The organism is Candidatus Eisenbacteria bacterium, from assembly GCA_026388185.1.
GTDB lineage: Bacteria > Eisenbacteria > RBG-16-71-46 > JAFGJU01 > JAFGJU01 > JAPLKG01.
The window spans coordinates 57,672-115,342 of the sequence record JAPLKG010000011.1 but is presented as its reverse complement, the minus strand read 5'-3'; the positions used below and the strand labels follow the sequence as shown (position 1 = coordinate 115,342).

The 57,671-nt window shown below is 57.2% G+C and carries 50 protein-coding genes, 1 tRNA gene and 1 riboswitch (2 of these 52 cut by a window edge); of the genes, 1 reads left to right on the top strand and 50 read right to left on the bottom strand.

Annotated features, from left to right (window positions below):
* A protein-coding gene (gene recG, locus NTX17_06165) for an ATP-dependent DNA helicase RecG (GenBank protein MCX5800955.1) crosses the window boundary here: on the bottom strand, window positions 1-1,155 show its 5' portion. Its footprint begins 918 nt before the window's first position; 1,155 of the gene's 2,073 nt are visible here — the first part of the coding sequence; its start codon is at window positions 1,153-1,155; its stop codon lies beyond the left edge, outside the window.
* Window positions 1,156-1,261: 106 nt separating this feature from the next.
* On the opposite strand from recG, the gene rpmB reads away from it, so the two are divergent.
* Window positions 1,262-1,486: a 50S ribosomal protein L28 gene (gene rpmB, locus NTX17_06160; GenBank protein ID MCX5800954.1), complete on the top strand. Its 225-nt coding sequence runs from the start codon at window positions 1,262-1,264 to the stop codon at window positions 1,484-1,486.
* 27 nt (window positions 1,487-1,513) lie between these two features.
* Here rpmB and NTX17_06155 read toward each other — a convergent pair whose 3' ends face one another.
* The 49 genes from NTX17_06155 to lon all read right to left on the bottom strand — a co-directional run.
* Window positions 1,514-3,148, bottom strand: coding sequence for a radical SAM protein (locus tag NTX17_06155; GenBank protein MCX5800953.1), 1,635 nt, complete (start codon window positions 3,146-3,148; stop codon window positions 1,514-1,516).
* Window positions 3,135-4,787 (bottom strand): tetratricopeptide repeat protein, encoded by a 1,653-nt coding sequence (locus NTX17_06150; protein MCX5800952.1) that lies wholly within the window; start codon window positions 4,785-4,787, stop codon window positions 3,135-3,137. The genes NTX17_06155 and NTX17_06150 overlap by 14 nt, the downstream gene beginning before the upstream one ends.
* A 60-nt stretch (window positions 4,788-4,847) precedes the next feature.
* Window positions 4,848-5,999: a cell division protein FtsZ gene (ftsZ, locus tag NTX17_06145; GenBank protein ID MCX5800951.1), complete on the bottom strand. Its 1,152-nt coding sequence runs from the start codon at window positions 5,997-5,999 to the stop codon at window positions 4,848-4,850.
* Between the two features lie 38 nt (window positions 6,000-6,037).
* Window positions 6,038-7,264, bottom strand: coding sequence for a cell division protein FtsA (ftsA, locus tag NTX17_06140; GenBank protein MCX5800950.1), 1,227 nt, complete (start codon window positions 7,262-7,264; stop codon window positions 6,038-6,040).
* 21 nt (window positions 7,265-7,285) lie between these two features.
* The gene (locus tag NTX17_06135) at window positions 7,286-8,143 is read right to left on the bottom strand and encodes an FtsQ-type POTRA domain-containing protein (GenBank protein ID MCX5800949.1); all 858 of its coding nucleotides are present in this window, start codon (window positions 8,141-8,143) and stop codon (window positions 7,286-7,288) included.
* Between the two features lie 17 nt (window positions 8,144-8,160).
* Entirely contained in the window at window positions 8,161-9,066 is a 906-nt protein-coding gene (gene murB / locus NTX17_06130; protein ID MCX5800948.1) for a UDP-N-acetylmuramate dehydrogenase, read from the bottom strand.
* A complete protein-coding gene (gene murC / locus NTX17_06125; GenBank protein MCX5800947.1) occupies window positions 9,053-10,444 on the bottom strand; it encodes a UDP-N-acetylmuramate--L-alanine ligase in 1,392 nt (463 codons plus the stop codon). The genes murB and murC overlap by 14 nt, the downstream gene beginning before the upstream one ends.
* On the bottom strand, window positions 10,428-11,561 hold the full coding sequence (gene murG / locus NTX17_06120; GenBank protein MCX5800946.1) for an undecaprenyldiphospho-muramoylpentapeptide beta-N-acetylglucosaminyltransferase: 1,134 nt from the start codon (window positions 11,559-11,561) through the stop codon (window positions 10,428-10,430). Before murG ends, murC begins: the two co-directional genes overlap by 17 nt.
* On the bottom strand, window positions 11,561-12,700 hold the full coding sequence (locus NTX17_06115; GenBank protein MCX5800945.1) for a putative peptidoglycan glycosyltransferase FtsW: 1,140 nt from the start codon (window positions 12,698-12,700) through the stop codon (window positions 11,561-11,563). Before NTX17_06115 ends, murG begins: the two co-directional genes overlap by 1 nt.
* Window positions 12,693-14,156 (bottom strand): UDP-N-acetylmuramoyl-L-alanine--D-glutamate ligase, encoded by a 1,464-nt coding sequence (murD, locus tag NTX17_06110; GenBank protein ID MCX5800944.1) that lies wholly within the window; start codon window positions 14,154-14,156, stop codon window positions 12,693-12,695. The genes NTX17_06115 and murD overlap by 8 nt, the downstream gene beginning before the upstream one ends.
* Window positions 14,157-14,185: 29 nt before the next feature.
* Window positions 14,186-15,271, bottom strand: coding sequence for a phospho-N-acetylmuramoyl-pentapeptide-transferase (gene mraY, locus NTX17_06105; protein ID MCX5800943.1), 1,086 nt, complete (start codon window positions 15,269-15,271; stop codon window positions 14,186-14,188).
* Window position 15,272: 1 nt separating this feature from the next.
* Entirely contained in the window at window positions 15,273-16,712 is a 1,440-nt protein-coding gene (locus NTX17_06100) for a UDP-N-acetylmuramoyl-tripeptide--D-alanyl-D-alanine ligase (GenBank protein ID MCX5800942.1), read from the bottom strand.
* Window positions 16,709-18,184 (bottom strand): UDP-N-acetylmuramoyl-L-alanyl-D-glutamate--2,6-diaminopimelate ligase, encoded by a 1,476-nt coding sequence (locus NTX17_06095; protein MCX5800941.1) that lies wholly within the window; start codon window positions 18,182-18,184, stop codon window positions 16,709-16,711. Before NTX17_06095 ends, NTX17_06100 begins: the two co-directional genes overlap by 4 nt.
* 50 nt (window positions 18,185-18,234) lie before the next feature.
* The gene (locus NTX17_06090) at window positions 18,235-20,349 is read right to left on the bottom strand and encodes a penicillin-binding transpeptidase domain-containing protein (GenBank protein ID MCX5800940.1); all 2,115 of its coding nucleotides are present in this window, start codon (window positions 20,347-20,349) and stop codon (window positions 18,235-18,237) included.
* Between the two features lie 19 nt (window positions 20,350-20,368).
* Window positions 20,369-20,824: a hypothetical protein gene (locus NTX17_06085; GenBank protein ID MCX5800939.1), complete on the bottom strand. Its 456-nt coding sequence runs from the start codon at window positions 20,822-20,824 to the stop codon at window positions 20,369-20,371.
* A gap of 1 nt (window position 20,825) precedes the next feature.
* Window positions 20,826-21,716 carry a 16S rRNA (cytosine(1402)-N(4))-methyltransferase RsmH gene (rsmH, locus tag NTX17_06080; protein MCX5800938.1) on the bottom strand — a complete coding sequence of 297 codons (891 nt, stop codon included), beginning with the start codon at window positions 21,714-21,716 and terminating at the stop codon, window positions 20,826-20,828.
* Between the two features lie 4 nt (window positions 21,717-21,720).
* On the bottom strand, window positions 21,721-22,155 hold the full coding sequence (locus NTX17_06075) for an STAS domain-containing protein (protein ID MCX5800937.1): 435 nt from the start codon (window positions 22,153-22,155) through the stop codon (window positions 21,721-21,723).
* Complete coding sequence (gene mraZ, locus NTX17_06070) at window positions 22,148-22,612, bottom strand: division/cell wall cluster transcriptional repressor MraZ (GenBank protein MCX5800936.1); 465 nt, start codon at window positions 22,610-22,612, stop codon at window positions 22,148-22,150. Before mraZ ends, NTX17_06075 begins: the two co-directional genes overlap by 8 nt.
* 182 nt (window positions 22,613-22,794) lie before the next feature.
* On the bottom strand, window positions 22,795-24,150 hold the full coding sequence (locus NTX17_06065; protein MCX5800935.1) for a glycosyltransferase family 4 protein: 1,356 nt from the start codon (window positions 24,148-24,150) through the stop codon (window positions 22,795-22,797).
* Window positions 24,151-24,166: 16 nt separating this feature from the next.
* The gene (locus NTX17_06060; protein MCX5800934.1) at window positions 24,167-25,468 is read right to left on the bottom strand and encodes a flippase; all 1,302 of its coding nucleotides are present in this window, start codon (window positions 25,466-25,468) and stop codon (window positions 24,167-24,169) included.
* A gap of 38 nt (window positions 25,469-25,506) precedes the next feature.
* A complete protein-coding gene (locus NTX17_06055) occupies window positions 25,507-26,517 on the bottom strand; it encodes a GNAT family N-acetyltransferase (protein ID MCX5800933.1) in 1,011 nt (336 codons plus the stop codon).
* A gap of 8 nt (window positions 26,518-26,525) precedes the next feature.
* The gene (locus tag NTX17_06050; protein MCX5800932.1) at window positions 26,526-28,769 is read right to left on the bottom strand and encodes a T9SS type A sorting domain-containing protein; all 2,244 of its coding nucleotides are present in this window, start codon (window positions 28,767-28,769) and stop codon (window positions 26,526-26,528) included.
* Complete coding sequence (locus NTX17_06045) at window positions 28,757-30,841, bottom strand: glycosyltransferase (GenBank protein ID MCX5800931.1); 2,085 nt, start codon at window positions 30,839-30,841, stop codon at window positions 28,757-28,759. Before NTX17_06045 ends, NTX17_06050 begins: the two co-directional genes overlap by 13 nt.
* A complete protein-coding gene (locus NTX17_06040) occupies window positions 30,838-31,572 on the bottom strand; it encodes a polyprenol monophosphomannose synthase (protein MCX5800930.1) in 735 nt (244 codons plus the stop codon). Before NTX17_06040 ends, NTX17_06045 begins: the two co-directional genes overlap by 4 nt.
* The gene (locus NTX17_06035) at window positions 31,538-34,021 is read right to left on the bottom strand and encodes a hypothetical protein (GenBank protein ID MCX5800929.1); all 2,484 of its coding nucleotides are present in this window, start codon (window positions 34,019-34,021) and stop codon (window positions 31,538-31,540) included. The genes NTX17_06040 and NTX17_06035 overlap by 35 nt, the downstream gene beginning before the upstream one ends.
* 1 nt (window position 34,022) lies before the next feature.
* Entirely contained in the window at window positions 34,023-35,228 is a 1,206-nt protein-coding gene (locus NTX17_06030; protein MCX5800928.1) for a glycosyltransferase, read from the bottom strand.
* Complete coding sequence (locus NTX17_06025; protein ID MCX5800927.1) at window positions 35,222-36,034, bottom strand: methyltransferase domain-containing protein; 813 nt, start codon at window positions 36,032-36,034, stop codon at window positions 35,222-35,224. Before NTX17_06025 ends, NTX17_06030 begins: the two co-directional genes overlap by 7 nt.
* Entirely contained in the window at window positions 36,024-36,920 is an 897-nt protein-coding gene (locus NTX17_06020; GenBank protein ID MCX5800926.1) for a glycosyltransferase family 2 protein, read from the bottom strand. The genes NTX17_06025 and NTX17_06020 overlap by 11 nt, the downstream gene beginning before the upstream one ends.
* A gap of 43 nt (window positions 36,921-36,963) precedes the next feature.
* Window positions 36,964-38,535 (bottom strand): hypothetical protein, encoded by a 1,572-nt coding sequence (locus tag NTX17_06015; protein MCX5800925.1) that lies wholly within the window; start codon window positions 38,533-38,535, stop codon window positions 36,964-36,966.
* A 4-nt stretch (window positions 38,536-38,539) separates the two neighbouring features.
* Entirely contained in the window at window positions 38,540-39,685 is a 1,146-nt protein-coding gene (locus NTX17_06010) for a glycosyltransferase (protein MCX5800924.1), read from the bottom strand.
* A 68-nt stretch (window positions 39,686-39,753) separates the two neighbouring features.
* A complete protein-coding gene (locus tag NTX17_06005; protein ID MCX5800923.1) occupies window positions 39,754-40,767 on the bottom strand; it encodes a GHMP kinase in 1,014 nt (337 codons plus the stop codon).
* Complete coding sequence (locus NTX17_06000; protein ID MCX5800922.1) at window positions 40,764-41,459, bottom strand: sugar phosphate nucleotidyltransferase; 696 nt, start codon at window positions 41,457-41,459, stop codon at window positions 40,764-40,766. The genes NTX17_06005 and NTX17_06000 overlap by 4 nt, the downstream gene beginning before the upstream one ends.
* A complete protein-coding gene (locus tag NTX17_05995; protein ID MCX5800921.1) occupies window positions 41,459-42,406 on the bottom strand; it encodes a glycosyltransferase family 2 protein in 948 nt (315 codons plus the stop codon). The genes NTX17_06000 and NTX17_05995 overlap by 1 nt, the downstream gene beginning before the upstream one ends.
* 40 nt (window positions 42,407-42,446) lie before the next feature.
* Complete coding sequence (locus NTX17_05990; GenBank protein MCX5800920.1) at window positions 42,447-44,687, bottom strand: DUF2723 domain-containing protein; 2,241 nt, start codon at window positions 44,685-44,687, stop codon at window positions 42,447-42,449.
* The gene (locus tag NTX17_05985) at window positions 44,688-45,788 is read right to left on the bottom strand and encodes a lysylphosphatidylglycerol synthase transmembrane domain-containing protein (protein ID MCX5800919.1); all 1,101 of its coding nucleotides are present in this window, start codon (window positions 45,786-45,788) and stop codon (window positions 44,688-44,690) included.
* 24 nt (window positions 45,789-45,812) lie between these two features.
* Complete coding sequence (locus tag NTX17_05980) at window positions 45,813-46,961, bottom strand: glycosyltransferase family 4 protein (protein ID MCX5800918.1); 1,149 nt, start codon at window positions 46,959-46,961, stop codon at window positions 45,813-45,815.
* Window positions 46,962-46,970: 9 nt separating this feature from the next.
* Window positions 46,971-47,741, bottom strand: coding sequence for a class I SAM-dependent methyltransferase (locus NTX17_05975; protein MCX5800917.1), 771 nt, complete (start codon window positions 47,739-47,741; stop codon window positions 46,971-46,973).
* Between the two features lie 12 nt (window positions 47,742-47,753).
* Window positions 47,754-48,479, bottom strand: a complete 726-nt coding sequence (locus NTX17_05970; GenBank protein ID MCX5800916.1) for a metallophosphoesterase family protein — start codon at window positions 48,477-48,479, stop codon at window positions 47,754-47,756.
* Window positions 48,476-48,925, bottom strand: coding sequence for a transcription antitermination factor NusB (nusB, locus tag NTX17_05965; protein MCX5800915.1), 450 nt, complete (start codon window positions 48,923-48,925; stop codon window positions 48,476-48,478). Before nusB ends, NTX17_05970 begins: the two co-directional genes overlap by 4 nt.
* Window positions 48,925-49,404: a 6,7-dimethyl-8-ribityllumazine synthase gene (gene ribH / locus NTX17_05960; protein ID MCX5800914.1), complete on the bottom strand. Its 480-nt coding sequence runs from the start codon at window positions 49,402-49,404 to the stop codon at window positions 48,925-48,927. Before ribH ends, nusB begins: the two co-directional genes overlap by 1 nt.
* A 17-nt stretch (window positions 49,405-49,421) precedes the next feature.
* Window positions 49,422-50,696 (bottom strand): bifunctional 3,4-dihydroxy-2-butanone-4-phosphate synthase/GTP cyclohydrolase II, encoded by a 1,275-nt coding sequence (locus NTX17_05955; protein MCX5800913.1) that lies wholly within the window; start codon window positions 50,694-50,696, stop codon window positions 49,422-49,424.
* Window positions 50,696-51,355, bottom strand: coding sequence for a riboflavin synthase (locus tag NTX17_05950; protein ID MCX5800912.1), 660 nt, complete (start codon window positions 51,353-51,355; stop codon window positions 50,696-50,698). Before NTX17_05950 ends, NTX17_05955 begins: the two co-directional genes overlap by 1 nt.
* A 69-nt stretch (window positions 51,356-51,424) precedes the next feature.
* Window positions 51,425-52,651, bottom strand: coding sequence for a bifunctional diaminohydroxyphosphoribosylaminopyrimidine deaminase/5-amino-6-(5-phosphoribosylamino)uracil reductase RibD (gene ribD / locus NTX17_05945; protein ID MCX5800911.1), 1,227 nt, complete (start codon window positions 52,649-52,651; stop codon window positions 51,425-51,427).
* Window positions 52,652-52,700: 49 nt separating this feature from the next.
* Window positions 52,701-52,872: riboswitch (FMN riboswitch) on the bottom strand.
* 41 nt (window positions 52,873-52,913) lie between these two features.
* Entirely contained in the window at window positions 52,914-53,237 is a 324-nt protein-coding gene (locus tag NTX17_05940; protein MCX5800910.1) for a DUF2007 domain-containing protein, read from the bottom strand.
* 16 nt (window positions 53,238-53,253) lie between these two features.
* The gene (ychF, locus tag NTX17_05935; protein ID MCX5800909.1) at window positions 53,254-54,336 is read right to left on the bottom strand and encodes a redox-regulated ATPase YchF; all 1,083 of its coding nucleotides are present in this window, start codon (window positions 54,334-54,336) and stop codon (window positions 53,254-53,256) included.
* A gap of 40 nt (window positions 54,337-54,376) precedes the next feature.
* Window positions 54,377-56,047 carry a transglutaminase gene (locus tag NTX17_05930; GenBank protein MCX5800908.1) on the bottom strand — a complete coding sequence of 557 codons (1,671 nt, stop codon included), beginning with the start codon at window positions 56,045-56,047 and terminating at the stop codon, window positions 54,377-54,379.
* A gap of 62 nt (window positions 56,048-56,109) precedes the next feature.
* Window positions 56,110-56,182, bottom strand: a tRNA-Lys gene (locus NTX17_05925).
* Between the two features lie 12 nt (window positions 56,183-56,194).
* On the bottom strand, window positions 56,195-57,544 hold the full coding sequence (locus NTX17_05920; protein MCX5800907.1) for an adenylosuccinate synthase: 1,350 nt from the start codon (window positions 57,542-57,544) through the stop codon (window positions 56,195-56,197).
* A 63-nt stretch (window positions 57,545-57,607) separates the two neighbouring features.
* Window positions 57,608-57,671, bottom strand: partial view of an endopeptidase La gene (gene lon / locus NTX17_05915; protein ID MCX5800906.1) — the end only. The gene runs 2,339 nt beyond the window's last position; only the last 64 of its 2,403 coding nucleotides appear in the window; its start codon lies off the right edge, out of view — the gene reads right to left on this strand; its stop codon occupies window positions 57,608-57,610.

Here is a 57,671-nt window from a genome sequence, read left to right as displayed (position 1 = left end):
CAATCCCAGCCTCGAGAATTGAACCTGGTCCTGTATCAGAGCATGAGTGCCGATGAGAATCTGTATGTCGCCGCGCGCCGTTTCCTTGAGAATTCGCTCCTTCTTCTTGGACGGCGTCTTCCCGAACAGGGTCTCGACCTTCACGTCGAAACCTTCGAGGAGCTTCGACGCCGTGGCTAAGTGCTGCTCCACCAGTATTTCTGTGGGGGCCATGAAAGCGACCTGGCAACCGTTGTCCGCAGTGATGAGAGACGCAGCGAGTGCCACCAGGGTTTTCCCGCAACCGACGTCTCCTTCGAGGAGTCTGTTCATGACGCGCCTTGATTTCAAGTCTGTCTTGATCTCTTCGAGAGCCTTCTTCTGCGCCGAGGTCAGTTCAAAGGGAAGCGACTGCAGAAAGCGATTGAGAAGAGGGCCGTTCGTCGAGAAGGCCAGGGCCCGTGATGGCTCTTGCACTCTTCTTTTTCTTCTCGCGAGTAGTAGCTGAAAATAGAAGAGCTCCTCGAAAGCCAATCGTTCCCTCGCTCTCTGCTGGCACTTCCAGTCGTCCGGAAAATGTATTTGCATCAAGGCTTCCCGCAGACCGAGCAACTTCCTACGATTGATGACGTGTTGCGGCAGGCTCTCGCGGATGAGCGGAAGGCACGTGTCGAGCGTCCTCTTGACCGTCCTTCGCAAGACCTTCTGGCCGAGCTCCGCCGTGAGTCTGTACGACGGTACGATCCGACCCGTGTGAATGAGCTCCTGGTCTTCCTTTGCGAGAATCTCGTAGACCGGATTCTTGAGCTGCTTGCCCTTGTAGTACCCGACTTCACCGCTCACCACGACTGTTTGCCCGGGACTAAAGACCCTCTGGAGGAAGGGCTGGTTGAACCAGATACATTCGATGGTGCCGGTGTCGTCCGAAAGCACCATTATGAAGTCCTTCCTGCCGTCGCGGGTGGGCCTTATATGAAAACCGACCACAGTTCCCATCACGGTGCAACTCTGCGCGGCCGTGAGCGAAGAGATTGTTCCCATGGTCGTTCTGTCGATGTACGCGCGAGGGTAGTAGCGGAGGAGATCCATCGCCGTGGAGATTCCCAGTTTCGTGAACAGCTCCGCCTTTGCAGGGCCTACGCCTTTGAGGTATTGTATCGGTGACGAGGGTTTCAACATGGTGTCTTAAGACGCGCAGTAAATCTTTTGTGCTTGCAAGCCCCCCGGCTCTCTGATAGATTCTAGCTCAGAGTCTCATCGTTTCTCAAGGAGTAAATCAATCATGTCTAGAAGATGCGACATATGTGGAAAAGGCAGCCTCTTTGGGTCGACAATCAGTCACGCTCACAACGTCTCCAACAGGCGCTGGCAGCCGAACCTACAGCGCGTCCGAGTGGTGATGGACGGCGTGCCGAAGAAGCTCAACGTCTGTACGCGCTGCCTGAGGTCTGACGTCGTTCAGAAGGCCGTCAGGGCCGCAAGGGCAAGGGCTGCCGAGATCGGATAGCAGAACGACAAGTGCGTGATGGGAGCCCTAGACTTCCTCCAGGGCTCTATCTAGCTCCTCCTCAAGCTCCTTCCTCGCGGGGCCTATGAGCAAATGATCCCAGGGAAGCGGAGCTCTCCTGTCTCTTTCTTCGAAGACCTCGTTCTCGAAGCGCAATCCAGCCTTGCTCCAGGCTTTCTTGAAATTGAGATTCTCATACACCATCGCGTGCAAGGCGTGGGCCACCCTCCAGTCTCCTCGCGAGAGTGCGCCTTCCAGAATTGAGCCTCTTATGCTCTGAGAGCCGAATTTGACCCCTCTGATTTTCGACAGACCTTTGGTCAGAATCTGCATTCTCTTGTCGAGAGAGTCCCGCTCGAGCATGCGACACCACTGGAAGGGCGTGAAGGCCTTCGGAACAAACGGAGAAGCGCTCACCACGACCTGACGAGCCTTCTTGCCGGACAGGAACGTCGAACGAATCGCCCCGACAAGCGAGACGATTGCCTCGACGTCCTCCGGTTCTTCCTTCGGCAGACCTATCATGAAATATAGCTTCAGCGATGCGATGCCGCTATCGCGCGCAATCTCGACCAGTCTCAACAGCTTTGCCTCGTCCAGCTCCTTGTTTATTACCCCCCTGAGTCTCGCCGTACCTGCTTCGGGAGCAGTGGTGATTGTCCTCGTGCCGCTTCTCGCAACTAGCTCGACGAGCTCCGCAGGGGTGCTGTCTGCTCTCATTGACGAGAGAGAAACCCTGAGCCCCTTTCCAACGAGAACCCTTGCGAGTTCCGTGAGTCCCGGATGCTCCGAGACACAGGCCCCCACTATTCCGACGGTCCCGCGGGCCGGGGCGCCCTCTTCGATCCTGGCAAGCAACGACTCTGCCGGGACGAATCTGAGAGGAGCGTAGACCGACGTCACCGCGCAGAACCTGCATTTTCTTGAGCAACCGCGTCCGGATTCCACAAGCACCATGCCGCCGAGGTGACTTCTCGAAGTCGAGATCACGCTGCTGCGAAACACCGTCGAAAGCTGAGACACGTATCTTCTCTTCACACTCGTAGAGGGAACCGGAGTGCCGGACCCTCTCAGGAAAGGAGAGTGCACGGAAGGAACGTACACGCCGTCGATGCAAGCCAGGGACTCCAAGACCGACTGCCTTCCGCCCGCTCTTGCTTGCAGCAAGGTATCGATTATCTCTTCCGTGGCCTCGTCCGCTTCTCCAAGGAAGACCGCGTCCATGAAAGGGCTGATCGGTTCAGGATTCATGAAGACCCCGACTCCGCCTGCGAGCAAGAGCGGCGAGCGCTCGTCCCGCTTCGAAGCAAACGGTTCAATGTCGGAGGCCTTGAGAATCCTGAGCAGATTGAGGTAGTCGTTCTCAAACGAAACGGAGAACGCGATGACGTCAAAAGACTTCAAGGGTAGTTTGCTCTCGAACGAGCGAGGCTTGGCTTCGGAAGGACGCGGATCGTGCCCAATTGACAGGCGACCGGGAGCCCGTTCGAAGAAGGCTCTCTCGCAATGCACTCTGGGGTCCGATACAACGAGCCCGTAGATGCCTTGAAACCCCAGATTGTCCATGCCGACTGCGTACGAATTGGGATAGACGAGGGCCAGACTCAACTGAGCGCGTCTTCCGGTCTGGGATCCGTCTCCGTAACGACTAGTTTTTCGCATCGGGAGGACTGAGGGGAAACGTGACGTCGGCGTCCAGGTAGGAGCGAGCAAGTGGATTATCGGGTTCGATTTTCAGAACGTGCAGGAGGTGTTCCCTTGCGTCTTCGACGTGACCCTGCCGTTGAAGAAGCATGGCCAATCCGAGCCTCGCTGCGACGAAATTCTTGTTGATGCTGATTGCAGCCGCGAAGGCTTTCTCGGCCTCTCCCTCCTGCCCCTTGGAGACGTGCGCCCTTCCAAGACAGTAGTGGATGTCGGCATGATCGGGGCACAGTGCGAGGGCGTGATTCAGGTGGGACAAGGCCTCGTCAGGCTCGTCTTCAAGCATGAGGAGTCTGCCGAGGGCATAGTGAGCCGTGGCGAAGTCGGGGTTGAGCTCGATGGCCTTCACCAACTGCTCCTTGGCCTGTGCGTTGTTCTTCGACTTCATGTAGGAGATGCCCAGGCTCAATCTGAGGTCCGGATAGTCGGGATGGTATCCCACCGCTATCTCAAACTCGTTGGCGGCCTTCTGAGAGTCGCCCTTCGCCAGGTAGACACGTCCGAGCTCGGCCCTGGCTATTCCAGCGTCAGGTGACTGCTCGAGGGCGCTGCGGAGTTCTCTCACGGCGCCTTCGGTGTCGTCCATGCTATGATGGCAGAGGCCAAGGTAATGATGCGCCCGCCAGAAACGCGGATTGGCCTCCAGGGCCTTGTCGAACTCCTCAACCGCCAGCTGAGGAAAGCCGCCTCTGTAGAACGCAAGACCGGCAAGGAAGTGGACGTCGGCATAGTTGGGAGCAAGTTGCGACGCATGCGCGAGGAACTTTACGGCTTCTCCGTGGCGGCACTCGGCCAGGTATGTGAGCCCCAGATGAACGTGAGCCTCCAGATAGTTGGGATTGATGGAAACCGCCTGCTTGAATTCACTGGCCGCCCTGGACGTCTCCCCCATTTCTCTCAGTATGACTCCGAGCTTGCAGCGCAGGTCGGCATACCTCGGCTGAAGGGCGATGGCCTTCTCGAGTTCTGCCACGGCCTCTTTCCTCAGACCCCTGTTGTAGTAACTGACAGCGCTGTCCATGTGCACGAAGCACTCGGACTGCTTCTTCGGTATCTGTCTCAGCTCTGCTATGGCCTCTTCCGGAATATGATTGTTGTTCTGAAGACTGAGAGAGAGGGGAAGGTCGTAGCCTGTCTGTCTCACGTCCTGAAGCTGGCGCTTCGCGCCCTCCTCCTCGCCGACGGCGTGGAGGCAAACGGCCAGATAGCAGCGGGCCTCCGAGTAGTGCGGATTGATCGCAAGGGCAGCCTCGAGCTCGCCTATCGCCTCCTTGTGCCGGCCGGATCTTTCGTAGATTACGCCCAGATAGTAACGAAGGTCAGGATAATTGGGGCTCTCCGTCAGGGCCTTCTTAAATTCCTGCTCCGCACTCTCAAGCTTGCCCTTCTTGAAATGTGCCAGGCCAAGGTGAGCCCTCGCTTCCGCGGCGTAGAAAAGGCCGAGATTGTAGTAGGGATCCTTCTTGCTCGAAATAGACTCTATCGCCTTCTCGAATTCTCCAACGGCCTCCTCGTACTGGCCGTCGTTGAAGAAGGCAATGCCAGTGTTATAGTGTTCGTTCCCCTGGCGCTCTAGTATTTTTCCGAAAAGTTTCATAAAGACACTTTTTTTGCGACATCGTTGACGCTCGGACGAGAGACGTCGTCGGGAAGCTTGTCAGTCCATCTGCTTTCTCAAGAAGGCCGGAATCTCCAGGCTCTCTTTCGAGAAGGCTCTGCCCCACCGCCGCGTGTGTGTCACAACGGTAGAATCTTCCTTGCGTAGGAAGGCGGGCCTCTTGAGTCCCTCCCGGTCGTAGTCGGGACGCTCGATCTGCCTTCTCTCTGTCACTTCCGGCTTGGTAGTCGCTCTCTTGCCAAACCCGGTCGCTATGACCGTGACTCGAATCTCCGACTCGATCCTCGGGTCAATCACGGCTCCGAAGATAACGCTCGCCTCTCCGCCTGCCGCCTCGAGTATCACGCTCGCCGCCTCGCTGGCCTCGTGGAGACTCAGCGCCGGCCCGCCGGTGATGTTGACAAGAAGGGCCTGCGCGCCGGTAATCGCGACGTCCTCGAGGAGAGGGCTCGAAACTGCGAGCTGTGCCGCTTCCACCGCCCTGTTCTCACCGGAAGCTATTCCGGTGCCCATCAAAGCGTTTCCGCGAGACATCATCACTGCCTTGACGTCCGCGAAATCGAGATTGATTATGCCGGGGATCGTGATCAGATCCGAGATACCCTTCGTGGCTTGCAGCAAGACTTCGTCGGCGGTCCTGAAGGCTTCCAGAATGGGCGTGGTCCTCTCTACGACCGACAGCAGTCTGTCATTCGGAATGACGATGAGAGTGTCAACGTTCTCTCTCAGCTCGTTCAGACCGTCTTCAGCGACGGCCGCTCTGCGCTTGCCTTCGAAGACGAACGGTTTCGTGACCACCGCGACGGTGAGACAACCCAGCTCCCTCGCCAGTGATGCGACCATCGGGGCAGCGCCCGTGCCGGTCCCGCCGCCCATCCCACACGTTATGAACACCATGTCGCTGCCGCGGATGAGATTGCCGATCTCTTCCGACGTTTCCTCGGCGGCCCGTCTTCCCACGTCGGGGTCCCCACCGGAACCAAGTCCCCTCGTGAGCAGGCTCCCCATTTGAATCTTATGCGGGGCCTGTGACTGATTGAGCGCCTGTGCGTCGGTGTTTCCGGCAATGAACTCGACACCCGTGAGACCGGCGGAGATCATCCGATTCACCGCATTCCCTCCGGCCCCACCAAGTCCAATCACGCGGAGGCTAGCACCTGTATTCTCGTCCGGTTCGAATTGAAGAAGCATCACAATACCTCCGTATCACTAAATGAAAACAACGGCAACTAGAAAAAACTCTCGACGAGCCGTCTGATGCCGGAAGACAGTCTGGAAAGAGGGCCCTTCGAGTAATCAGCATCCATTTCCTCAGTGTGAAAGGCATGGAGTACCAGACCGACTCCCGTTGAAAACTTGGGATCGCTGACCGAATCAACAAGCCCCGATACTCCGGTCGGAACGCCAATCCTGACCGGCAGTTCGAAGACCTGCTCGGCAAGTTCGGTGACACCTTGCATCACGGCCGTGCCGCCGGTGATGACCACACCGGCACCGAGCAAGTCGGCAAAATGATTCTTCCTCACCTCCTTGAGGGCCAGCGTAAATATCTCTTCCATCCTGGGCTCGATCATTGCACTCAATACGTATCGTGAAAGCTCCCTGGTGGGCCGACCGCCCACGCCGGGCACCAAGATTTTCTCGTCTTCGGAAACCATCGAACTCAGCGCACAACCATGCTCTATCTTGAGCTGCTCTGCCTTGTCAATAGGCGTCCTCAACCCGATGGCAATGTCGTTCGTGATGCTGGATCCCCCCAGCCCGATGATGGCGGTGTGCCTTATGCTTCCTTCGTAGAAAACCGCCACGTCCGTCGTGCCACCGCCAACGTCAACCAGCACCACGCCCAGGTCTCGCTCGTCGGGGCCGAGCACGGCGTGACTCGAAGCGAGCGGCTCGAGGACCAGGTCCTCCACCCTGAGACCTGCCTTCTCTATGCTCTTGCAGATGTTCCTGGCCGAGGTAACCGCGCCGGTAATGATGTGGACCTCGGCCTCAAGCCTTATGCCGCTCATGCCGATCGGGTCCTTTATCCCGTCCTGGTCGTCAACCATGAATTCCTGGGGAATCACGTGGATTATTTCCCTGTCCGCCGGAATGGCGACCGCCTTGGCGGCTTCCACTACCCTGGCCACGTCGGCGGGACCGATCTCGTTGTCCTTGCGCGAAACGGCAATCACGCCTCTGCTATTGATGCTTCTTATGTGATCTCCGGCGATTCCGGCGTAGGCCGACTTGATCTTTATGCCGGCCATTCTTTCGGCTTTCTCGACGGCTCTCGAGATGGACTGGACCGTCTTCTCGAGATTGATTACTACTCCTCTTCTCAACCCCTCCGACGGCACCGTGCCGACACCCACGATGTTCACCTGATTGGCTTCATCCACCTCGGCTATGATGACGCAGATCTTCGTGGTGCCTATGTCCAGCCCCGCGAGTATCCTTCCGGATGCCATTCTCACACCAGCCTTTCCACTCTAGAAGCGCACGGCCTTCCGTGCTTCTGTGTCTCCCGCGTAGAGCACCTCAGGGACAGTCCGCTCCGGTACCTTTGCGACTATCTGATCCTTGAACCTGAGGTCCACGGAAACCGGCTTAAGGTCCTTGCGCTGCATGTCGGCCCAGGCAACTTTGAATGCCTGGAGTTTCTTTATCGTGACGGCCTCGCTGCCCACGACGATCGGAGTGCCGGATTGAACCGCCATCAGAACCAGGTCACCGCTCTTGTTCACGTGGATCTCCGAGATCTGATCAAGAAGGTTCACCTCAGGATCACGCAACTGATCGATGAGCGCCATGGCATGCTCCATCCCCTTGCCCTCCAGCGTGTCGCCGAGGACCACTCTCCTGTAGGAGAGTCCCGTGATCAACGGCAAGTCGGGAAGCAGAGCGTAGTCAACCGGCTCGAACACGACTCGATCTTCGTCTGTCTCAAGAATTTTGTCCAACTCAACGAGCGCCACCGGTGTACGTTCCTCGATAGTTATGTAGAGCTTCTTCCACAGGAGCTTCTTCACAGAGGCCGACTTGATTCTCGGGTGCTTCATCAGCTTCTCGCGAATCTCGTCGGCGTTGAGGCTCAGACCGCAAGCACCCTTTTCAATGCCGCCAATTGCCACGACTTGAGACTCCAGAAGGTATCTATTGCCCTTTAGCGTCACGGAGTCAAGCTTAAATAAGCCCGTGCGAAGAATTTTCGCCCTGGCCTCCGGCAACTTGACGATGGCGAGCACGACTATCAGTGAGAAGAAGATGATTCTCAGAGAAAGGTCAAGCGAAATCGGCCCCCTGGCAAGCGCCCCGCCGCAGTATGCTTTCTTTCTCGTTTTTCTCAATGTGAACATCCTGATTCTCACTCCACTACTTTCACTTCGAGCTCGAGCCCGACGGAAAAACGCTTGCAGACTTCTTCTCTCACGATGTCGATGAGAGAGAGGATGTCTCCGGCGGTCGCTCCGCCCTTGTTCACAATGAAATTGGCGTGCTTTTCCGACACCTCCGCACCCCCCACGCGCCGCCCCTTGAGACCCGCTTGCTCGATCAGCCTCGCCGCCTTGGCCTCAGGTGGATTCTTGAAGACGGAGCCGGCGCTCGGCAGTTCCAACGGTTGTTTCTCTCTCCTTCTGGCAAGAATCTCGTCCGTCGTTGCCAGGATTGCGCCCTTCTCGCCGTTCTCCAGGCACATGGCCACCTGGGTGAGCACAAACCCACTCGGAAAACTGGCGTGTCGGTAGCTGAATTCCATCTCGTCTCGCGCGAGCTTTCTCTCGACACCACGAGCGTTCATTCCGCTCGCCCACTCGACTCTGTCTCCTACCGTCACTCCAAAAGCGCCGGCGTTACCGAACACGGCGCCGCCGACGGTGCCTGGGATTCCAGACATCCGTTCGAGACCGGCCAGTCCGGACTCCGCACAGGATGATAGCAACTCCGACCAGGAGGCAGACGCTCCCGCGAAAATACCCGTGCCCTTCCTGACGATGCCGGCAAACCCGGGACCGAGCTTCACGACGACTCCTCTGAACCCTGCGTCTCCGAAAACCACGTTGGTGCCGGCCCCCAGCAAGAACCACTTTGCTCCGGCGTCCGCGAACCGCACCAAAATGCTGCGCAACCCTTCTGCGTCTTCTGCCACGGCAAGAACGTCCGCCGGTCCGCCGACTTTGAAAGAGGTGAGAGTCGCGAGGGAAACGTTTCTCCTACAGCGAACGCCGCGGATGTTCTCAATGGACTCGTAAAGGCCGCTAGCACCTGACACTTTCCCTACCCACGCGAAGCTCACTCAGCAGGCTCTCGCCGAATTTCCAGATGTCGCCTGCGCCGAGCGTGACCACGACGTCGCCCGGCGCGAGCTCTGCGACGAGAGTCTTGAGCAAAGATTTGAGGTCTGCCTCGTGCCTCACCTCTGTCTTTCCCCGGCTCTTGATCTCGTTGACTATGTTCGTCGAGCTGACGCCTTTGATCGGCTCTTCTCCGGCCGCATAGATGTCCGTGACGTAGACGCGCTGGCAGGCGTCGAAGGCGCCTCCAAAAAGGTGTCCGAGCAATGCGGTCCTGGTGTACCTGTGGGGCTGGAAGACGGCCACGACTCTCCCCTTCCAGATTTCGTTGGCCGTGTCCAGAACCGCCTTTATCTCGGTGGGATGATGACCGTAGTCATCCAGAATAGTGATGCCGCAGCTTTCGCCCTTGATCTCGAATCGTCTCTTCACGCCCTCGAACTCGGCGAGGGCGGTCTTTATCGCGTCGAACTCGACCCTCAGTTCGAGACCCACCGCCACCGCGGCCAGCGAATTGTATACGTTGTGCTTGCCGGGCATTCGAAGCTTGATTTCGCCGAGAAGCTCTCCATGAACGAAGGCCTTGTAGGACACGCGCATCCCGCTCTGAGTAATCGTCTTCGCCGAGAAGTCGGCCCGGCCGTCAAGCCCGTAGCTCAAGACTCTTCTTGTGATGCGAGGGATTATGGAACGCACGTTCTCGTCGTCTATGCACACCACGGCGGCGCCGTAGAAAGGAACCTTGTTGGCGAACTCGACAAAAGCGTCCTTGACCCTGGCGATGTCCGTGTAGTAGTCGAGATGCTCCTCGTCGATCGTAGTTATCACGGCGATCGTGGGGGAAAGTCTCAAGAAAGACCCGTCGCTCTCGTCGGCCTCGGCCACGAAGAATTGTCCTGTCCCCAACTTGGCGTTGCGATTGGAGGATCGGAGTCTCCCTCCTATGACTATCGTGGGAGCGAGATAGCCGTGCGTGAGGACGGATGCAATCATCGAGGTGGTCGTCGTTTTCCCGTGCGCGCCGGCTATCGCGATACCGTACTTCTGTCGCATAAGCTCGGCAAGCATCTCGGCGCGAGATATCACAGGAATGTTTTTCTCTCTTGCTGCCAGAAGCTCGGGATTGTCCGGTCTTATTGCCGAGGAGATGACCACGACGTGAGCACCCTCGAGATTAAGCGGATCGTGAGAGTAGAAGATCCTTCCTCCGAGCCTCTCCAACGTCTCCGTGACGTCGGAGTGTTTGATGTCGGAACCCGACACGTCGTAGCCCTGGTTCAGGAGAACTTCGGCTATGCCACTCATCCCCGTCCCGCCGATGCCGATGAGATGTATCCTCCTAATGGTCGTGTACATTACGTTCGCTCCTTTGTCCCGCGCGCCCGAATTCCATCAGGGATCTTGTGATCTTCTCCGCCGTGTCCAGTCTGGCAAAACCGCGCGCGTTTATGGACATTCTCCTGAGGCGCGTGTCGTCGCTCGCCAGGCGCGCGATGGTCGAGGCCAGAATATCCGCATTCAACTCGGTGTCAAGTATCATCTCTGCCGCTCCAGCCTCCACCAGGTTCTTGGCGTTCTGAGCCTGGTGATCGTACACGGCGTGAGGATACGGAACGAAGACCGCCGGAAGACCGCACGCTGCCACCTCCGAGACGGTCATCGCGCCGGCCCGGCAGATGACAAGGTCGGAGCAGCAATATGCGTCCGCAATCGACACGAAGTAGGGCGCGACGTGGACCCTGTCTCCGAACGGGGCGACCGAGTGCCGGACCCAGTCGAAGTCCTGGCTTCCCGTCTGAAGAATGAACTGCAGATCTCTCCTCTGGCTGAGTTTGTTCAGGGCTCCTACCGCGGCCAGATTCAAACTGTGAGCCCCTCTCGTCCCACCCAGCACCAATATCGTTTTGCGCTCGCTGCTGAGACCAAGCTTTTGCAGCGCGGCTTCACGGTCGCCCTTCATTATTTCCTTTCTAATGGGATTCCCAGTCAGCCTCAGGTGGTCCTTCTTCTTGAAGTACTTCCTCGATTCTGCAAAAGTGAGGTGAACTTCCTTGGCGATGTTTGCGAGTAAACGATTGGTGAAACCGGGGACGGTGTTCTGCTCCTGAATTACGCAGGGAATCCTCAGGAGCCATCCCACCAGCACAACGGGACCGCTCACGTATCCGCCGGTGCCCAATATCACGTTTGGCCTCCATCTCGACAGAAGGTAGAGCACTTCGAACAGCGAGGCCGCGGAACGGACCAGAAAGCTCACCTGCCCCAACCCGAACCGTCTCGGCATTCCGCTGGCAGAAATGGCCACCATCTTGAAGCCGTAGCGTTCGACGATTTCTCTTTCCGCCTTGTTCCGGCTCCCTACGAACCGGACATCGATGCCGCCGTTCTTGGCGGCGAGCTCCTGTGCGACTGCGATTGCCGGATAAAGGTGACCACCCGTGCCTCCTCCGGCCATCAAAATGCGCATGTTCATTACTCCGTTAAACGGACAGTACGTTTCATCCAGCGGCCGCCTCCGATGGACATTCCCTCCGAGCTTCGGTGTCCCGATATGTTGAGGAGAACGCCCACAGAGACAGCGTTAACCAGCAGAGCCGACCCTCCATAGCTAATGAAAGGCAGAGGCAGACCGGTGGTTGGAAGAATACCCGTCGCCACGCCCAAGTTGACGGCGAAGAGTACCCCGATGCTTGCCACCATGCCGGTGGCGAGCAGTCGGCCGAGCCTGTCAGGCGCATTTGCCGCGATCTTCAAGCCTCTGAGCAAGAGATACACGAAAAGCGAGATGAGAAGCAAAGCGCCGACGAAACCCGTCTCCTCGCCATAGATCGAGAACACAAAGTCCGTGTGAGGATCGGGAAGAAAGAGGTACTTCTGCATGCTTCCGCCAAGACCTTTCCCGAGCAGCCCACCGGTGCCAAGCGCGATGAGGCTCTGGTCGACTTGGTACGGCGCCCCCCGACCGAAGAATCCGAACAATCTCGTTACCTGATACGGATTCTTCAGCATGCACACCGCTCCCGCCACTGCTCCGACTCCCAGGAGATAAGAAAGATGAAGCAACCTCGCTCCTGCAGCATAAACCAACGCCACGCCGATGAGCACGATCACGGCGGCACTCCCGAGGTCCGGCTGCAGAAGCACGAGCCCCGCGGCCCCCAGTATGATGACGAAACACGGCAGGACGCACTTCTTGAAGGAGTGGATGTTCGCCCTCTTTGTCATGAAAACACTCAGATAGACAACCATTGCAAACCTGGCGAGCTCGCTCGGCTGAACGGGGATGTATCCTGACCAACTCTTGGCGCCCCTCACGTGCCTCCCGACACCCGGAATCACAACAAGCGCCAGAAGGGCTGCATACGCAAGCAGCAACAGCCATGGAGCCATCTTGTTCAGCTTGTGATAGTCAACGTTCATCATCACGACCATGGCGGCAAAGGCAAGGACGACCCGCGCGGCCTGATTTCTAAAATAGTAGTAGAGATCGCCCTGGTATCTCGCGGCACCAAGGCCGGCGCTGGAGGTGTAAACCATCAGTAGCCCGACTGCCATCAACACCACGGCGGCAGCCAACAGTTGTTTGTCCTTTCCTCCCCGCGTCTCAAGCATCAGGTTTTCCTTTCGCCCCGCCGTCACGCTTTGCGGTCGCGTCGGCGCTCGCGGTGTTGTCACCTCTTGTCTCCGCACTACCTCTCACCAGCGAAAGAACAGCGTTCTTGAAGGCGCGGCCCCTGTCCTCGAAATCCTTGAACATGTCGAAGCTCGCACATCCGGGTGCCAGCAAAACGACGTCGCGAGGCGCGGCCAGTTTGAAGGCCGTCTCCACCGCTTCCGCCATGGATTGGGCCAGGTGGGCGCGTGTTCCGGACCAGGAGCTTGAGATTTTCTGGGAAGCTTCGCCGACGAGAACGAGCTCCTTCACTCTTTCGGCGACGAGCTGCTTCAGCGTAGAGAAGTTGCCGCCCTTGTCCCTTCCCCCCGCTATCAGCACGATAGGATTGTCAAAAGAGAGCAGCGAGTACTTGAGTGAATCGACGTTCGTCGCCTTGGAGTCGTTGACGAAACTCACGCCGTCTATTTCGGCCACCTCCTCGAGCCTGTGCTCGAGTCCCTTGAACTGCTCCAGCGGCCGTTTCATCTGTTCCGCTGTCAGGCCGAGGGCCGAAGCTGCGCAGATTGAGGCGAGTATGTTCGAGAAATTGTGCGGCCCCCTCAGCGCGACGTTGTTTTCTCTGGTCACTTCGAACTCCTCGCCCGAGCGTCGCAGCCAGAAGGCGCCTCCACGCACAAAGGCCCCGTCCTTTACTCTTCGCTCTCTGAACGAGAAACTGAGTAGCCCTGCCGTGAGCGGGGTCACGAGCGGGGGCACGAAAGGATCGTCGGCATTGTAGACGGCGAAGTCGGACGGCTTGAGGTTCGAGAACAGCCTGGCCTTTGCCTCGATGTAGCTGCCGAGACGATCGTACCTGTCCAGATGGTCGGGCGTAATGTTCAAGAGCACGGCCACCTTGGGGTGGAATTTCGCAATACTTTCGAGCTGGAAACTGCTGATTTCGGCAACGATGACCCCCTCAGAAGGGACGTCCTCCACCACGGCCGACAGGGCCACGCCTATGTTGCCGGCGACCGCGACCTCAAGCCCCGCACTCGAGAGTATCGTCCCCAGAAGTGTGACCACGGTGCTCTTGCCGTTCGTTCCCGTGACCGCCAGAATGGGAGCGCGGGCGACCTCGGAGGCTATTTCTATCTCGCTAAGAACGGGAAGGCCCGCCTTGAGGGCCTCTTGAATCAACGCGATGCTCCTGGGCACGCCCGGACTGAGGACAACGAGATCCTTGCCCTTGATTAGTGCGGGGTCGTGCCCGCCCAAGGAGAGCTTGACGCCCTCGTCTTGCAGATTACGCACGTCTGTCGTGAGCGCGGACTGTTCTCTGACGTCCGTGGCAGTTATGGCGCACCCGTACTTGCGAAGTAGCACGCAGGCGGCTATTCCGCTTCGCCCCAGGCCGACTACCAGGACATTCTTCTTGAAGAAGGAGGGAGATGTCTTCGATGTCTTCGACATCTTTGATATCCTCGGCGTGTTTGGTGTTTTCATTGTAGTTTCAGCGTTGTGATGGTAACGAGCGCCAATATGGCAGCAACTATCCAAAATCTGACTACGACACGCGACTCGGGCCAGCCAAGCAATTCGAAGTGATGGTGAAGCGGGGCCATCCTGAACAATCTGCGACCGCGCAGCTTGAAGGAAGCTACCTGCAACATGACGGAGAGTGCTTCCACCACAAAGAGACCACCCACGATTACGAGAAGCAACTCGCGCCTTATCAGAACTGCGACGGTCCCCAGCGCACCTCCCAGCGCCAGCGCCCCCGTGTCTCCCATAAACACGACAGCAGGGTGGCAATTGAACCACAGAAAACCCAGGGAAGCTCCCATGACGGCGCCGCAGAATACCGACAGCTCCCCCGCTCCTTCGATGTAGTAGACGTTGAGGTAGCTGGCGAACTTGACGTGGCCCGTGACATAGCTCAGGGCTCCGAAGGCCAGAGCGACGAAGATCACCATTCCTATCGCCAGCCCGTCAAGTCCGTCAGACAGATTCACTGCGTTCGAACTTCCCGTGATGACAAGTACCACGAACAGCACGTAGAACGGACCGAAATAGAGACTCATCTCTTTCAAAAACGGCACGTTGGTCCATCCTGCCATTTCTTGCTGCGTCGGGTAGAAATAGAGAATGAGCCCCACGGCCAGGCCGAGGGCGATCTGGGCAGCGATCTTGTATCTACCACGCAATCCCTTCGGGTACCTCTTCACTATTTTGAGGTAGTCGTCCAGGAAACCAATCAGTCCCAACCACACCGTGGACAGAAGCACAATCCATATAAACTTGTTTGCCAGGTTTGCCCAGAGAAGTGTCGGCACCACAACCGCAAGAAGTATGAGGAGGCCGCCCATGGTCGGCGTTCCCTCTTTGGTGAAGTGCGTGGCCGGGCCGTCCTGTCTTATCGTCTGCCTTATCTTGAAGGTCCTGAGCCACCTTATGAGCGGCGGGCCGAGGATCAGGCTCAAGAGAAGAGCGGTCACCGCAGCGTACGCGGCTCTGACCGTTATGTACCTGAATACGTTGAAGAAGGAAATGTGAGTGTGAAGCGGATAGAGCAAATGGTACAGCACGTTACGCTTCTCTCCTCAAGCCGGCCGCGGCCGGTCCGGAAGGCTCCTTCACGCGTCTTGCAAGCTCGGCAAGCACCTTCTCCATTTCCATGCCCCTCGAGCCCTTCAGTAGAAAGAGGTCACCTTCGGCCCAGATTGCCAGTATTCGCTCGGCCATTTCGGCGTGCGTTCCAAGAACGGAAACCTTTCCAGGATCCATGCCCGCGCTTAGAGCCCCCCTCTCGACGGCCCGAGCGAATTGTCCACGGAGCAGCAGCATGTCTGCTTTGCCGGCCTGGACTCCCAGTTCTACGTGCCATCTCTCGCTCGTGTCGCCGAGCTCGAGCATGTCACCGAGAACTGCCATTCTCCTTCCGAAGCCGTCGAGGGAAAACAAGGTCTCGAGAGCCATCTTCATCGAAATCGGGTTTGCGTTGTACGAATCGTCCACAAAAGTGGCCGGTCCGACCATCTTGATCTCCATCCGGCCTTTAGCGGGTCTCGTCGTGGCGAGCGCAGAAACCGCGATTTCGGGCGGCACGCCCAGCGATCTCGAGGCAGCGAGAGCCGCGAGCGCGTTGAGCACGTTCTGTCTGCCCAGCAACGCGAGTCTGACCGGAGGAAAACCGTCTACCTGCAGCTCCGTTCCGTCTCTTCCAGAATGGCGCACGTCCCTGGGGAATAGGTCGGACTCTTCAGACATTCCGAAGGTGACAATCCTGCAGCGCCTGGTGCGGTTCTGCCTGTAGAGTTCTTCCGAATCTCTGTGCAGAATGAGCCAATCATCTCTACTCAGGTCTTCGGCCAGCTCGCTCTTCGCGCGGGCCACGTCGTGAACCGTGCCGAGCCCTTCCAGATGGGAGGCGCTGGCGTTCGTTATCACCGCAATCGAGGGCATGCAGAGTTCCGCAAGGCGACGAAGTTCCCCGGGATGGTTCATGCCCATCTCCACGACGGCCACCTCGTCTCCGGTCTTGAGCTGAAGGAGAGTGATCGGTACGCCGAACTGGTTGTTGAGATTCCCCTGGGTCTTGGCCGTGGGATACTTCGCCGAAGAGACTGCCGCAATCAAGTCCTTCGTGGTCGTCTTGCCGTTGCTTCCTGTCACGGCAACCACCCTGGGATTGATACGAATCCTGTGATATTTCCCGAGTTCTTGGAACGCGGCGAGAGAATCCCGCACGACAAGAAAAGCGCCTGCAACGTCTCCGTCTCTCCTCGCACGCACCCAGTCGCTCGAGACAAGAGCAGCCGACGCGCCTCCGGAGAGCGCTTCATCAATGAAGTCGTGGCCATCGAACCTGTTACCCCTGAGGGCCACAAAGAGCTCTCCCTCCCCCACTGTTCGCGAATCAACGGATATCCCGGGAAAAAACTCGGGTACCCTCCGTCTCGCTCCCTCGCTGGGGTACGCGGCGCCGGTCGCCTTGATGATTTCGTTTACCGTGAAGCTCACTTTCATCGCGATCGTCCGTTCAAAAACTCCTCGACCACTTCTCTGTCGTCGAAATGTATGACCTTGTCACCGAGGATCTGATAGTCTTCGTGCCCCTTGCCTGCTATGAGGACGCTGTCGCCCTGCCTCGCGCGAGCGATGGCACGTCCTATCGCCTCGCGACGGTCGGGGACCGTCTCGTAGCATCCACCAGCCGCAAGCATTCCCTCCTCTATTTCGGTGATTATGGAGAGCGGCTCCTCGCTTCGCGGGTTATCGGACGTGATGACGGTGTAGTTCGCGAGCGCTCCGGAGACACGCCCCATCTCACTTCGCTTGCCTTTGTCTCTCTCCCCTCCGCAGCCGAACACGCAGATGAGATTTCCCTTCGTGATGTCGCGCACGGTCCTGAGCACGTTGCTCAGGGCGTCCGGCGTGTGGGCGTAGTCTACGAAAACAGAGAAAGGCTGACACTTCTCCACGAGCTCCAGCCTTCCCTTGACTCCCTTCATCGCCTCGAGCCCGCGAACTGCGTGATGTCCCTCGATCCCGAAGGACGTTCCCACGCCAAAAGCCGCGAGGGCGTTCGCGACATTGAACAGGCCGGGAAGAGAGAGTCTGACCTCGAATGCTTGCCCCTTCCAGATCACAGAAAACGTGCTGCCGCCCGGGAAAAGCTTCACGTCTCGCGCCCTCAAGTCGGCGTCCTTGTCAATCGAGTAGCCGATTATATCTTCGCCCACGGCCTCGGCCAGGGCGTCAGAGAAAGGATCGTCAAGATTGAGCACGGCCGTGGGCCGGTCCTTCTCCGAGACTCCCCTCTCTGCGCGATCGAAGAGCCTGAGCTTGGCCTTCCTGTAGTCCTCGAACGTGCCGTGAAAGTCCAGATGGTCGCGGGTGAGATTCGTGAACACGACCACGTCGAATTTTGTTCCGTAGGAACGCCTGAGCGCCAGAGCGTGCGAGGAGACTTCGACGGCCGCATGACTGATTCTCTGCGCCACCATTCTGCTCAGGAGTTCCTGGAATTCGGGCGCCTCGGGCGTCGTGTGGGAACCTTTGAGTTTCGTATCACCGACGTCGTAGCCGACGGTGCCGATGACCCCCGCCTTCAAACCGGCCTGAGAACAGATCGACTGGACCAGATAAGACACCGTGGTTTTCCCATTCGTTCCCGTTATTCCGGCGATCTTGAGCTTGCGCGAAGGGTGTCCGTGGAAACTGCATGCGAGCAAGGCGAGGGCCTTCCTCGAATCGGGAACACGGATTCTCACCGCGTCGTCGACGGGTACGTCTCTATCGACAACCACCGCCACGGCCCCCGACGAAACAGCCTCCCTGACAAACTTGTGGCCGTCGCTGCGCAAACCGCTCACGCAGACAAAGATTGCTCCAGGTCCTACCTTCCGGGAATCGTAGGCAATGTGTGAGACGTCAACGTCGTCAGGGCCCGAAACCGTCTTTGTCTCGAGATCACTCAGTAGGTCTTGGAGCTTCATTGAATGTGTCTTCAGTCTCAATTGCGACTTGGCCTCACTCCGACCATTCTTCATCTGGTACTACAGGTATAGACGTCAACCGTGGGTCTACACGTCAAAACGCATCGCTCGCCGCGGCGAGTAGTGGTCCCGGGAGGCGGAAACTGAGCGACTACGACGCCGCTTCCGTCGACCTTGGCACTCACGGCGATGAAGGAGAGCTTTCGGAGCGCCTCCCTCACGCTGAGGCCGGTGAGGTCCGGAATGACCGCCGCACTCTCGGGCAGCTTCTCGCTCTCCTTGAGTTCAAGCTGCACCTCTGCCCCCGCCTTGGTCAAGGCTCCCGGAGGTGGGTCCTGCGAGACCACTCGACTACCGATCCCCTTTAGCTGCGCGCGGAAACCGGCCTTCCGCAGGTCTTCCCCCGCTTTCTCCTCGGCAAGAAGTCTAACGTCCGGCACTCGCAGGGACGCGTCGTTCTTGACTACAAAGGGAATGCTGTCAAAGCCGGGGGCCAAAGGCGACCTCGAACACTTGCTGACAGTCTCAATCACCTCCTTGAAAACCGGGGCTGCCACGAGCGCGCCTAAGTGTGCCAGAGCGGGCTGATCCAGCACGACAAGGCAGACAATCTTTGTATTCTCGGCAGGAACGAGTCCTGCGAAAGAACTTATCCAGTACGAATACGTACGAGTGTTCGGGTCGTATTTCTGTGCGGTTCCAGTCTTGCCGCCCAACCTGCACCAGTCAACGCCGGCGTTCCTGCCGGTTCCTATGTCTACGGCGGTGGCGAGAAACTCGCGGACAGTCCTGGCGGTGGAAGCAGTGACCACCTGCCGTGTTCTGCGAGGTTGCCACGTCCTCAAGGGTTTTCTTTCGGTGTCCAGCACGCGCTTTATTGTGGCGGGGCGCATGAGTATGCCGTCATTGGCAATTGCCGCATAGGCCATCACGAGTTGTAGAGACGTGACAGAAATCTCCTGGCCGAACGCCATCGTGGGAAGAGATCTCTCGGACCAGGCGGAAGGGTTTCTCAGCTTGCCCGCAGCCTCTCCGGGAAGGTCTATACCGGTCGTCGCCCCAAACCCAAAGGCGCGACAATATCTGTAGAACCTCTCTTTCCCGAGAAGCATCCCCAGTTTGGCCGCGACGATGTTGCTCGATACCGTGAAGAACTCCTTGAGATTGAGCCATCCGTGCTCATGCGTGTCGGTGATCCTGGCTTTTCCAATGTAGGCAACGCCGTTTTCTGCGTAGAACGCGCTCGTCGAATCCGCAAGCTTCTCGTCAAGGACTGCGGAAACAGTGATGAGCTTGAAGGTCGACCCCGGTTCGAACTGGTCGGTCACGGCCCTGTTTCTCAGTGCACCTTTTTTCCAGGTGCGATTGTCGGAAGGATCGAAGCTGGGCTCGTTGGCCATTGCCAGTATTTCGCCCGTGGCTGGATTGACGATGATGATCGTCCCGCCAACAGCGTTGTTCGCGGCGACTGCTCGCTTGAGACTTGAGGCCGCGATCGTCTGGTAGTGGGAATCGATTGTCAGGATTACGTTGGCCCCCGCTCTCGGCTCCTTCATCACACTCTTGGCCGTGACAAAGTCTTCTCCCTTGGCGTCGTGGGCCAGGATAAACCAGCCCGGCGTGCCCATCAGAACCTCGTTCATTCCTGCCTCGACGCCTTCTATGCCCTCGCCGTCGGGATTTACGAGCCCGACCACGTGGCAGGCAGCAGCCCCAAGGGGATATATCCGTCTTGTGTCGTCAATCAGGTCTACGCCCCCGAGTCTTGCCTCACGCAGTTTGGCTTCGGCCTCAGCAGATATCTTGCTGGCTATAGAGACGTAGCCCACTTTTCTCTTGAGTTGCGCGAGGACCCTTCCGTAGGGAACGCCGAGGACCGAACTCAACTCTCTGGCGGTGGAAACCTTGTTCTTCACTTGATCGGGGTAGGCGCAGACCGAGGAGGTCCTGATGTCCTGGGCCAGGATTTCGCCGTTTCTGTCGTAGATGGTACCCCTGATCCCGCTCACCGGTACGCGTCGATTTTGCTGCGCAATTGCTTTGTTCACGTAGGAGGAATGGAGGAAGATCTGGACCTGGAGTAGCCTGACAAAGAGGATGAGCCATATGACCAGGCAAGCGAGAGCAAGGTGCTTGAGTCTTCGCTTGGGATCATACGTTCTCATGTCTGATGTTCCGGTTTTTTTATGGCTGCTCCGGACTCTGCACACGCGCCAGAGCCGTCGTCACGAAGAAGTCAAATATCCGTCTCTGAACTTGTTCCAACGAAGACAGTCGAGCCGGGACGTACTGCCGCCCGGCAAAGAGGCCCGAGCTTTCCGAGAGCAGGACGATCTGTTCAACGTCGGCTGCTCCGAGTCCAATGCTCGATGCGTCGGTGTCTGAAAGCGCCAGCATCATCTTCTCCTGGATTACAGCGCGCGTTTCGGTCACCTGCGCGCGAAGGTTCTCCACCGCGTTCCTCTGCTTCTGCAGGTCGGAGAGAAGCTGATCCATGTAGATGTTCTCCCAGGCGAAGAGGAAGGCGAGAAGGAAGGCCACCGCGAACGAGAGCACCCTCTTGAGGGCATTCTTGCGCTGTGACGGAAACGTGCTCCAACCCGATCTCGGGGGCGGCGATCTCCTCAAGAACCTGGTCATCCTACGACCTCCTGGCTGCTCTCAGCAGAGCGCTCCTGGACCTTGGATTCTCCACGACTTCGTCTCTTCCCGGTCTCAACGGTTTGCGGGTGAGAATGGCGAGAAGCAACGTCTCGCGCATGAATTGCTTCACGATCCTGTCTTCGCCCGAATGATACGAGACTACGCAGAGCCTGCCCTCGGGGGCGAGGAGAGGCGCAGCGAGCCCTAATCCCTCGCGCACGTTATCAAGTTCGTCGTTAACGACTATCCTGAGTGCCTGAAAGATTCTTGCAAGAGAGCCGTGCGGGTTTCCGTGGGAAATGACCTTTCGGGCTGCAGAGACGAGGTGGAGCGTGGTCAGGAAGGGCTGCCTTCTTCTGAACTCCACTATCGACCGCGCAAGCCCTCTCGCGTTTCGTACGTCACCGTACACCCTGAAAATCTCCACCAACCGCCTCTCCTCCAACGTGTTCAGAAGCTCGGCGGCTGTAACTCCCCTCGCGGGGTCGAATCGCATGTCAAGCGGTGACTCCTTCTGAAAGCTGAAGCCCCTCTCGGAGCCAAGCTGGAAGGAGGAAATTCCTAGGTCGAACAATATGCCGTCGACGGATCTGAGTGACAAATCCGCCAGCGTGTTTGGCAACTCTCGGAAGTCTCGATTGAAGAGCAACGCTCTTTCACCAAACGCTCTAAGATTCTCACCGGCGACAAGAAACGAGGCTCCGTCCTTGTCCATGCCTATGAGCCTGCCCTGGTGAGAGAGCTTTCCCAGAATGGCGGCAGCGTGTCCTCCACAACCCAGAGTGCAGTCTACGTAAGTGCCGTCAGGGTCGTGGACGAGCAGCGACAAGATCTCACGCACCATGACTGGTGCGTGTGGCTGCCGTTTTCCAGGTTGACTTTGGGGCATTTTGTCATAAGGTTGCAGATATGGCTCGTGTTCGAGACGACCGAGAGGCGCAAGACCCGGCTAGGTAGAAGTCCAGCGCTCTCACAGCCTCTTGTTTACTCGCGTAGATGTCCAGCCCGTCATCACACCCCACTGCCTTGAAGATGTTGAAGACGTAGTCACTCATACTGCAAAGGGTCACATGACAGCCGCACAGGGACAGCCTCTTGAGTGAAGAGGCAAAGGAGGGAAGGCATCTGTAGTCGGCGTGCTTAAGCCTTGAGAAGTCGATTATGATAGCGGACTTCCCAGATGTGAAGAGCCTTGCGAGACGGCCTGTCAGAGCTTCAGCGTTCCTGACAGAGAGCCTCCCCTCCAATACTATGGCCACTAGAGCCCCGGCCTCTTGCACTCGTGTGCGAAATGCAGACTTGTTGTGCCCCGGATATTCTTCAGTCATCCGTGTCTTCTCTCGGTACCAAGACCTTCTCGGCTGCTTCTTCGAACGTCACGTTGCCTTCGCTCAGATACTTCTTGTAAACCTTGGGATTCCAAATCTCTATTCTCTCCCCCACTCCCAGGAACCACACTTCCTTGTCGAATCTTGTCTCCTCGAGCAATTCCTGTGGAATCGTCACTCGCCCCTGTCTGTCAGGCTCCACGTTGTATGCCTTCTGAAAGAATAGCCTCGCGAACCTTCTCGTGTCGGCCTTCCAGAAGGGAAGCCTCTTTATCTTTCTCTGCACCCTCTCCCACTCTCCTCTCGGATAGAGAAAGAGGCAGCCGTCCAGCCCCCTCATGACGGTGAATTTCCTCTGCTGATTCTTCGGAAGCATTTCCCTGAGCGTCGCGGGTATGCTCAGTCTACCCTTCTGGTCTATCGTGTGCGCGAACGTTCCCTGAAATGCGATTTCCATAGAACACCATCATTAGGGTTATGTCACCTCAAATCACCACTCTTCACCACTGCCGCATAATACCGATATCCCCCTCCTACTGTCAACAAAAAAATCCGCCCGCCGGAGATTTTTTTTTGCGAAACTGGGCGGCCGTTTGAGAGGGTTTCCGGGGGCCTGGGAGAAAGGGGGGCTCCCCTTCTCTATTCTCGGGGACCAGATTGCGGAGATTCGGCCGTTTTCTCGAACGCGGCAAGCAATCGGGCAAGTTGTTTCGTCAACTCGCGTCTCTCGTACGCCGCGAGCAGGCCCTTGTCGATGATGCCGTTCAGGGGAGTTCCGGCTTCGTGAGCCGAGAAGAATGAAGATATCGCTCTCGATATCTCGAGCGGATCGGAAGGAGAGCAGACCGTGCCGGCCTTCAGCTCTCTCACAAATCTCGAGGCCGCGCCCTCCGGCAAGAGAGCCAGGATGGGGCGACCCGACGCTCCGTACTCGAAAACCTTTGCAGGATATATCATCGCGCCGCGGGGGCTGTCGTCTTCGATGAGCAACAAGACCTGAGAGCTGCGCTGTAGGGCCACGCATTCTCTGTGGGGTAGCGAACCGCGGAAGGAAACGACGTCGAGAAGATTCAATTCCTCTGCCTTGACCTCGTTTTCGCTGTCGCGCGGTCCGACGAAGGAAACTCGCATCTTGGGCCTCGCGTCCGGCCTCTGCTCGAGAAAGAGCCTCAGGCCTTCAAGAAAGCCGAACGCATTCCTCTTCCCGGTCAGTATACCCGTATGACTGATCGTGAATTGCGTTGCCAAAGCGACGGTTCCGGCGAAATCTTCAGAATCGAAGCCGTTCGTAATGACGTGGAACTTCCGAGGCTCGAGACGAGGATACTTGTTCAGGAAATCCCGCATTATCTCCTCGCTGGTGCACACCACACGATCCGCGTTTCTGAGCACCGCGGCCTCGAGGAAGCGATGCAGTCTCAAGTGAACTCGAGTGGGCGAAGCGAAGGTCAACCTCTCGGTCCAGGGGTCGCGGAAGTCCGCCACCCACGGTTTCGAACACAGGCGCTTGGTCAGGAGGGCGGCGAGATGAGAGCTGTCCGGAGAAGAAGTGGAGTAGATGACCGAAACGGGATGTCTTCTCATGTACTGCCGGGCGCCGCTGACTGCAAACGGCACCCATCCAACGTATTGATCTGGAATCAGGAAGAAGCTCGAGACTTTCCTCAGGAACGAAAACAGGGCGCCGGACCTCTGCCCTTCCCCACCGGAACTTCCGCCCCCGGGAACAAACCTCAGGAGATGGAAGACGGACACGGCAGACGTTCTTACGACGTCCACGCCGGAGGGAACGTCGTCCCTCAACGTATTGTCCTTCACCCAGTATGCACGTTCGTTCACCGTCACAACGGCTGGAAGCCAGCCGAAAGAGGGAAGATATTTCACGAACTTGGAAGTCCTCTGAACGCCTCCCCCCCCGAGAGGCGGGAAGAAGTATGCGAACATGAGTATCTTCCCTTTCACCGTTGTCTCGAACTTCTCTTCGGTCTTGCACATGCTGCTCATCCGTTCCTCAGCGCTTCCTGAGCGAGTTCCTCACCAAATTCAGATACGCATGCAGGTCACCGACTCTGGGAACAAGCACTTCCGCAGGCCTCATGCCCGTCACGCGCAAGAATTCGACGAGCATGACCACGGTGCCCGCACAGTAGGAGAAGGTCGAGGCGGCGGAAGCACCCGCTATGCCCCAGACCGGTATGAAGAGGAAGTTCAATGGCACGTTTATGGAGAGAGTCAGCAAGGCAGCAAATGAGTTCATGAGTTGCTTTCCCCTGCCGACGAAATCGTTTGCAATAACCCCTCCCAGACTGAGAAAAGCGGTGCCCGGCAGCAACACGAGCAGCGGCGTCACAGACGGCAGGTACTCGTTGCCGAAAGCAAGTCTCACGAGCGGCCGGCCAAGGAGGGCCACGCAACCGGCCCCGACGGCGCATATCAGCAACGTGTGACGACACGCAGACGCGGTGAGAAGATCCCTGGCCCGTGAGTCTTCAGACGCGCTCTTGTACATGACGACCGGGGCGAGCGAACTCGGAATGTTCCACAACAACTCGGCGATCAGGACTGCTATGGCGTATTGCCCCACGGCGGCGGCTCCCATGAAATAGCTGAGAATAAACATGTCGATACGGTAATACAGAAAGGACGCTATGCGGGAAAGATATCCTTTTATTCCAAACGACACCGAAGGACCGAGAATTTTTTTCTTGAGAACGAGTCTGACCGGGGCGAGCTTGTTCACCATCACATACGAGACTAATGCCGCCCCCGCGAAACCGCAGATCCACGACAGTATTGCCCCGTTCAACCCGAGACCGGCGACCAGGATCAGCAAAACAGCCAAAACCAACTGAAAAGCATTTCTCGCCGCAGACAGCACGTTGAAGTGCTTTATTCTGTCAGAGCCTATGAGGAAGTATAAATAGTAGTCGGACAGATTGTAGAAAGGGATTGAAGCGAAGGCCAGAATAAGCGCGCCAACCGGCACGTGAGTGAGACCCGGCACCTCGAACAAACCCACGACCAGCGACGCGACGATGAATCCGGCGGAGCCGATTGTCACGGCAAAACCCAGCGAGGCGGAAGCAATCTCGCCGGGTGAAAAGGTCTTCTTCCCAAGAAAATAGACGCTGGAGAGTCCGAGCCCGCAGTTCACCAGGAGGGCGGCAACAAGCGAGGCGGCAGTGCAGAGGCTGTAGAGACCCTGGCCTTTGGGTCCTAACCACCTTGCCATGACAACGCTGAGAACTGCTCCGGCCGCAACCGAAAAGACCCTCGACACAAAGGTTCTCGCGCTGTCCCTCGCGGCTTCCAGACTGAACTCCTTCGTGCGAATCTGCCGCCGGCAGACCGCTATTCATGCCCCGTCGTGATTCTTCTCAGCTTCCTGGCGGACTTGAAAACCCCGGACTCGTTGATGAAAAGAGAGTAGAAGTATTCCCTTCCCCCAAACGATTCCTTGAAGTACCGGATGCCTTGCAGTTTTCCACTTCCACCGAAGTTGAAGACGGAGTATCCTTTCTCACAAGCGTCCTTCAGGATTTCGGAATACAACAGGTGGCTTGCGCACACCCTCCTTCCTTCGGCGTTTTGCCCGCTCAACCACGCCATGAGCACGTCCTTGAAATGAAACACAAGCACGGCGCACACCGGCGCCCCCTTGAGAGCACCAATCCAGATGCTTGCCTTGTCGCCCATCAGCTCTGCTATCTGGCAGACGAGGCGCTCTGGATAAACTTTCCTCACCCCCCACGCCGCGGCCTGTTCCTTGTAGAGAGAGTGAAGCGCGGCGGCGCCTTGTCCGCCGGGGCTCTTCTCGATTCTCACGCCATTTCGGAGTGCCTTGCGCGCACAGGTTCTCGTTTCCTTATCGAACGAAGAATCCCAAAGCCTTCCGAATCCCTCGCCAAGCTCGATCAGGTGAGTGGAAACCCTCGTCCGCCGGCCCTGAGGAAAGGCACCCTGAACGGCTCTCTCCAGAAGGACGGGCGTGTTGTAAGTCACACAATAGAAAGAAAAAGGAAAGACCCCCCTCGTTATTCCCTGGAGAGCAACCCCAATGAACGGGGCGACGTCCTCTTCGAGGCCGTCAATGACCACGGGACCCCCGTAGGTGCCGAAGGGCATGGAAAGATAAGTGGAAAAGAAAAGACTCCTGCTGTGTGCAAACGGCATGCCCGCCACGTAACGACCATCCTGATCTTCGATCACAATGTACTTGACGCCCAAGTCCCTGTACGTCTCCTTGAGAACGAGCGCCCACTCTCTGGTGTGAAAAACAGTGGCGCCCGAGGAGCTCGAGAGAAGATTCTCCCATTTCTCCTTCAGGACTTCGCTTCTGAGGGAAGGCGTTAGCTCAATCACGTGCGGCACTACCTGATGACGGCGACTTTTTTGACGGAGCTGGCGTTACTCGCTTCAAGTCTCAGCAGATAAACGCCCGTGGAAACCGCTCGACCGTTTGCGTCAGTACCGTCCCACACCTTTTCCCCGTTGCCGACGGTTCCGAGGTACCTGAGCATGCGGCCTGTAAGATCGTAGACGGAAACCATGACGGGAACCGGAAGTCCGTCAATACGGATGTCTTGGTGACCGCTTAGAGGTCTGAAGGGATTCGGGTAGACGTAGGCGTCTGCGAGACTCTTCCCCTCAGAGGGGTTCCACGCCTCAAGAACGGACATGCCCTTTCTGGTACCAAACCACACTTCACCTCTGGTTTCATCCACGGCAACGCACAGCACTTCGTCTCCGACAAGACCTGAAGAGGCGTAGGTGAAAGTGGCCGCTACGTCTCCGGAAGGAGCGATCTCTGCAACGCCACCGGTGGTCGCCACCCAGACGTTTCCGCGGGAGTCGACTGCGACGTCATTGACCGTCGACGAAACCGCCACCCCGTCGTGGACGAGATCGGATGCACCGTAGTTTCTGAGCCAGACAGTGTCCTGGAAAACGGTTACACCCTTCCCAGTCCCGACGTAGACTTTGTTGCCGGCAATTGCGCCGGACGTCACACTCAGGCTCAGCAGCCCGTCGTCTGTCTCGAAATGCTTCCACACGTCGTCCGACTCGTCCGCCGTTCCAAGGTCGTCCCAGAAATCCACACCGTTCAGCATGTGACCTATCCAACGTCTTCGAGCATCAACGGGGGCTACGAACTCGACGCTGCTGGACGAAAGCTTCCCCTCAGTGTAGTCGATGTTCCTCTCTGACGACGTCGAGGGATCGAACGCATATATGCCGTGTCCCTCGCTGGAGAACCAAACCGTGCCGGAAACGTCTTCCGTGATGTCCTTCGAGTTGTTGAAGTAGTGATTGCTCCAAACCTCGGCGCCGTCTGCGTAGTCGAGTTTGTCCGCCCTGCAGGTGACGTGGCAGCAGTGACCAAACCACACCGTTCCGGAGGCAGAGGCAAGCACGGAGAAAAGCGTTGCGTCTTGAAAGCCCCCGCCCGACGTCGAATTATCGAAGAGCGTCCACTCCAGTCCATCCAGTCTCAGAGCAGCCGGGAATGACCGGATGGCGGCCCACATTTTGCCCGCCGGACTTGCCGAAAAGTCTTGCACGTAGTCGTATTGCGGGCCGGGAGGCGTGAACTGACGCCAATCTGTCCCGTCGTACGACACGAGGCCCTCGGACGTGGCGCACCACAGTGTGCCTGCGCCATCGGATGTCAGGTCAATGAACGAGCCCGTGACAGACGATGGAGTCTTGTCGACCCACGCGGAGGTCTCCCACACAAAAACCCCGGAAGCACTGCCCGCAACGTAGAGGTCTCCACCCATCTCCTGAAGGGCCACCGGGGCCCACGAAAGCGACGCTCCCATCTTGACCCACGCACTCCCATCGTACTCATAGGTGCTGTAACTGTATACATTATCCTGAATTCCAACCCACACTCTCCCGGCGAGACGACCCACGCAGAGTACGTTCAAGCTCGCCAGGCCGCTGTTCAGAGCTTGCCAGGTCCACGCTCCGGCGGACAGCACCCCCATGCCCACGCCCCCATCTGTTGCGCACCAGACAGTGTCCGCGGTTGCAAGGATGTCGTTTATGACGTCGTTTGGGATTCCTCCTCCGGTAGAAGAAACGTCGAACGTGGCGTCGAGCGAGCTCCCCTGAAAGAGAGCCAGACCCTGCCTTGTTCCTGCCCAAAGTGAACTCCCGGAGGAGCGCAAGGAGAGAATGTCGTTCGAAGGCAGCAGCGTGATTCCTTCGGTAAAGAGCGTCCATCCTCCTTCGTGGAGAAGACTCAGACCAAAACCGCTTGTGCCGAACCACGCCATCTGGCCGTCGCTGACGGCCACGCAGGAAATGTCATTGTTGACAAGCGTGCCGGGCCCGTTCCTCAATGTCTTCGTGAATTGCTCGACGCCAGGTTCAAATATCACCGCGCCTCCGTTGGAGGCGCACCACACGTACGTTCCGTCAAAGTGGACCCAACAAAGACTGTCTGAGTTCACGTGCGTCGTCCAATCGCCGACGGCCCCCTGACAAACCCCGGCCAAACCGGCGGCAAAGACCAGCCAGAACCACAACGCAAGAAGAGCCGTCCCGCGCCGGCGGTCTGGCTCTGCCGGCAGGGGCGTCCGTCTCCGCACTCTCGTTAGATGAAGCATCCGGTTTTCCTCCTAAGTATACATCTCGCCATGGTCTTCACGTCCAACGACAGAGACCAACCAGCCAGGTATTCACTATCTTTGCTGTCTCTCTCTTCAAGACCTCCGGCGAGTTTCCACATTCCAAAAATACCCGGTTTCCCACCGATTCCGGACGGCTTTTCCTGCCCCGGAGACTCGCAGCGAGGTCTCACTCCAACAAGCGCGAGTCGACCGGCAAGAACGCTCAGTAATAGCGGGACCGCACAAAGCCCTTTCGCTTCGCGTCCGTACTCACTAGATTCTTGTGACTTAGATACCCTCCCGCAGTTGAGGAACCGAACTGTCACAGTCTCGCCGTGCTCCCCCGTTATGTCTTGTTTGACCAGGATCGGCTTTCTCCTCCTGCCGGCCAGGTAAGTGGCCGCGAGCAGGGTCGGTGCGCCGAGTACGAGCAAGCCGAGCAAGGCGAGCTTGAATTCCATTACCCTCTTTGCGACGCCGGGCAAGGTTCTCCTCTTGAGGGAGACGAGACCGAGACCTCCCACCTCTTCTATTCTGTCGCCTTCGGTCAGGACAAGACCCAGCTCTGTTGCCAGGGCGATCCCAAGACCGCGGCCTCGAAGTCTGGACAGCGCCGGCCACATCGCCTCGACGCGCGATGGAAGATCGGCGAAGACGATTTCGCTTGCCCTCTGCAGGTGCGCGGCTTCCCGCATTGTCTCCGATACTTCCAGGACGTCGGCCGATTCTCCGGAGTACCACGTGCTGGTGTCAAGAAAACCTGCCAGCTCGAGACCGTCCCGTGAGCCTCGCAGGACGGCACTCTTCGCCCTTTGTGCAAGCGGTCCGGAGCCGACTATAAGAATTCTCCGGACGTTGACTTTCGTCAGGGCGAGTCTTCTCTGAACGATCCAGAAAAGAAATCTCTCACCGGTCAGAACAAGGACAGAAATCGGGAGGAACATCAAGACGGCGGCCCTGGAGTAAGTCTTGACGTATAGAAGAAACGTGCTGGCCATCAGCGCGACGCTCGTGAGTATCATCGCCCTGGAAACGTCAAACAGAACGTCGATCCAATCCGCCGTCTTGCGCTTGCCGTACAATCCTACGTAGGCTACGGAGCCTACCCCCACGATCACGGCCAGCGCCATGAAACTCCCGTATGCTTCGAAAGAAGGAGTGGGTTTCTTCAGCAGGAAACCCAGATTCGCTCTCACGAGATACGAGAGGTAGAATGCGAGAGAGACGGCGGCGACGTCGGCGGCCAAAAGCACTGTCCTGGAAATCAATTCCCTGTTTCTCTTCATGAGGTAAATGACGAGACTCCACTTCTCGGAGAATCTAAGCCAACTCTCCAGGTGCGCTCGCTTTGCCCTACCGAACCTGACGTCGGTGCTTTCCCTCCTGTAATGGTGCAGAAGCTCGCTGGACGGACAGTAGTACACCCTCCAACCGAACGTCCTCATCCTGTAGCACCAATCCACGTCCTCGAAATAAAGAAAAAACCTCTCGTCCATGGGTCCCACTTCAGACATGGCCGCTTTCCTGACCATCATTGCGGCGCCCAGAACCCAATCCACTTCACGAGTAGACTTGTGATCCCACTCCAGCATTAGGTGGCGCTTCACCGAAGCACTGTTCTTGAAAACTTTGCCCAGGAATGTCCGCCGCAGAAGAATGGTTTTCATGGTGTAGAACCTGCGGCACGAGAGCTGAATGGTACCGTCCGCGTTGACGAGTTTGGGGCCTACGATGCCCGCGTCGGGATGCGTCCTCATGAACTCCACGAGTTCATCCAGCGAACCCTCTCTGGCGGCGGTGTCAGGGTTCAACACGAAGACGAATTCCGAGGTCGAAACGCCGAGGCCCTGGTTGACCGCCTTGGCGTAACCGAGGTTCTTCTCGTTCTCGATCAGCTTGGCGCCGGGAAAATGCCGCGTCAGGATCTCGGCAGCCCCCCGGCCTCTGGAATTGTCTATCAGGATTATCTCAAGACCGGCGAGAGAGCTGGATTTCTTGAGGGACTCCAGGCACTCGGACAGGTATTCTTCGGTTCTGTAGTTGACGACTATGACGGAAACCTCGCTCACTTGGAGCTCCCGGACGCGTCCTTGTAGAATAGGCTCTGCAGACGCAGCCTCAATACAAGCGAGACTGCTTCCCAAATGATCTTCTGAGACATCTTCGAGGTTCCGACGCGTCTGTCAACGAAAGTGATCGGTATTTCCTTGATCCTGAATCCTTTTTTCCAGCACTTGAAACTCATTTCTATCTGGAATGAATAGCCATCGGAACGCACGCCGTCCAGCTCTATGCTCTCCAGGACACGTCTCCGGAAACACTTGAAACCGCCGGTGGCGTCGTGCACCGGAAGCCCGGTGACCACTCGGGTAAAGAGGTTGGCCGAATAGCTCAGAATCAACCGCGACAGAGGCCAGTTCACGACCGTGACTCCACGAAGATATCTGGAGCCGAGAACCAGGTCGTGGTCCTTTATAGCAGTGAGGAAATTGGGGATGCTGGAGGGGTCGTGGGAGAAATCGGCGTCCATCTCGAAGACGTACTCGATCTCGGGTCTGGACAACGCGTATTTGAAACCCTCGACGTACGCGGACCCAAGACCCAACTTCTCCTTGCGCCTCAGGAGATGGATCCTCGAGTCCTTCTTCGCCATGTCTGAGACCACGTCGGCGGTGCTGTCCGGAGAGTTGTCGTCCACGATCAGCATTTCAATGTCGCCGGGGAGCGCGAGGACTTGGGGAATGAGAGTCTTGACGTTCTCACGTTCATTGTATGTCGGGACTATGACGAGCGATTTCACTTCTTTTCCCCCTGCGAACGAGTCCTACAACAGCAGGAACGAACGACACGACTATCACTATGGATGCCCCCGCAGACACGAGCATCCCTCTCTTCAAGGAACGAGAATCATAGATGAACGTTATGGCATGATTGCCCGGAGAGAGCGGCAGACCTCTCAGCAGAAAATCGGTCCGATAGATCTTCGCCTGAACGCCGTCGACCTTCGCTTTCCAGTCCGGATAGAAGAGTTCGCTCAACACCATGAAGCACGGCTTGGCAACGTTCGCCTCGATATCAATCCGGTTTAGACCGTACGATACAATTCTAACAGAAGAACCTTCCTTTGTAACTGCCTGGCTCGGGGTGGGCTCCAGGAGAAGCGCAGTCTTTGACGGGTCGAACCAATTCGAAGCGATGGCGTCGAGAACGGCATTCGTATCCGCCAGGACGACCACGCTGTCCACGAGATAAGCTCTCGGCAAGGCGGCGTTGAATTGATAGACCTTTTTCGAGCCATCGTGCACCAGAGTCACGAGAGGCCCTTGAGGGATGTAGTCCGGAGTGACGAGGTACTTCACGTTCAGCATTGCGAGTACGGCGGGCGTGAGCCTCCCGGGCTTATCGGAGCTCGGAAAGATACCATCGTAGAACTGCTCGTAAAGCGCAGGCTTGGCGGCGTGGTAGCCACCGACACTGGCTATGCCGAAACCGGCATAGCTGTTGTCCGTGAAGCTCTGACCGGTAGGGAGTATCCGATAGAGTGAAGAATCTCTCTGAAGAAACTCTATCGTATCATCACGGAAGCTCTCAGTTGACACGCTCGAGCGCTCGCCCAGCATGGGACCGAAGATGTGATTGTCGACCCTCCATATGTCGACAATCGTCAAGCAGGCAAGGATCGCCACAAGCAGGACGGCGGTGAGCTTGCGCTTCAGGAAGAGGTGAATACTCATGAAACCCGCAAACCCGATGAAACCCACAATCAGAATGTCTCTCTTCACCATTTCGAGGCATTGCTCGGCCGCCTGCACCGAGAGCCCCCTGGGGGAACCCGTGACAAGATTCTCGTACCAAGCACCCAGGCTTCCTCCGAAGAGAAGCCACAGGAGCCAGACGGCGGCAAACGCCAGGGCAATCGCCAGTGAAACTCTCTCGAGAGGCCCCCTCTTGGGGTCCTCGCGTTCACGTCTCAGCTTCTCAATCCCGTAGGCCGCGAGCGCCGCAACCGAGAATTGAAGAAGCACAAGTATCATTACCGGGACCCTGAACTTGTTGAAATATGGAAGTCCTTCGTAGAGCAATCGGTAAAGGAACTCGAAGTGCTTCCCAAAAGAAATCAAGAGCGATAAGAGGGCCACGAGGCCGAAGAACAGCGTCTCCCTCTTCCTGACGCCCAGGAGGCCCACCAGGGCCAGAAAGAGCGGAAGAATGCCCATGTAGTTGGGATAGTCCGTAAAGGGCATGCTTCCCCAATACGTGGAGCCACCGAAGCCCAACCACGACGGCACGAGAAAAGTCATCATTTCGACCGGGCTGAAGGACCAATCCGTCGCCCTTCCGAACTCGAGGCCACCACCTTCCGCTCCACCTCTACTGGAATAGGCGCTGTAATCATGCACGGGCAGGTAGAGCACGGCGGCGAGGGCGAGAGCCACCACCAGGGCTCCGACAACGAAGCCGACTCTCGCGAGACGCTTCGGGAATCGCAGCCCGTTGGGTGATTTCATCAAGAGAAACAGGACGCAGTAAAGCCCGAGCGCCATCCAAGTGTAGTAGACGATCTGTACGTGGGCCCTCAGGAGTTGAAGCCCCGCGACAAGGGCGAGAAAACCAAACCAGAGAGCGCCTCCTCTTGAGAGGAGTCTCCACGCCGCCATCATTACGATCGGAATGAAAGCAGACGTAATGAGCTTGCTACCATGACCGAAGGCACCGATCGCGACGAGATTGGGCGTCAGCATGAAAACCACGGCTGCGAAGAAGCCGGCCTCGAGAGAAAGCCCTCCTCCCCTCAGCAGAAGGAAAGTGAAGAGACCGGCCAGGAAGTAGTATATGAGAAGCCACGTCATGGGCGGAAGAAACGGGAGCACCACCTCGACGCCCTTCAATATGACGTCGGGGAAATACACGCTCGGATTGTACGTGAGGCTGCTGAAAGAAGGCATCCCAAGAAAAACGTAAGGATTCCAAAGCGGGTACGGCCCCCCCTTCTTCATGCTCTCCTCGGCAACGGTAGCGAATCCCAGGGGCGCCACGACGTCTGCGGAGACGAAGATCTTTCTCGCGAAGACGAGCTGGTTAAACAGGAGGGCGAGAAGCACCACCAGAATAATCGACACAAAGAGAACCGGACGTTTACTGAATGGAAATTCTCGCGGTCCCACTTCGGCCCGCTTGTCGGCCCTCCTCTGCCTGCCCCTCACTTTTTCTCTCTCCTTCTTCGCTTCCTTGCTGGTCTTTTTTGCCATGTCACACCTCGGCTGACTTTCCCTTACGTTCGAGAAGTTCGACCATCTCGCGCGCTTTGACGCGCCAACTATTCCTGGCGGCTATCTCCATCACCTTTCCGGGCTCGACAGTCTCTCGCAGAGCACGAGTCACCGTCGCACCAAACCGGCTCGGCTCGTCAACAAGATACATTAACCCTTCGTACTTGGCCAGGTCTTCTGAGTACTTGAGACTCACCACGGTTTTGCCCGCCGCGAAGTACTCGTACAATTTGTTCGGATTCAGGACGGAGGTGAGAGCACTCATTTTGAAAGGTATGAGGCAGACGCTCATGCCGGCCAGGTACAGAGGCAACGCTTCGTAGGCTTTTTCACCGAGAAAGCGGACGTTCTCGAGTTCTTGGGCCAGAGCCAGAGCTTCTTCTCTGACCCCCGGGGCCACCGGCCCTATGAGCGCGAAGGAGGCCTGGGGGTTGGCCCTCGCGGCCTGGGCCACGAGTGAGAAATCGAACCATTCCTTTATGGCGCCGGTGTAGCCGACGATCGGGCCCTTCATTCTTGCGATGTCGTCCGGCAGGGCTTCGCGAGAAACCTTGGAAGCGAACAGATCGTAGTCGACGCCGTTGCCGATCACAATCGCAGTCTTTCCACAAAACGAACCGACCCGGTCGGCCAGACTCTGCGAGCACGCGACTATGACGTCGGCCCTGCGACAGAGACGGCGGAAATACTCCCGGGACCAATCCCTGACACCCGGGAAGACGGTGGGATCATCGTTGCAGTCGTAACAAACAAAACTCGACCTCAGACGCCGGACAACGGGGACAAAGTATATGCTCGAGATGAGCACGTCGGCGTCGGCCCTGACCCCAAGAAACCACATCACGACTCTGACCCACGTGAGTACGAACAGCCCCAGCAAGTCTCTGAAGATCTTGCGCTCGATCAGCCTGTTGTAGATCTTGCTTTCAGTTTGAGGCTTGAGAATCGGCGTGCTGACGTAGATAACGTTGCCGTCACGCTTCGGAAGGAAGTTGTTGGACACCGACGAGCTGATCGGCTCGAAGAAAAGAATACGCCAATCCTTCGGAAACCGGCTGAGGATGAAACGTTTTCTGGTTCTCATGTAGTTCCACTTGACCTCGGAGAATACCAGAAGATCCGTTCGCTTCGCCTTCGCCTTTGCTTTTGCTCTCGTCCCTGCCTCCCCCGTTTTTGTTCTTACCAATGGGCGTTCTGCCGGCCACAGTATGGACACGCCCGCGGATCCGGCCGCCGGTCACTCTCCCGCAACAACTGCATTCCGCAGTACGCGCATACGTGTGTCACGTTTCTGATCCCACTGATTCCGGCACGCTGGTAGAGCGCAAGATAATTGCTTCCCTTGAAAAGGTCTATCTTGAGTGCCTTCTCTACGAGGGAAAGCGTCTTCAGAAACGAAGCGTGGAATCTCCTGACCCTGGGGTCGTTCATCCACGTGTATCCGGAAGGACATTCACAAAACGAAAGAAGCCTGAGTCCCTTCTCGTAAAAGAGCCTGTTGAGAGAGACAAAATCAAAACGCTGTTGATGCTCCAGTCTCTTATGCACTTTGAGAAGGAAGTACTTCGCGAAATAGCCCGCGAAACGATAGAATCTGTCGTCGAAAGAGCGCGAGTTAGGAACGGCGGCGTACAGAAGTCCGCCTTCCCTGAGCGCCCTGGACGCCTCCGCCGCGGCGGCGTCTGCATCCGAGACGTGCTCCAGCGCGTAGTTGAGTACTACGAAGTCAACGCTGGAAGCCCTGACGGGAAGTCTCTCGATGTCGCCCACAACGAAATTGGGAGGAAGGGGCTTCAGGACGGTCGTGTCTGAGCCGCTCGCGTTGGGTCTCTTTATGTCTATCGAGACCACGAGAAGCTTCGGGAACTTGGAATGTTGGAAGCTGCCCGCGCCACACCCTGCGTCGAGCACCACCTTGCCGGCTTCAAGTGAGCCCAGGATTTCTTCGATGAACAGTGGTGCTTCGTCGCGGTGTGCAACATCATTTTGCATGTCGATCTCTCTTTCGCACGCCGTCACCGAGGGCCCCTACGATTGTCCGCGGCACGTCGAGATTCCTTCGCCAAATCCCCTGCACAAAAAGCCGGAAAAGATAAAACAGAGAAGAGAAAGGTATCGTGATCCAGTGATAGGGTCTGGCGTGTCTGGAAAGGAGCAAGAGATTGCTCCTCGTCTTCTCGTACAACTTGCCGGCAGAAAACTCTCCCCCCGTCGAAAGAGAGACCTTGTGCCAGACTCTCGCGTCCGGTACGTAGACGATCCCAAAACCCGCCTTCCTCGCACGCAGGCACCAATCGGCGTCCTCTCCGTACATGTGGTAAGAGGGATCGAGGAATCCGATCTTTGCGATGAGCTCTCTCCTTGCCATCAGAGCGCACCCCGTGAGATAGCCGACCTCCGTCGACCTGTCGTATTGCCCCGCGTCCTTCTCGCGTATCCCTCTGTGACGTGTGATTCCCGTCCAGAAATTCACCTCGCCGCCGGCCGACCAGATCACGTCCTTTCTCGAAGAATACAGTATCTTCGGCCCCACGAGCCCCGCACCGGACGTCCCCTCCAAGGCTTCGGCCAGCTTCCCAATCGTCGTCTTCTCGACGACCGCATCGTTGTTGAAGAGAAAGACGCATTGTGCTCCGCGGTCGAGAGCGAGCCGCATGCCCTTGTTGCTTCCGAGGGCAAACCTCTCGTTGGTAAGATTCTCGACGATCGTTACGCGGGGGAACAGCGAGCGAAGATATTCGACGGAGCCGTCGGAGGAGGCGTTGTCGACGAGTATTACGTCCAGCTCGGGATAGTCCGAGTTTGTGAGCGACTCTATGCACTCCCTCGTGTCTTCACGGGCATTCCAGTTCACTACGACTGCTGAGACTCTCGACATAGGAGGAGATATCCGATCGTCGGAAACCAGCCAGGGCGAAGCCTCAGGTTAGGGCCGGCCTCCTCGAAACAAGACCACGTGCGGCGAGCCCACCCGAGATAGCCGCAGCCGCACCCAGAAAAGCTACAATCAGCCAGTAGGCTCTCTTCCACCTGTCGACGTAGACAAGATAAGCGGCCCAGAAGTCCAGCCCGGTCAGGAGCTCTTTTCTGGCTCCCTCGTCGAGGGGTATCCGGGCCTTCGTTTCTCCGTACGAGGCCATGGGCACTTTGGGTAACTTGCCCTCCGCGTGCAGCCGCACGTTCCTGACGAGCATTTTCCAGTGTCCGTAAACGGGAGAGTAGTTGGGAATGAAGTGGGAATCAGAGAGGAAGCGCGGGTCATTGAATTCGCGCGTGTAGGGAAATTCCCGTATTTCCCGCATGTAGCTTCCGAAATAGATGGAGACGCCGCCCACTTGGACCAAGAAGCCTGCGACCGCCAGGAAGATAAAGAACCCCCAGACAAGTTTTCCTGCGGTCTCGCTCGACAGAAGGCTACCGACGGGGATGAGAAGAAAAGGCACAAAAGGTATCAGGTAGCGCGGCCCCCAACTGCCGTCGCCGGCCCAGGAGATGAACTTCGCGTAGAAAAGAAGGTTGACCACGAAGATCGAGGCAAACAGAAGCGCTTCCGCCCCGAACTTTCGCCTGAACACGGAGAAACCACTCCACGCCAACACCAGAACCGGCGCGTACAGAAATATGCTCTTGCCGGAACTGAAAAGCTGGCCGTACACGCCGACAAGAAGAGGCGTGCCGAAGCCCGCCCTGGTAGTCTCTGCGTTGTAGCCGCTTTCGAAAACGCTGCCGAATCTGGCGTGGTTATACCACAGGGCGAGCGCGGCACAGATCGCGAGCGGGACGCCGAAAGCCAAAAGGCGGCAGACGGTCGAGAAACCGCTCAACTCGGACGACCTGTGCTTCATCGGAAGGCACGTACCGACGAAGAAGACAATGATCGGAACAACGGCGAGCACCATAGCGTACTTCGTGAGAACGGCCACCGCGACGCACAACCCTGCGAGAAACAGATGCCTTCTTCTTCCGCTTCGTTTGAACGCAAGCAGACCCAGGATCGAGCCGAGGAGCAGCGAAGTCGTGAGGGGTTCCGTCAGGAAGTCCTTCGAGTAGATCCAGAGGGGCGTCGTGAGTCCGAACGCAAAGGACAGGGCCACCGAGGTCCTCACGCCGTAGCCGAGACAGAAGCAAATGTGAAGAAGGAGCACCACGGCTATGGCCGCGGCCACCGGATCGATCATGGAAGTCACGAACCTGAGTACGTAGCCGCTCTCGCGTTCACCGAGCCCGGAACGATCGTACACGGCGCGGGCCAGGATATAGAAAGGAACGGACAGGATCGCCTGTCCGATTCCGGCTTTCGGATAGAGCCTGCCGTCAAGCCCCACGTAACCGTTGCCGTACGGAATGGCGATCGTGTGCTTCTCGACGATGCTCTGAGTCAAAAGAAACATGGTATTGCCGTCGCTCGAGACTATCCTGCCGCCGCTCGTAAGCAGATAAATGCTCAAGAAAAAGACGAAAAGTTTTAGACCAAGCCACCTTCCCCTTGTCATTTTCTCAACCCCCTGCGCCCAGTGAACAGAAATGCTCGAGAGCCTCCACAAGAGGAGTCCACGAATAGGCCGAACTGTTCTCGCGAATGTTCTTCACTAAAGTGTCGGAAAGATTCCCTCCAAAGAAAGTCTCGATGGCGCCGGCCATGGCCTCGCTGTCGGAGGGCGGGATGAGAATGCCGTTCACTCCGTCGTTAACGACCTCGGGAATTCCTCCCACTCTGGTGGAAATGACGGGCTTTTCAAATGCAAAAGCTATCTGTACTACCCCGCTTTGAGTGGCAGACGTGTAAGGAAGAACGACGACGTCGGCCGCGGAGAAGAACAGACCCACCTCTTCGTCGCTCACGTATCTGTCCACGAGCACCACGCTCTTTCCCAGGCCCAGCTTGTCGATCAGCTCGAGATAGGGTTCACGAGGTTCATAGAACTCGCCGACAACCAGCAGAGTCGCCTTCACCCTCTCCTTGACTTTGGCAAACGCTTCGAGTAAGTAGCGCACCCCCTTGTACGGCCTCACGTATCCGAAAAAAAGAATGACCCTGCCGTCCACGCCCAGTCTCCTCTTGGCCGCTTCCGACTCGATTCTTCCAAAAGTGAAGTAATCGTAGTTCGGATGCGCTATTTCGACGGCCACCGCGCCCGGCTTGACGGACTTCAGGTCGCGTAGGACCGCGTTGGAAAGCGTGACGAAATAGTCCACCTGAGCAAACGCGAGCTTTGTGAGGATGCGATCCACGACTCTTCGCTCGTGCGGTATCACATTGTCGCAGATGAAAAGCACCCTGGCGCCTGTGAGTTTCCGCGCCAGAAAGCATATCGACGCATAGCACGGCCCGAAGAAGGGAATCCACCACTTGAATATGAGCAAGTGCGGTCGCACTTTCTTCACGTACCTGAAGGCCGTGTACCAGCTCAGCGGATTTATCGAGTCTATGAGCGCCGCCGGTTTCACGTCGATTCTGGGCTTCCCGGGATCCATCTGGGTCTCGCCGGGAAACAGGAAGGAAGGATATTGCCTCTTGAAAGAGACGAAAGATACGTCGTGGTCTTTCTCGAGGAGCGAGTAAAGAATTGCGAGATACTGAGCTATCCCGCCCCTCAGAGGATATGCCGGGCCCACGATGCAGAACCTCAGTTTATCCGGCAAGAAGCCTCCCGTTACTCAGTTCTCCTCCGTTGCCACGCCGCGCCTTCCTGCTACGCTCTGTCATCTCACTAGACCTTCCACGTGTTGAGTCCTTTTGACTCAAAGCCGAACTCCACAATCTGGCCGCCGGCCTTCTCGAGCTTCTCGGCGACGATGTGCTTCTTGTCAAATCTACAAAGCGTTAGAAGGTAACCTCCGCCGCCCGCACCGAGTATCTTGCCCCCGATCGCCCCGTTCTTCCGCGCGACCGAATAGAGCTCGTCTATCTTGCTGCTCGTGATCTCTCGATCGAGTTTCTTTTTCTTGAGCCAGGCTTCGTGCAGGAGCTCCCCCAGGAGGTCGAGCTTGCCCAAGAGAAGGGCAGTCTTCATCTTCATGGTGTCGGCCTTGAGGCCGTCAAGGGCTCTGACTACGTCCTTGTTCTTCGATACGTAGGAATCGATCTGCCTCTTCAATATGCCCGCCGAGAGTCTGGTCTCGCCCGTGTAGCAAAGAAGCAACCTGTATTCGAGTTCGTTGAGTATTGACGACTTGATGCGGAGCGGGTTGACCACGGTGTAGTCCTTGCTGAATTCTATGAAATTGAACCCCCCGAAAGTCGCCGCATACTGATCTTGCCTCCCGCCGGCAATCTTCAAGTCGACACGCTCTATCCGGTAAGCGAGCTCGGCAATCTCGTAATCGGTGATGGGCTTGGACAGCCACTCCTTGAAGGCTCCTATGAGAGCCACGACGAGCGTTGAAGATGAGCCCAGTCCCGATCCCGGCGGAGCGTCGCTGTGGACGAACAAATCAAGCCCGGAGCGTTCCCCCTGGCTCTTGATCACGGCCTTGACAAGGTCAAGATTGCCGTCAAACTTGACTCGCTCCGAGTGCTCGTACTTGGCGACCACGTCGTAGTCGAGGGAAGTGATGGTAATCTTGGAGTCGGCCCGCGGAGACAGCGAAGCGTAGGCATACTTGTTTATCGTGGCGCTCAGGACGATCCCCCCGCGTTCTTCTGGATAAGGGGAAACGTCCGTGCCTCCGCCGCAGAAACTGATCCTCAACGGAGCCCTGCTTCTGTACATGGCTCGTTTCATTGCTTCCAACCCTTCTCTCTCATGAGCGAGTAGCTTTCAGGCGTGCCGATGTCGATAAAGGCACCGCGAGCAGGAAAAGCAAACAGACTCAGTCCGGAACGAAGAAGCTTCGGAAAAATCTCCTCTTCCAGAGAGACGCCCTGTCCGCCAGGTATGTGATCAAGAATTTCTCTTTCCATCAGGTAGAAACCGCAATTGATGAAGGCCGGACCGCCGCGCTCGGTCTTCTCTGCAAAACCCAGCACTTGCCCGCCCGCCCCCACTTCAATCGTACCCCTTGCAGCAGCGTCGGCCGTCTTGAAAAGAATCGTTCCGATGGCTCCGGCGCCCGCGTGGCCGCTTTCCATGTCTTTCAAGGAGAATTCTACAAGAGTATCCCCGTTCACGCAGAGAAACCGCCCGTCAATGAACGACGATGCATTCTTGATCGCCCCGGCAGTGCCCAAGGGTTTTCCCTCGCGAGAATACTCAATCGAGACTCCCAACCTGCCGCCGCCCCCCAACGTCCTCTGAATCAGATTCCCACCAGGACCCACGCACAAGACGAACTCTCGAACGCCCTCTGATTTCAGCAGTTCGATCTGATGCTCTATGAATGGTCTGCCTCGGACTTCCGCCAGGCATTTCGGCACCTTCCCGAGCACCGCCCTCAGTCTTCGACCCTCTCCACCCGCAAGGATAAGGGCTTTCATCACTCGACTTCCCTGCGGTCCGTCCCAAAACCCAACCGGGCCTTCAAGGCGTACTCCCTGCGTCTGCCGGTTCTCACAATCATCTCGCCCAGGAGTCCCATCGATATGAACTGGATTCCCAGTATGATCAGCACCACCGCAAACAGCAGAAGAGGTCTGACGCGCAAGGGCTGTCCCGTCGCCCACAGACCGGCGAAGTAGACGTTGATTCCCAGGCCGACGATGAGGAAGAAAAGACCCAGTCTCCCAAAAACGTGAAGTGGGTTGGATTCATGAGTGGTGAAGAACATCACGCTCAAGAGATCAAGAAAACCGTTGATGAAGCGGGCAACTCCAAACTTGCTCCTTCCGTACTTCCTGGGATGATGAAGGACGACCTTTTCGCCCACTCTACCCCCCTCCCAGTGAACCAGCACGGGAATGAAACGATGAAGCTCCCCATACAGGTCCAAACCGCGCGCCGTGTCTCCTCTGTAGACTTTCAGGCCGCAGTTGAAATCGTGTATCTTGATGCCGGTCGTGGATTTTACGATCAGGTTGAACACGCGCGATGGGAGAGTCTTCGACAAGGGATCTTTCCTGTCCTTCTTCCATCCCGACACGAGATCGTACCCCTCGTTGAGTTTCCCGACGAGACTGGGAATCTCGGCGGGGTCGTCCTGAAGGTCAGAATCCAGCGTGATCACCACACGTCCGGTAGACTCACCAAATCCGACCGAAAGAGCCGCAGACTTCCCGAAATTCCTCCTGAAGCTTAGGACGCGCACTTGCGTGTCCGCGGCCTGAAGCTCCTCCAGTACCTTGAGCGACTCATCGGTGCTTCCGTCGTCCACAAAGATAATCTCGTAGTCGTGTGTGGCGCTCCTCAAAGCCTCAGCGAGACGTCTGTGGAGCTCCCTCAGACTTTCTGCTTCGTTGAAGACAGGTACTACTGCCGAAATTTCCATCTCAATACCTCTTGGCAAGCAACGCCCGGCTTGAGAAAACCTACCGTCCCTCGAGATACCTCCTGACTTCCTCGTCACCGGGGTCGATCTGAAGCCAGGCACTCAGAACCGCTTTGCTCTCAGCGAATCTTCCCAGCCTCGCGTAAACGTCATGAAGCCCGGCGTAAGCGCTCCGAAATGTGGGATCCAGTTCGATGGCTCCCTTGTAGTCTTGAATGGCCGCATCCAGCTTTCCCATGGCGACATGTACTGCACCCAACCTGTAGCGTATCTCGGCATCAGCGGGGTATTGCTTGACGAGTTCCAAGTAGTGCCTCTCCCCCTTCTCCATCTGGCCGCTTTCAGCGTAGAACTGTCCCAACCAGCGCGCGGCGTCGACAAACATGGGAGAAACCTCGTGAGATCTCTCCAGCTCCTTCACGGCCATGTCCATTCGACCCGTCTGTCTATACCAGAACGCGAGAGTGAAGAAGGCCGCTCCGTAGTTCTGCACCAACCTTGACTCGTTAACGTCCTTGTAAAAGGACTCGTCTCGCCTGCCGTCGGGTTTGAGTATCCCACCCCAGTTGAAGACTTGATAGAGGTCGTGTTTCATCTTCGCTTCGTTGAGCCTCAAGCCATACGCCTCAGGTGTTATGCGAAAGACCAGACCTTCCAGAAGGAGTTGTTTCTCGAGACCCATCTGGTCGGGCACCGTCACGGCAAGGTAAACGGGCTTGCGCCATTTGTTCGCCGCGATTACGTTGTGCACCACGATCTCGTTGGTCTGCCAGACCTTCCCTGTACTGTCGCGGTAAGGGGAAAGACCGTCAATCTGGTAGTCGTCGAGCGTCATTGGTATCTTCGGCTCGTGGTCTCTCAGCTGCTTCACGTACCACGTAGTCCTCAGCAAACTGAGGTTTGCCACTCGCACGTCTTTCCTGACACCTTCGATTTCCTGTATGCACCACAAGGGAAACGTGTCGTTGTCTCCGTTGGTGAAAACTATGGCGTCCTTCTCCAGCGGCACGAGCATGTTGTAGGCAAAGTTCCTTGCGATAGTGTCGGTGCTCCGGTCGTGTGAAAAGTGAAAATGGAAATAGGGAAGCACGGAGGCCAGGATGAACAGGCAAGAAAAGGCAGAGACAGGCAGCACCTGGCTCTTGAAGCGCTCTTTGGTGACCTTTAGGAGTCTCACCAGGAGACCGGTCGCACCGAGACCCATCCATATTGTGAAGAAGTGATACGAAGCGACGTAGAAATAATCCCTTTCCCTGACTTCGTGGTCCGTGAAGTTGAGATAAATGATGAGACCGAGGCTGCATATGAGGAACACGGTCAAAAGGACGACGAAGGTCTTCTTGTTTGCGACCGCATGGAAGTAGGCCCCGACCACGCCCAGCAAAATCGGCAGGTAGCGGCCGAGAGTCTCGAGTCTTCCCCCCCACATGGTGAACTGATCCGAGAAATAGCCCCAGAACATCGTCGACTGGAAGCCGAAATCGGCTCTCCTCACAAATACGCTTCCCGGCTTATATTGGTCGCGCTTGAGAACGAGCCACAAATCGTGCCACGTCGTGGGGTCGTCCTCGTTGATGGCGGGGTAGAGACGGGAGCGAAGCAAGAGATAGAGATGGACGCTCACGCCCAGCACAAAAAGGACGCAGACGGCAGTGAGGAGCCTGGACTTGGTGACGGTGCGCCAGTCGACGAGAAGCACCATGACGAGGATGGCCGGCGCCACCAGGAGAGTCCCCAGGTGTATTCCCACGCTCAGGCTCAACAAGTAGGCTATTGCGAGCAGCATCTTGTCCGAGTGGTCCTTCCCCACGGAGTCCCACCATTTGAAACTCATCCACAGGGTCAGGAGCATGACAAAACTGCTCAACGAATACACCTCGGCCTCCGTGCTGTTCAGCCAGAAGGTATTCGAGAAGGCCATGAAGAAGCTCGCTACGATTCCGGCGAGCCACGCCTTCCATCCCTGAACCTTGAAGCTCATCTTTGCGAGTCTGACCGTGACGAGAAACGTGAAGAGCACGGCAAGAGCGCTCGATAGGGCGGAGAAGAAATTGACGCGAGTTGCCACGTTTGCAAAGGGAAGGAGAGTGAAGATACGCCCAAGCAGTACGTAGAGAGGAGTACCAGGCGGGTGTGGAATGCCAAGAATATAGCTCGTGGCGATGAATTCGCCGCTGTCCCAAAAAGGTATCGAGAGGGCCATGGTCTCAATGTAGGCGGCCATGACGATCGCAAAGATGATGAGTGCAGCGTACCAATCCCTCTTCGTCTCGGTGTACATCTAGCTCCTCCGGTCTATGCTATTGCTCGTCGGCGATTGTGGCGCGGCAGAGGCGTTGTGTCTCCTCAAAATCTCGAAGGGCGTTCTCAAGAGAAATATGACACCTCCGGTCAAGCTTATCGCAACTCCGATAAGATAGGTAATGAACTCTATCAAGAACGCCGGTCCCCTGGCAACGTGGGCGAGGCCAAACAAGACGACTCCAGCACCTTCCCTGACGCCCAGACCGTTTATCGAGATGGGCAGCGCGGAGAGGGCGGCAAGAACGGGGACGAACAGAAAGAAGTAGGACAGTGATATATTTATCCCCAGGGACCTCGCAACAAGATAGTGAACGTACACGCGCAGGAGCTGGATGCCGATTGCGAGGGAGAGCACGGCGACGAGAAGCGGCAATCGATCCCTGAACGAGTGAAGCTCGTCGAACAATTTGACCACGCGGCGCTCCAGGTCAAACGCCTTGACCCACTTGAACGGCTTCTCGAAAAGGGCGAGGATCCGTCGATTCAAGATGCTCAGCACGACGAGAAGACTTCCGAGAAAACCAAGCACAACGGTGAGGTAAAGCAAGAAAATCTTGAAATGATCCAGGGCGTAGAACGAGGCGACGACAGAAAGGAAGCTGATGGCAAGAAGGCCGATGACCCGGTCCATGAACGTGGCGATGAAAACGGCGCTCTTGTCCTTGCAATATCGTGAGGCGTCATAAATCCGGACGATGTCCCCGCCTATGTTTGCCGGCAGGAAATTGTTGAAGAAAAGACCCACGAAATAGAAGGACGCCACCCTGTAGAACGGTATGCGCACCCGCTGAGAGCTCAGAAGCATGCTCCAGAGCCAACTACCCAGAACATTGCTTACGAAGAAAAGCACGGCCGCCAGGATGAGCGGGTTTGCGCGTGCCTTCGATATGGTTTCGACCACGTTCGCGGGCTCTACTCTGTGAAGGATGTAGGCCAGGAGCGAAAGGCTGACGATTATCTTGGCCGCGACCATGATGTGCTTTATGTGGCGGCGCTTCGCCGGAGAGTCCTTTTTCTCGAGGCTCCCGTTGCACGCTTCGTTTGAATCGACTGACGTTGCGTCGTTGAGCTCGCTCATGGATACCCTTTGAGTCACTTGAGGTTACCCTGTCGGACCACAGGTTCTCGCCTCGGCCTCGCCAGCCTCGACGATCCGCTCAATCAGCCCTCCGGCTCTTCTTGCGCAACCTTCCCAGCTAAACCTGCCAGCCCACTCGACTGCCGCCCTTGACAGTCTCTCCCTTAGCTCGTCATTCACAAGTAGTTCTACCATTCTTTGCGCAAGTTGTTCCACGTTTCCGTGCTCCACCAGGATGCCGGTCTCTCCGTCCCTTATGGAGTCGACGAGCCCCGGGCTGCTGCTGGCGACGACCGGCACGCCGCAGGCATTGGCTTCCACGACCGTAAGACCCCACCCCTCCTTGGGAGACGGGTTGGCCACGACCGTGGCCTGGCACAGAAGCTTCACCTTTTCGTCCGGACTCACGTGCCCCCTGAACTCAACCGTCTCGCTCAAGCCGAGCGCCCGCGCAAGATCTTCGAGCTCGGATTTGTACGGTCCGTCCCCAACGACCACAAGTCGCGCACCGGGCACGGAATCCCTGACGTTGATCATGGCTCTAATGAGAAGGTGAACACATTTATACTTTCTAAGTCTCCCGAGATAAAGAACAAGTTTGGGATCTCGGGGCACGTCCATCTTTCTATAGAGGGTGTGGTCGAGACCACACTCGACGACGTCAATCTTGTCGGGCCGTACGCCCCTTTTGATGAGGTCGCGCTTGGTGCTTTCGGAGATCACCATGAACCTGACATTCCGGTACACGAACGGAATGAGTAGCTCATAGGAATATACATACATGGCGAAAGGAAAGCTAGCCTCTTGAAACACAGTTGTGCCGAAAAGGTGAGGCACGATGGCGAGAACAGGGGCCTTGACGAAGCAGGGAGTGTAGAATGGTATCTTGTTTATGTCTTCCAGGACGACGTCGAAATTCTCGCGCCTGAGCTCCCTCAAGTAGGCGAGGGGCAACGCAAGGTTTGCATTGAACCACCTTCCCCTTCTCAAGACTCGCACGCCGTCGATCTCCGTGGTCGGCGCGCAGCCCCTGAAGGAGCTGGACAGAAGAGTTACGGAATGGCCCTGCTTCACGAGCCAACGCAGGATTTCGTGAAGATGAACTTCGGCGCCGCCGGCCTCCGGATTCTCAATGTCTCGCCAATTGAAAGCAAGCACTCTGAGTCTCTTCAAGGGTGACCCTCATTCCTTTCTGGCGACCGTTCCGACGACGGCAAAAGTGTAGAACGCGAGGCGCTTCTTGCGAAACCAATTCCTGAACCTGTCCGTCAGGCCCGAGAGCAGCGGCACCGGCCTCGGATACTTCGGAAGTCTGGCAACACCCAACTGCCTGAGCACGTACCTGAATCCTCTGTAGAAGAACCCGGGCACCATCCAATCTCCATACGAAGACTTCACTCTGAATCCCCTGGACGCGATCAGTCTTTCGAGGGAACCGACGGTAAATTCCGTCTCCCAGCCGGCAAACCACTTCCCGAAGAAAATGAGAAAGTGCTTGACGAGCGTATATATGTGATATCTCTGGGGAACGTCCACTAGAATGACGCCCCCGGTCTTGAGAACCCTTCTGTTCTCGTCAAGAAGGCCGGAGGGATCTCGGAAATGCTCCATGAGGCCCTGGTGAAACAGGGCGTCAAAACAAGCGTCTTTGAAAGGCATGCCGGTAGCATCGCCGCGCACCAGGTGCACCTCCACACCGGCGGCCGACGCTTCTCTCCTAACAACCGCGAGAGAGCTCTCGGCGTAGTCAATCACGAAAACCGCACCGCCCAGGTGGACCAATCTCACGCTGTCCCTCCCGGAACCGGCCCCCACCTCGAGGACTCTCTGTCCCTTGATTGGGCAAGAGGACACGAGCTGGTTAACGATTCTGTCTTCGTTTGAGTAGAGCTCGTCCGCGTCCGCGTGGACTTCCCAGTATCTCTCCCAGACGTCTCTCGTAGATTCTCTCATAGGGTCGAACGCTCACTCCCCGACCAGAAGCCTTTCGGCAAGAAATCTAGGCAACCCGGCCTTCAGGATCTTCTCGTACGCAAGCCGGCGATCGTACTCGACTCTGCGGAATTCTACAATCCCCTCGGGCAAGTCCAGCGTTGCAAAAGACGCTGCGGGAACGTGATCCCTGGGCTGTCCGACGCTTCCCACGTTCACTATGTACCTCTTGTCCTGTTCGAGCTTGAGTGGTTCGGGCAACACTGCCTTGCAGGAACGCCCTTCCTTGACAAAAAAGAGGGGAAAGTGGGAATGCCCGATGAAGCAGACTCTTTCGTCAAAACATCTAAACTCGTACGAAGCTTCGGTCGGTTCAAAAATGTAATTCCAACCACCGGGCTCCGAAGGGTTCGCATGCACCAGGCGGGCTCCGTCTATGGAAGCCGTGTAGGGAAGATTCTTCAGAAATTCCGCGCACTCGGGCTTCAATACTTCCTTTGTCCAGATGATCGCGGCCCGGGCATGAGTATTGAACCACTCGACGCTCGTCCCATCCGTGGCCGCTTGATCGTGGTTACCCAGCACGGCCACGCCGGCTCGGTCTCGGATGATCTCCGTGCACTCGTTTGGGTTTGCCCCGTAGCCTACCGTGTCTCCGAGACAGACGATTCTGTCCGCGGTCAAGGAGTCTATCTCCTTCAGCACGGCCTCCAGAGCCTCGAGGTTTGCGTGAACGTCAGAGATGATCGCGTATCTCATGCTTGCGTGAGTCCGTCCTTTGTTCCTCTCTCCAGAAGCTCCTCGGCCCTGTACCTTCTGGCCACGGTGTCCAGTATTCCGTTCACAAAACGTCCCGAGCCTTCGTCGCCGTATTTCTTGGCCAACTCGATCGCCTCGTCAATTGCCACTCGAGCCGGAACCTCACGAATGTAAAGAAGCTCGGAAACCGCGATCCTCAGGATGTTTCTGTCCGTCACCGCCATTCTTTCAAGTCGCCAGTGCATGGACACGTCCGAAATGACGCCGTCTATTTCCGTCTTGTGAGTCCCTATTTGGTCTGCAAGGAGGGAAACGTACTTCGACACCTCAGCCGACGGCTTCAGTTCCTTGAAGACTTGAGACAGCGTCGCTTCAAGCTCGAAGCCTCCTATCTCGGCCTGGTAGAGAATCCTGAACGTGATCTCTCGTGCCTCTCTCCGTTTCATCAGCCGCAGATCTCAAAAAGATTCGCCATTTCGATGGCGGAAATTGCCGCGTCCCAGCCTTTGTTCCCCGCCTTCGTGCCTGCGCGCTCGATGGCCTGTTCAAGATTGTCTGCGGTAATTACACCAAGAATTACCGGGATTCCCGTGTCCAGCGAAACCGAGGCCACCCCCTTTGCCACCTCGGAGGCCACAAACTCGAAGTGCGGCGTGTCACCCCTTATGACGGCACCGAGGGCCAGAATGGCATGATATCGATCTCGCTCCCTCTTTCCCGCAAGACGCTTCGCAAGAGAAGGAATCTCAAAACTGCCCGGCACGTAGTAAATGTCCACCGCCTTCTCGTCGCAGCCGTGCCTCTGGAGACAATCCATCGCGCCCTCGAGAAGCTTCTGCGAAATGAACTCGTTGAAACGGCTCACGATCAAAGCGAACCTCTTCCCGCTTGCGTCAAGATTACCCTTGAATACTCTCGGTGTCATTTCTCCTCCTTCCACGTTCAGTCGCAGCGATTCGTGCTCCCTGATGAAGCCTGACCCCCATCGAGTCCCAGTATGTGGCCAAGCTTGTCCCTCTTTGTGGCAAGATAATTTCTGTTGGCGGCATGAACGCCGACCTCGATGGGTACCCTTTCCGTGATCTTGAGTCCGTACGCTTCCAGCCCTACGACCTTCTTCGGGTTGTTTGTGAGGAGTCTGATCTCTCTCAACCCCAGATCCGCAAGAATCTGTGCGCCTATTCCGTAGTCCCTCAGGTCGGCAGGAAACCCCAATCTCAGGTTTGCCTCAACCGTGTCGGCGCCCTGGTCCTGAAGCTCGTAAGCCTTGAGTTTGTTCGCAAGACCTATTCCCCTGCCTTCCTGTCTCATGTAGAGAAAGACGCCCCGCCCCTCCTTCTGAATCATCTCGAGAGCCCTCTCCATCTGTTCCCCGCAGTCACAGCGAAGAGAGTGAAACACATCGCCCGTGAGACACTGCGAATGGACCCGCACCAGAACACTCCCTCCGCTCGACACGTCACCCTTTACCAGAGCGACATGATGTTCGAGGTCGGGACTGCTTTCGTAAAGAATGAGGTCAAACTCCCCGACCTGAGTGGGCAGCTTAGTCCTCGCCACGGCCGTCACCAGTTTCTCCGTCTGTCGACGGTATTCGATGAGGTCCCTGATAGTCACAATTCTCACCCTAAACTGTTCGGCCATTCTGACGAGCTGAGGAAGCCGCGCCATCTGACCGTCTTCGTCCATTATTTCGCAAAGGACACCGGCCTCGTACATGCCCGAGAGCCTCATCAAGTCCACAACGGCCTCCGTGTGACCCGCCCTGCGAAGCACGCCCCCCTCGGCGGCCCTCAGAGGAAAAATGTGACCCGGCCTTGCCAGGTCCTCCGGTCTAGTCTCGGGATCGATGAGAGCGCGGACCGTCTGCGCTCTGTCGAAGGCGGAGATGCCGGTAGTAGTATTGGCGACCGCGTCTACGGACACGGTGAAGGGCGTTCCCATCTTCGCAGTGTTGGCGGCAACCATGGGCCCCAGACCCAGTTCGTCCAACCGCTGGGCAGTCATGGGGACGCATATCAGACCTCTCGCATGCTTTGCCAGTAAGTTGATGGCGTCCGGAGTCACCTTTTCCGCGGCGACCACGAGGTCACCCTCGTTCTCCCTGTCCTCGTCGTCCACGACGATGAGCATCCTACCGGCCCTGATGTCCCCGATGGCTTCCGAGATTGCTGCAAAGCTGCTTGACCTTGCCTCGGCATCGGTCTTCCACTCCATCACAACCACTTCTCCTTCAAGAAATCCAGCGTGAGACCCTTCTCGAAAGAACGTCCTCGACGCCCTCCATTATCGACGAGAAGACTCTCCAGGTATCTGGCGATCACGTCCACCTCGACGTTCACTTTTCTCCCCGACGTGTAGCTCCCGACGATCGTGGACTTGAGCGTGAAGGGAATGAGAGAAACTTCAACGCTTCTCCCGGAAAGTCCGCTGATCGTGAGACTGACCCCGTCGAGTGCCATCGAACCCTTGAGAGCGAAGTAACGCACAAGCTCGGAGGGAATCTCTATGTTCATTGTCTTCCCCGCGCCGGTCTGCCTGATACCGGTCACCTCACCTACGCCGTCCACGTGACCCAGGACCAGATGGCCCGACAGTCTGTCGCCGAGCTTGAGAGACCTTTCGAGATTCACGCGGTCGCCGGACTTGAGAAACACGAGATTGGTTTTTTCGAGAGTCTCGGCCACGACTTCGACCGAGAAGGCACGCTCTGACATCAGACTCGCCACGGTCAGGCAGGCGCCGTTCACGCTGACGCTTTCGCCCGCCTTGGTGTCCTGCGCGACGCCTGGGGCTTCTATGGTGACCGAAAAGCCTCCTGCGCTTCTTTGAATGGAGCTGACGCTCCCAATTACCTCGATGATACCAGTGAACATTCGTTCTCCCTCACGCAGTCTGTCCGGCGCCGCTGCACGCTAGGAGTGCGCCGCGCCTCCGACGATTCCTCACAGGTAACCCTCCACCAGTATGTCGGTCCCCAATCTTCTCACGCGCAGTTCCTTCAGCCCGAGGCCCCGGGTGACGCTTCGAATACCCAGCTCCTTCGGCCAAGAGACGCGCTGGGTTCCGCCCAGTATCTTGGGGGCGATGGCGACGTAGACCTTGTCTACAAGTTTTCCCTTCAAGAAAGAGGTTATCACGTCGCTACCGCCTTCGACCAGAATGCTCTGGATGGAGCGACCGGCGGCCTCGGAGAGAAAACTCTCGAGATTCACCCTTCCCTTCTTCCCAGGCAGGGTCCACACCTCGATTCCCCTTGACTCGAGGGCTTCAACTCTCGTCTTCGCTACACCCTCGACCGAAACTACGATCACCCTTTCGTTCCCGTCGCGCTTGAGCATCTTTGAAGAAACGGGCGTCCTGAGGCGCGAATCCAGAACGATTCTGTGAGGGTTGCGGCCTCTCACGTTTCTGACCGTGAGCTTGGGGTTGTCCGCGAGGACGGTACCCACCCCCACAAGAACTGCATCATACCTGGCGCGAAGAGCGTGAGCAAACTCTATCTCTTCCTCAGAGCCGAGACCACGCGATTGGCCGCTTGAAGTGGCGATCCGTCCGTCAAGACTCTCGCACACCTTGACGGCCACAAACGGACGTTTCTCGGTCACCCATTTGATGTAGGCTTCGTTGAGCTTGCCGGCCTCTTCAGCGAGAAGGCCCACGTTCACCTTGACCTTCTGCTGCCTCAGAAACCTGAACCCCTTGCCCCTCACTCTCGGGTCGGGGTCGACGATGCTCGCGAAGACTCCGCTTATCCCAGCTTCTACTATCTTCGTGACACAGGGAGGGGTGCGACCGTAGTGGCAGCAGGGTTCGAGGGTAACGAAAAGCGCGCTCCCCTTGGCCAGTTTCCCCGCCTTCTCTATGGCCACCACCTCCGCGTGAGGTCCTCCCGGGTAACGGTGACATCCGGTCCCGACCACCTTGCCGGCGCGCACCACGACCGCTCCCACCATGGGGTTGGGCGAGGTTTTCCCGCGTCCTCCGGAGGCCAGCCTGAGAGCCAGCCTCATGAATTCTTCAAGTTGTGCCGGACTCGATGTCGCGTCCGGATGCCTCACGTTTGTCATGTCGAGACCGCAGGGCGCCTGGATCTTCCGGCCAGGCCTGCACGTAGAAACGAGCTCCGCGCTTTCAAACGAAAAAACCGCAGGCAAAGACCTGCGGGGCAAAGCAAACTCACTTCGTTCTTGTCAGAATTCGTTTCTGCCAAAATCGACGCTTATCCTTCTTCCATCCAGACTCTCACTGTCGGCTCCGGAGCCACCCCGGATCTGCACCAGAACGAGCTCGATCGCCCAGGGCCATTCTTGGCCTGACGATCGCCTGTTTCGTTCCTCGGCTCGCGGGCTTTACCGCCGGTGGGGACTCTCACCCCGCCCCGAAGGATCTGCCTCTAACGTACTACAGACTAGCAAATCCGATCCACGCCTGTCAAGACAATCGTGTCTCGCCTTCCTCGTCGTCGCCGGTCACCTGCTCGGAGTCTCCCGTCCCTTGCTCAGACGCCTCCCCCGCTTTCAGAAACTCGGCGACAAGTTCCTTGGCCCGTTCTCGATCCTCACCCCTCACAAAGACCTTACCCCAGTAGCCCCTCCCGGCCTTGGCTATGCTGTCGTAGCAGACGATCTGATCGCAGCGGATGGTGGCGTCTATGCCTTCTGATTCGAGCATGTCCTTGATCATCGTGGCCAAGAGTTCATCCGGAGCCACGAATGCCTCGACCAGATCGCTTTTTTCGTATCTGTCGTCCTTCATGGAATGTTCCTCGCCATCATGGGTTGAATCGTATGGTCAGCACGTCCCCGTCCTTGACCTCGTAGCTTCTTCCTTCGACCCTGAGGAGCCCCTTTTCCCTTGCTTTCGCAATCGAGCCGCAAGAAACCAGATCGTCAAGAGCTATGACCTCGGCCTTTATGAAGCCCTTTTCGAGATCAGTGTGAATCTCACCCGCGGCTCTGGCAGCGGGTGTCCCCTTTGCGATGGGCCAGGCTGTGAGCTCCGAGTGGACCGTCGTATAGAACGTGATGAGGCCCAAGAGCTGATAAGAGGCCCTTATTACCTTCAAAGACGCCGGTTCGGAGAGTCCCGCGAGTTCCATGAGTTCGGCAGCGTCCTGTGGAGGTGCACTCGCAATCTCCATCTCGAGCCTTCCGCAAAGCGACACAACTCCGCGCTTCTTGCCCGTCCAGGTTCCCGCCGTTTCTACAAACTTGGTCTCGTCCACCTCTTCGCCAACGTTCACGACCACCAGCAGGGGCTTGAGAGAGAGAAACTGAAACCCTCTCAAGAGCTTCTCTTCCTCTTGTGTGAATTCAACCTCCCGCAACGGCGTTTCTTCAAGCAGATACTTGCGGCACTTTTCGAGTATCTCGGGCTCGCCCTTCTCTTCCGGTTTTTTTCCGACGGACGCAAGCTTGACGACTTTTTCCAGACGCTTTTCTACGGCAAGCAGGTCCGCGATGATGAACTCTTCTTCCAGCGCCTTCACGTCTCTCGAGCCGTCGATACTGCCAAGAGGATGAGGAACGCTTCCGTCCAAGAATGCTCTCGTCACGTGGAGTAACGCGTCCGTCTGGCGCACGGGCGCAAGGAATTGTACGGCCGCGTCGGTCTTTCTCGCCGCTCCCTGCTCTATTCCTACCACGTCCACGTACTCTATTTTCGCCCTCGTTGTCTTGGTCGGGCGAAGAATCTTCGAGAGAATGTCCACCCTCTCGTCGGGCACCTCCACCACGCCCACGTGGACCTCTTCCCTCGCGGCCGAGAAAATGCCGGTGCGAGCCGTGCCGCGAGTGAGCGCATTGAAGACCGTGCTCTTGCCGCTCAAAGGTAGTCCCACAAGTCCGATTCTCAAGACAGTTTCACCCCAATTGCCAACAGCGTTATTCTATGTACTATTTCGGTTTACAGGCTTTTCCTGATAATTCACTGGAAGTGCCCGAGGCCTCGCCGGCGAGCTCCCACAGAGCGAAGGCTTCTTCCTTCACGTCACACTTTCCCCTGTACGAAAACCGCGAGCTGTAATTGTAATCCCAACCCAAATACCTCGAGTCGCCGCCGCCGTGCGTCGTGACAAAATACTTGTTCCCTAACATCCCGAAGGCCCTGCCCTGATTAGAAGGGACGGGGCTGTCTCCCCCGCTCGGATCGATTGGAATCCAGCCGTAGTTGGGTAGGTAGACCTCGCACCATCTGTGGAAGACATCATCCATGGATGCGTCGTCTCCCCGCACCACGACGCTCCCTTCGTAACGAGCCGGCAGTCCTGCCGCACGGCAAAGGGCTATGTAAAGGAACGAATATTCTGAACAGGAGCCCGTTCCGCGTTTCACGAGAGTCTCAGCGATGTCCCATCCGCCTGCCCTCTCGTATTCAACGTGGTCCTGCACCCACTTGCAGATCTTCCGAGCGATCCAGTAAGGGTTCTTCTCCTCGCCGACTATCTCCTTCGCCGTCTCAGCGATCAGAGGTTGGTAAATGCGATAGCGACTCCCGTCCGCGGTGTAGGCCTTTCGGATTGATAGAGGCACGCCCCCAAGACCACCCACCTTGTCGGGGAAGATGCAGAACCTTCGAACGCCGATCGAGGCCCTCACGGTGTAGCTTGTCTCTTTCGTCTCTCCCGGCTTCAGGTCGCGAGACTCATAGACGGCGACCTTCTGTCCCCATTCGTCGATGTCGAACTTGTTTGGTTCGGATTGGAAGCGAACGGGGCCGAGGAGCTTTTGTCCGGGGATTGAGTCCTCCGGTATGGCAAGGAAGACCTCCGCAGTCGTAACGACGCCGGGGCCGAGATTCGTGAACCGGTGAACAAACGTCATCTGCCTGTCGGTGGCATCCGTCGTGTAGACGTCCTCACCGTCGTCATAGTTCAGTTTGTAGAGCAGATCATTCTGAAAGTCCACGTTCCACAGAAATTTCCCGTCAAAGACCAGGCCCGTGGGATAAGGACCGGGTGAACGCACTACCATGATGACGGTGCCGTCGAGAGAGCTCAACATGTAGAGCTCATCTCTCACCCTGTCGGCCGCCCAGAGATACTTTCCGTCCCACGTGAGTCCTTCCGTATCGCCCGCGGGTGCGGGGAAATAGTCAAGTGTTGTCCCGTCAGAAGGATTCAATTTGTAGATCGTGTCGCTCCCCCTGTCGGCAACCCAGAGATTCTCCCCGTCCCACGCCAGGGCAGACGGTGCCGACTGAGGGGCGGGATAGCTCTTGACGACTATGCCTGTGGCGAGGTCCAGTCTGTAAATCAGCGCTGAGGTGGCGTCGCAGACGAACAAGCACCCGTCCGCATAGACTATGTCCTCAGGTCTCGCGCACGGCAGTTCGACCGACTCCAGAACTTCTCCGTCGGAGGGGTCGACTTTGAAGGCCTTGGCCTCTTTCCAGTCAGAAACCCAGAGGTGCCCGCCGTCCCAAGCCAAACCGGTTGCGTAGCCGCACGGCGCCGGCAGTTCCTGAGAAACTTGACCGGTAAAAGCAGCGGCAGGCAACGGAGAGAAGGAAGCGGCCAACATCACGGAAACGATCGACAAGACGATTCCGTGCAGAAATGTCTTCATGCCTGACCTCCTCGTCGTGTGGAAACGTTTTAAGAGAGGGGCGGCCTTGGCCGCCCCCAATGTGACCCGTGCTGGAATCGAACCAGCGACTCCCTGCTTAAAAGGCAGGTGCTCTACCGCCTGAGCTAACGGGCCTTGTCCAACGCTCTAGTTGCAGAGTACCATTTCTTCCCTCGCAGAACCAACTGAAACGCCGGCGATTCCGACGCCGGTGAGTTCCTCTATTCGTCTCACGTAACTCAAGGCCTCGACCGGCAACTCCTCCTTCCGTCTGGCGCCCTTGACGGGCCGTCGCCAGCCCGGAAGAATCTCATAAACGGGTTCGACCTTGAACATCGCCTCAAGACTGGCGGGGAACTCGCTGAGCACGCTACCTTCGTAGCGATATCCCGTACAGATCTTGAGTTCACTTTGTCCGTCAAGAACGTCGAGTTTTGTGAGGTACAGCCTGGACGCACCGTTGACGAGGACGGAGTGTCTCACGACGACCGCGTCGAACCAACCGCACCTGCGGGGCCTTCCAGTCGTCGCTCCGTACTCGGCTCCAGCCTCCCTCAGTGTCTCAGACGCCTCGGGAGACAGCTCGGTCGGGAAAGGACCGTTCCCCACCCTTGTGGTGTAGGCTTTTGCGGCTCCAACAACCTCGTCGATTCTAGTCGGACCCACTCCCGTCCCCGTACACGCCCCTCCCGCGGACGCACTTGAGGACGAGACGTAGGGGTAACTACCGTGGTCAACGTCAAGAAGAGTACCCTGCGCCCCCTCGAACAAAACAGTCTTCCTTTCATCGAGGGCACGGTTGACCTCTCGCGAAACGTCCGTCGCCATGGGTCGAATCTTCTCACCCAAGGCGACGTATCTTTCGAACACTTCCGAGGGCTCTTCGACACAGCGTTCGTCCAGGAAGTCACCCGCCGCCAAACGGGCCCGCGATCCGGAGGCTGCGACGACGTTGACCTCGTTGTGCGCAACCAGTTGCTCCGCGAATGCCCTCGCCTGTTGGGCAAGCACCGCTATCTTGTCGCGCAGGACACGACGATCAAAGAGATCGCAAATCCGTACGCCGACTCTGGCGGCCTTGTCTCTGTAAGCAGGTCCGATTCCCCTTCCTGCGGTGCCGATTCTTCTCTCGCCGAGTATTTCCTCCAACACCTTTTCAGAGAGCCTGTGGTAAGGCATGATTACGTGGGAGGAAAGACTCACAAAGAGCCTGTCCCGAACTTGGATACCCTGGTTCTCGAGCGAAGATATCTCGCGGAAAAGGGCTTCGGGATCGATCACCACTCCATTCCCGATGTAACAAGTTTTCCCGGGCCTCAGGATGCCGCACGGCACAAGATGGAGCACGTATTCCTTGTCCCCGATCACAACTGTGTGGCCGGCGTTCGCCCCGCCCTGGTATCGAACCACTACGGAGGCTCCCTCAGAAAGGATGTCGACGACCTTACCCTTGCCCTCGTCTCCCCACTGCATACCGACCAGGACAACGGCGGGCATTGCGCACTCCTTTCAGAGAGTCCGGAAGAGTCAAGCAGGGCAGCTCTGCGACGCGCTCAACGTTCAGTGGGCCGGGGAGGCTTCGTCCTGGCGAGATTCTTTGGCCAAGTAAAGCTTGCCTCTCTCC

Coding starts and splice junctions, on each gene's coding strand:
- rpmB (MCX5800954.1), top strand. CDS start 1,262: ATGTCTAGAAGATGCGACATATGTGGAAAAGGCAGCCTCTTTGGGTCG.
- NTX17_06155 (MCX5800953.1), bottom strand. CDS start 3,148: ATGCGAAAAACTAGTCGTTACGGAGACGGATCCCAGACCGGAAGACGC.
- NTX17_06150 (MCX5800952.1), bottom strand. CDS start 4,787: ATGAAACTTTTCGGAAAAATACTAGAGCGCCAGGGGAACGAACACTAT.
- ftsZ (MCX5800951.1), bottom strand. CDS start 5,999: ATGCTTCTTCAATTCGAACCGGACGAGAATACAGGTGCTAGCCTCCGC.
- ftsA (MCX5800950.1), bottom strand. CDS start 7,264: ATGGCATCCGGAAGGATACTCGCGGGGCTGGACATAGGCACCACGAAG.
- murC (MCX5800947.1), bottom strand. CDS start 10,444: ATGTACACGACCATTAGGAGGATACATCTCATCGGCATCGGCGGGACG.
- murG (MCX5800946.1), bottom strand. CDS start 11,561: ATGAACATGCGCATTTTGATGGCCGGAGGAGGCACGGGTGGTCACCTT.
- NTX17_06115 (MCX5800945.1), bottom strand. CDS start 12,700: ATGCTTGAGACGCGGGGAGGAAAGGACAAACAACTGTTGGCTGCCGCC.
- murD (MCX5800944.1), bottom strand. CDS start 14,156: ATGTCGAAGACATCGAAGACATCTCCCTCCTTCTTCAAGAAGAATGTC.
- NTX17_06100 (MCX5800942.1), bottom strand. CDS start 16,712: ATGAAAGTGAGCTTCACGGTAAACGAAATCATCAAGGCGACCGGCGCC.
- NTX17_06095 (MCX5800941.1), bottom strand. CDS start 18,184: ATGAAGCTCCAAGACCTACTGAGTGATCTCGAGACAAAGACGGTTTCG.
- NTX17_06090 (MCX5800940.1), bottom strand. CDS start 20,349: ATGAGAACGTATGATCCCAAGCGAAGACTCAAGCACCTTGCTCTCGCT.
- NTX17_06085 (MCX5800939.1), bottom strand. CDS start 20,824: ATGACCAGGTTCTTGAGGAGATCGCCGCCCCCGAGATCGGGTTGGAGC.
- rsmH (MCX5800938.1), bottom strand. CDS start 21,716: ATGCCCCAAAGTCAACCTGGAAAACGGCAGCCACACGCACCAGTCATG.
- NTX17_06075 (MCX5800937.1), bottom strand. CDS start 22,155: ATGACTGAAGAATATCCGGGGCACAACAAGTCTGCATTTCGCACACGA.
- mraZ (MCX5800936.1), bottom strand. CDS start 22,612: ATGGAAATCGCATTTCAGGGAACGTTCGCGCACACGATAGACCAGAAG.
- NTX17_06065 (MCX5800935.1), bottom strand. CDS start 24,150: ATGTGCAAGACCGAAGAGAAGTTCGAGACAACGGTGAAAGGGAAGATA.
- NTX17_06050 (MCX5800932.1), bottom strand. CDS start 28,769: ATGCTTCATCTAACGAGAGTGCGGAGACGGACGCCCCTGCCGGCAGAG.
- NTX17_06035 (MCX5800929.1), bottom strand. CDS start 34,021: ATGGCAAAAAAGACCAGCAAGGAAGCGAAGAAGGAGAGAGAAAAAGTG.
- NTX17_06025 (MCX5800927.1), bottom strand. CDS start 36,034: ATGCAAAATGATGTTGCACACCGCGACGAAGCACCACTGTTCATCGAA.
- NTX17_06020 (MCX5800926.1), bottom strand. CDS start 36,920: ATGTCGAGAGTCTCAGCAGTCGTAGTGAACTGGAATGCCCGTGAAGAC.
- NTX17_06015 (MCX5800925.1), bottom strand. CDS start 38,535: ATGACAAGGGGAAGGTGGCTTGGTCTAAAACTTTTCGTCTTTTTCTTG.
- NTX17_06005 (MCX5800923.1), bottom strand. CDS start 40,767: ATGAAACGAGCCATGTACAGAAGCAGGGCTCCGTTGAGGATCAGTTTC.
- NTX17_06000 (MCX5800922.1), bottom strand. CDS start 41,459: ATGAAAGCCCTTATCCTTGCGGGTGGAGAGGGTCGAAGACTGAGGGCG.
- NTX17_05995 (MCX5800921.1), bottom strand. CDS start 42,406: ATGGAAATTTCGGCAGTAGTACCTGTCTTCAACGAAGCAGAAAGTCTG.
- NTX17_05990 (MCX5800920.1), bottom strand. CDS start 44,687: ATGTACACCGAGACGAAGAGGGATTGGTACGCTGCACTCATCATCTTT.
- NTX17_05985 (MCX5800919.1), bottom strand. CDS start 45,788: ATGAGCGAGCTCAACGACGCAACGTCAGTCGATTCAAACGAAGCGTGC.
- NTX17_05975 (MCX5800917.1), bottom strand. CDS start 47,741: ATGAGAGAATCTACGAGAGACGTCTGGGAGAGATACTGGGAAGTCCAC.
- NTX17_05970 (MCX5800916.1), bottom strand. CDS start 48,479: ATGAGATACGCGATCATCTCTGACGTTCACGCAAACCTCGAGGCTCTG.
- nusB (MCX5800915.1), bottom strand. CDS start 48,925: ATGAAACGGAGAGAGGCACGAGAGATCACGTTCAGGATTCTCTACCAG.
- ribH (MCX5800914.1), bottom strand. CDS start 49,404: ATGACACCGAGAGTATTCAAGGGTAATCTTGACGCAAGCGGGAAGAGG.
- NTX17_05955 (MCX5800913.1), bottom strand. CDS start 50,696: ATGGAGTGGAAGACCGATGCCGAGGCAAGGTCAAGCAGCTTTGCAGCA.
- NTX17_05950 (MCX5800912.1), bottom strand. CDS start 51,355: ATGTTCACTGGTATCATCGAGGTAATTGGGAGCGTCAGCTCCATTCAA.
- NTX17_05940 (MCX5800910.1), bottom strand. CDS start 53,237: ATGAAGGACGACAGATACGAAAAAAGCGATCTGGTCGAGGCATTCGTG.
- NTX17_05930 (MCX5800908.1), bottom strand. CDS start 56,047: ATGAAGACATTTCTGCACGGAATCGTCTTGTCGATCGTTTCCGTGATG.
- NTX17_05920 (MCX5800907.1), bottom strand. CDS start 57,544: ATGCCCGCCGTTGTCCTGGTCGGTATGCAGTGGGGAGACGAGGGCAAG.